Origin of the sequence: Burkholderia sp. BCC1640, assembly GCF_902833125.1 — a bacterium.
Classification (GTDB): domain Bacteria; phylum Pseudomonadota; class Gammaproteobacteria; order Burkholderiales; family Burkholderiaceae; genus Burkholderia; species Burkholderia diffusa.
This window is the reverse complement of record NZ_CADFEF010000011.1, coordinates 1-55,952: the sequence shown is the minus strand read 5'-3', so window position 1 is coordinate 55,952 and position 55,952 is coordinate 1. Positions and strand designations below refer to the sequence as shown.

55 protein-coding genes and 1 pseudogene (1 of these 56 running past the window's edge) are annotated in these 55,952 nt (G+C 66.7%); 17 read left to right on the top strand and 39 right to left on the bottom strand.

The genetic code is table 11. The features are described 5' to 3' along the window. A protein-coding gene (locus HWX25_RS14185) for a LysR substrate-binding domain-containing protein (protein ID WP_006762467.1) crosses the window boundary here: on the top strand, window positions 1–574 show its 3' portion. It extends 356 nt beyond the left edge of the window; only the last 574 of its 930 coding nucleotides appear in the window; its start codon lies beyond the left edge, outside the window; its stop codon occupies window positions 572–574. A gap of 140 nt (window positions 575–714) precedes the next feature. Here HWX25_RS14185 and HWX25_RS14180 read toward each other — a convergent pair whose 3' ends face one another. Continuing rightward, window positions 715–2,127, bottom strand: a complete 1,413-nt coding sequence (locus HWX25_RS14180; RefSeq protein ID WP_059529598.1) for an 8-oxoguanine deaminase — start codon at window positions 2,125–2,127, stop codon at window positions 715–717. Window positions 2,128–2,639: 512 nt separating this feature from the next. Here HWX25_RS14180 and uraH point away from each other — a divergent pair. Continuing rightward, entirely contained in the window at window positions 2,640–2,993 is a 354-nt protein-coding gene (gene uraH, locus HWX25_RS14175; protein ID WP_011657188.1) for a hydroxyisourate hydrolase, read from the top strand. Between the two features lie 53 nt (window positions 2,994–3,046). Continuing rightward, window positions 3,047–4,240: a urate hydroxylase PuuD gene (locus HWX25_RS14170; RefSeq protein ID WP_059698607.1), complete on the top strand. Its 1,194-nt coding sequence runs from the start codon at window positions 3,047–3,049 to the stop codon at window positions 4,238–4,240. A gap of 103 nt (window positions 4,241–4,343) precedes the next feature. Here the strand turns inward: HWX25_RS14170 and HWX25_RS14165 are convergent, their stop codons facing one another. From HWX25_RS14165 to HWX25_RS14110, 12 genes are all read right to left on the bottom strand, one after another. After that, window positions 4,344–4,754, bottom strand: a complete 411-nt coding sequence (locus HWX25_RS14165; RefSeq protein WP_059698608.1) for an ACT domain-containing protein — start codon at window positions 4,752–4,754, stop codon at window positions 4,344–4,346. Window positions 4,755–4,927: 173 nt separating this feature from the next. Then, a complete protein-coding gene (locus HWX25_RS14160; RefSeq protein WP_059529590.1) occupies window positions 4,928–5,440 on the bottom strand; it encodes an ureidoglycolate lyase in 513 nt (170 codons plus the stop codon). After that, on the bottom strand, window positions 5,437–6,450 hold the full coding sequence (gene alc, locus HWX25_RS14155; RefSeq protein WP_059817694.1) for an allantoicase: 1,014 nt from the start codon (window positions 6,448–6,450) through the stop codon (window positions 5,437–5,439). The genes HWX25_RS14160 and alc overlap by 4 nt, the downstream gene beginning before the upstream one ends. Window positions 6,451–6,511: 61 nt before the next feature. Continuing rightward, window positions 6,512–7,033, bottom strand: coding sequence for a 2-oxo-4-hydroxy-4-carboxy-5-ureidoimidazoline decarboxylase (gene uraD / locus HWX25_RS14150; protein ID WP_059693513.1), 522 nt, complete (start codon window positions 7,031–7,033; stop codon window positions 6,512–6,514). Further along, window positions 7,030–7,983 (bottom strand): allantoinase PuuE, encoded by a 954-nt coding sequence (gene puuE / locus HWX25_RS14145; protein ID WP_175908875.1) that lies wholly within the window; start codon window positions 7,981–7,983, stop codon window positions 7,030–7,032. Before puuE ends, uraD begins: the two co-directional genes overlap by 4 nt. 150 nt (window positions 7,984–8,133) lie before the next feature. After that, a complete protein-coding gene (locus tag HWX25_RS14140; RefSeq protein ID WP_175908874.1) occupies window positions 8,134–8,964 on the bottom strand; it encodes an aspartate/glutamate racemase family protein in 831 nt (276 codons plus the stop codon). A 10-nt stretch (window positions 8,965–8,974) separates the two neighbouring features. Continuing rightward, window positions 8,975–10,459, bottom strand: a complete 1,485-nt coding sequence (locus HWX25_RS14135; protein ID WP_059817697.1) for an NCS1 family nucleobase:cation symporter-1 — start codon at window positions 10,457–10,459, stop codon at window positions 8,975–8,977. A 149-nt stretch (window positions 10,460–10,608) separates the two neighbouring features. Next, window positions 10,609–11,313 carry a GntR family transcriptional regulator gene (locus HWX25_RS14130; protein WP_059599950.1) on the bottom strand — a complete coding sequence of 235 codons (705 nt, stop codon included), beginning with the start codon at window positions 11,311–11,313 and terminating at the stop codon, window positions 10,609–10,611. A gap of 308 nt (window positions 11,314–11,621) precedes the next feature. Continuing rightward, window positions 11,622–12,560: a muramoyltetrapeptide carboxypeptidase gene (gene ldcA / locus HWX25_RS14125; RefSeq protein WP_059529569.1), complete on the bottom strand. Its 939-nt coding sequence runs from the start codon at window positions 12,558–12,560 to the stop codon at window positions 11,622–11,624. A gap of 105 nt (window positions 12,561–12,665) precedes the next feature. After that, window positions 12,666–13,247: a tRNA adenosine(34) deaminase TadA gene (gene tadA / locus HWX25_RS14120; RefSeq protein WP_175908873.1), complete on the bottom strand. Its 582-nt coding sequence runs from the start codon at window positions 13,245–13,247 to the stop codon at window positions 12,666–12,668. Continuing rightward, window positions 13,244–13,645 carry a DnaJ family domain-containing protein gene (locus HWX25_RS14115; protein ID WP_009694817.1) on the bottom strand — a complete coding sequence of 134 codons (402 nt, stop codon included), beginning with the start codon at window positions 13,643–13,645 and terminating at the stop codon, window positions 13,244–13,246. The genes tadA and HWX25_RS14115 overlap by 4 nt, the downstream gene beginning before the upstream one ends. A gap of 273 nt (window positions 13,646–13,918) precedes the next feature. Continuing rightward, complete coding sequence (locus HWX25_RS14110; RefSeq protein ID WP_175908872.1) at window positions 13,919–15,136, bottom strand: MFS transporter; 1,218 nt, start codon at window positions 15,134–15,136, stop codon at window positions 13,919–13,921. A 307-nt stretch (window positions 15,137–15,443) separates the two neighbouring features. Here HWX25_RS14110 and HWX25_RS14105 point away from each other — a divergent pair, with 307 nt between their 5' ends. The 6 genes from HWX25_RS14105 to HWX25_RS14080 all read left to right on the top strand — a co-directional run bounded on the left by HWX25_RS14105 (window position 15,444) and on the right by HWX25_RS14080 (window position 19,751). After that, a complete protein-coding gene (locus HWX25_RS14105) occupies window positions 15,444–16,214 on the top strand; it encodes a GntR family transcriptional regulator (protein ID WP_059529561.1) in 771 nt (256 codons plus the stop codon). Next, entirely contained in the window at window positions 16,211–17,950 is a 1,740-nt protein-coding gene (locus tag HWX25_RS14100) for a fumarate reductase/succinate dehydrogenase flavoprotein subunit (RefSeq protein ID WP_175908871.1), read from the top strand. Before HWX25_RS14105 ends, HWX25_RS14100 begins: the two co-directional genes overlap by 4 nt. A gap of 17 nt (window positions 17,951–17,967) precedes the next feature. After that, entirely contained in the window at window positions 17,968–18,213 is a 246-nt protein-coding gene (locus tag HWX25_RS14095; protein ID WP_059529554.1) for a ferredoxin family protein, read from the top strand. A gap of 64 nt (window positions 18,214–18,277) precedes the next feature. Then, entirely contained in the window at window positions 18,278–18,400 is a 123-nt protein-coding gene (locus tag HWX25_RS33725) for a hypothetical protein (RefSeq protein WP_279610115.1), read from the top strand. A gap of 17 nt (window positions 18,401–18,417) precedes the next feature. After that, the gene (locus tag HWX25_RS14085) at window positions 18,418–19,413 is read left to right on the top strand and encodes a HEAT repeat domain-containing protein (RefSeq protein WP_175908870.1); all 996 of its coding nucleotides are present in this window, start codon (window positions 18,418–18,420) and stop codon (window positions 19,411–19,413) included. Continuing rightward, window positions 19,410–19,751: a gamma-butyrobetaine hydroxylase-like domain-containing protein gene (locus tag HWX25_RS14080; RefSeq protein WP_175908869.1), complete on the top strand. Its 342-nt coding sequence runs from the start codon at window positions 19,410–19,412 to the stop codon at window positions 19,749–19,751. Before HWX25_RS14085 ends, HWX25_RS14080 begins: the two co-directional genes overlap by 4 nt. Before the next feature lie 185 nt (window positions 19,752–19,936). On the opposite strand, the gene guaA is transcribed toward HWX25_RS14080, so the two are convergent. The 5 genes from guaA to HWX25_RS14055 form a co-directional block, all read right to left on the bottom strand. Continuing rightward, entirely contained in the window at window positions 19,937–21,556 is a 1,620-nt protein-coding gene (gene guaA, locus HWX25_RS14075; RefSeq protein ID WP_059529378.1) for a glutamine-hydrolyzing GMP synthase, read from the bottom strand. A gap of 107 nt (window positions 21,557–21,663) precedes the next feature. Further along, the gene (locus HWX25_RS14070; protein WP_175908868.1) at window positions 21,664–22,251 is read right to left on the bottom strand and encodes a hypothetical protein; all 588 of its coding nucleotides are present in this window, start codon (window positions 22,249–22,251) and stop codon (window positions 21,664–21,666) included. A 6-nt stretch (window positions 22,252–22,257) separates the two neighbouring features. Then, on the bottom strand, window positions 22,258–23,718 hold the full coding sequence (guaB, locus tag HWX25_RS14065; RefSeq protein ID WP_059464274.1) for an IMP dehydrogenase: 1,461 nt from the start codon (window positions 23,716–23,718) through the stop codon (window positions 22,258–22,260). A 276-nt stretch (window positions 23,719–23,994) separates the two neighbouring features. Beyond that, a complete protein-coding gene (locus tag HWX25_RS14060; protein WP_175908867.1) occupies window positions 23,995–24,822 on the bottom strand; it encodes a DUF2182 domain-containing protein in 828 nt (275 codons plus the stop codon). A gap of 30 nt (window positions 24,823–24,852) precedes the next feature. After that, a complete protein-coding gene (locus tag HWX25_RS14055; RefSeq protein ID WP_175908866.1) occupies window positions 24,853–25,620 on the bottom strand; it encodes a DUF899 domain-containing protein in 768 nt (255 codons plus the stop codon). Between the two features lie 113 nt (window positions 25,621–25,733). On the opposite strand from HWX25_RS14055, the gene HWX25_RS14050 reads away from it, so the two are divergent. The 3 genes from HWX25_RS14050 to HWX25_RS14040 all read left to right on the top strand — a co-directional run bounded on the left by HWX25_RS14050 (window position 25,734) and on the right by HWX25_RS14040 (window position 28,834). Continuing rightward, window positions 25,734–26,954: a helix-turn-helix domain-containing protein gene (locus HWX25_RS14050; RefSeq protein WP_175908865.1), complete on the top strand. Its 1,221-nt coding sequence runs from the start codon at window positions 25,734–25,736 to the stop codon at window positions 26,952–26,954. A gap of 30 nt (window positions 26,955–26,984) precedes the next feature. Then, window positions 26,985–27,668 (top strand): glutamine cyclotransferase, encoded by a 684-nt coding sequence (locus HWX25_RS14045; RefSeq protein ID WP_059817724.1) that lies wholly within the window; start codon window positions 26,985–26,987, stop codon window positions 27,666–27,668. A gap of 182 nt (window positions 27,669–27,850) precedes the next feature. After that, window positions 27,851–28,834 (top strand): DMT family transporter, encoded by a 984-nt coding sequence (locus tag HWX25_RS14040; protein WP_175908864.1) that lies wholly within the window; start codon window positions 27,851–27,853, stop codon window positions 28,832–28,834. Between the two features lie 64 nt (window positions 28,835–28,898). Here the strand turns inward: HWX25_RS14040 and HWX25_RS14035 are convergent, their stop codons facing one another. Next, window positions 28,899–29,222 (bottom strand): RnfH family protein, encoded by a 324-nt coding sequence (locus tag HWX25_RS14035; protein ID WP_059450006.1) that lies wholly within the window; start codon window positions 29,220–29,222, stop codon window positions 28,899–28,901. Between the two features lie 4 nt (window positions 29,223–29,226). After that, window positions 29,227–29,664: a type II toxin-antitoxin system RatA family toxin gene (locus HWX25_RS14030; protein WP_059529356.1), complete on the bottom strand. Its 438-nt coding sequence runs from the start codon at window positions 29,662–29,664 to the stop codon at window positions 29,227–29,229. 98 nt (window positions 29,665–29,762) lie between these two features. Here HWX25_RS14030 and smpB point away from each other — a divergent pair, with 98 nt between their 5' ends. Beyond that, window positions 29,763–30,209 carry an SsrA-binding protein SmpB gene (gene smpB / locus HWX25_RS14025; protein ID WP_050012888.1) on the top strand — a complete coding sequence of 149 codons (447 nt, stop codon included), beginning with the start codon at window positions 29,763–29,765 and terminating at the stop codon, window positions 30,207–30,209. Window positions 30,210–30,434: 225 nt separating this feature from the next. On the opposite strand, the gene HWX25_RS14020 is transcribed toward smpB, so the two are convergent. From HWX25_RS14020 to ppsA, 3 genes are all read right to left on the bottom strand, one after another. Next, complete coding sequence (locus HWX25_RS14020; protein WP_059817728.1) at window positions 30,435–31,370, bottom strand: SPFH domain-containing protein; 936 nt, start codon at window positions 31,368–31,370, stop codon at window positions 30,435–30,437. Between the two features lie 33 nt (window positions 31,371–31,403). After that, on the bottom strand, window positions 31,404–31,838 hold the full coding sequence (locus tag HWX25_RS14015; RefSeq protein WP_175908863.1) for an NfeD family protein: 435 nt from the start codon (window positions 31,836–31,838) through the stop codon (window positions 31,404–31,406). Between the two features lie 218 nt (window positions 31,839–32,056). After that, complete coding sequence (ppsA, locus tag HWX25_RS14010; RefSeq protein ID WP_059817730.1) at window positions 32,057–34,456, bottom strand: phosphoenolpyruvate synthase; 2,400 nt, start codon at window positions 34,454–34,456, stop codon at window positions 32,057–32,059. Between the two features lie 376 nt (window positions 34,457–34,832). Here ppsA and HWX25_RS14005 point away from each other — a divergent pair, with 376 nt between their 5' ends. Next, window positions 34,833–35,648 (top strand): pyruvate, water dikinase regulatory protein, encoded by an 816-nt coding sequence (locus HWX25_RS14005; RefSeq protein WP_059450011.1) that lies wholly within the window; start codon window positions 34,833–34,835, stop codon window positions 35,646–35,648. A 121-nt stretch (window positions 35,649–35,769) separates the two neighbouring features. Here HWX25_RS14005 and HWX25_RS14000 read toward each other — a convergent pair whose 3' ends face one another. From HWX25_RS14000 to rpsB, 16 genes are all read right to left on the bottom strand, one after another. Beyond that, a complete protein-coding gene (locus HWX25_RS14000) occupies window positions 35,770–36,552 on the bottom strand; it encodes an RNA methyltransferase (protein WP_175908862.1) in 783 nt (260 codons plus the stop codon). Next, complete coding sequence (gene rnhB, locus HWX25_RS13995; protein WP_059691995.1) at window positions 36,549–37,193, bottom strand: ribonuclease HII; 645 nt, start codon at window positions 37,191–37,193, stop codon at window positions 36,549–36,551. Before rnhB ends, HWX25_RS14000 begins: the two co-directional genes overlap by 4 nt. Beyond that, on the bottom strand, window positions 37,190–38,359 hold the full coding sequence (gene lpxB / locus HWX25_RS13990; protein ID WP_059817734.1) for a lipid-A-disaccharide synthase: 1,170 nt from the start codon (window positions 38,357–38,359) through the stop codon (window positions 37,190–37,192). The genes rnhB and lpxB overlap by 4 nt, the downstream gene beginning before the upstream one ends. 3 nt (window positions 38,360–38,362) lie before the next feature. Next, window positions 38,363–39,151 carry an acyl-ACP--UDP-N-acetylglucosamine O-acyltransferase gene (gene lpxA, locus HWX25_RS13985; protein WP_059701563.1) on the bottom strand — a complete coding sequence of 263 codons (789 nt, stop codon included), beginning with the start codon at window positions 39,149–39,151 and terminating at the stop codon, window positions 38,363–38,365. A gap of 67 nt (window positions 39,152–39,218) precedes the next feature. After that, entirely contained in the window at window positions 39,219–39,686 is a 468-nt protein-coding gene (fabZ, locus tag HWX25_RS13980) for a 3-hydroxyacyl-ACP dehydratase FabZ (RefSeq protein WP_006495559.1), read from the bottom strand. A 129-nt stretch (window positions 39,687–39,815) separates the two neighbouring features. Further along, window positions 39,816–40,910, bottom strand: coding sequence for a UDP-3-O-(3-hydroxymyristoyl)glucosamine N-acyltransferase (lpxD, locus tag HWX25_RS13975; RefSeq protein ID WP_175908861.1), 1,095 nt, complete (start codon window positions 40,908–40,910; stop codon window positions 39,816–39,818). Window positions 40,911–40,926: 16 nt separating this feature from the next. Then, entirely contained in the window at window positions 40,927–41,424 is a 498-nt protein-coding gene (locus tag HWX25_RS13970; protein WP_059529330.1) for an OmpH family outer membrane protein, read from the bottom strand. 64 nt (window positions 41,425–41,488) lie between these two features. Next, window positions 41,489–43,795 (bottom strand): outer membrane protein assembly factor BamA, encoded by a 2,307-nt coding sequence (gene bamA, locus HWX25_RS13965; RefSeq protein WP_059691997.1) that lies wholly within the window; start codon window positions 43,793–43,795, stop codon window positions 41,489–41,491. 64 nt (window positions 43,796–43,859) lie between these two features. After that, window positions 43,860–45,248 carry an RIP metalloprotease RseP gene (gene rseP / locus HWX25_RS13960; RefSeq protein ID WP_175908860.1) on the bottom strand — a complete coding sequence of 463 codons (1,389 nt, stop codon included), beginning with the start codon at window positions 45,246–45,248 and terminating at the stop codon, window positions 43,860–43,862. An 11-nt stretch (window positions 45,249–45,259) separates the two neighbouring features. Then, window positions 45,260–46,456: a 1-deoxy-D-xylulose-5-phosphate reductoisomerase gene (locus HWX25_RS13955; RefSeq protein ID WP_175908859.1), complete on the bottom strand. Its 1,197-nt coding sequence runs from the start codon at window positions 46,454–46,456 to the stop codon at window positions 45,260–45,262. Window positions 46,457–46,471: 15 nt separating this feature from the next. Next, entirely contained in the window at window positions 46,472–47,293 is an 822-nt protein-coding gene (locus HWX25_RS13950) for a phosphatidate cytidylyltransferase (RefSeq protein WP_175908858.1), read from the bottom strand. Beyond that, entirely contained in the window at window positions 47,287–48,069 is a 783-nt protein-coding gene (gene uppS, locus HWX25_RS13945) for a polyprenyl diphosphate synthase (protein WP_006758563.1), read from the bottom strand. Before uppS ends, HWX25_RS13950 begins: the two co-directional genes overlap by 7 nt. Before the next feature lie 49 nt (window positions 48,070–48,118). Then, window positions 48,119–48,679 (bottom strand): ribosome recycling factor, encoded by a 561-nt coding sequence (gene frr, locus HWX25_RS13940; protein WP_006752152.1) that lies wholly within the window; start codon window positions 48,677–48,679, stop codon window positions 48,119–48,121. 102 nt (window positions 48,680–48,781) lie between these two features. Next, window positions 48,782–49,495 (bottom strand): UMP kinase, encoded by a 714-nt coding sequence (gene pyrH, locus HWX25_RS13935; protein WP_011885142.1) that lies wholly within the window; start codon window positions 49,493–49,495, stop codon window positions 48,782–48,784. A gap of 156 nt (window positions 49,496–49,651) precedes the next feature. Continuing rightward, window positions 49,652–50,533 (bottom strand): translation elongation factor Ts, encoded by an 882-nt coding sequence (gene tsf, locus HWX25_RS13930; protein ID WP_034188848.1) that lies wholly within the window; start codon window positions 50,531–50,533, stop codon window positions 49,652–49,654. Between the two features lie 162 nt (window positions 50,534–50,695). After that, window positions 50,696–51,436 carry a 30S ribosomal protein S2 gene (rpsB, locus tag HWX25_RS13925; RefSeq protein WP_006483818.1) on the bottom strand — a complete coding sequence of 247 codons (741 nt, stop codon included), beginning with the start codon at window positions 51,434–51,436 and terminating at the stop codon, window positions 50,696–50,698. A gap of 388 nt (window positions 51,437–51,824) precedes the next feature. On the opposite strand from rpsB, the gene map reads away from it, so the two are divergent. From map to HWX25_RS13910, 3 genes and pseudogenes are all read left to right on the top strand, one after another. Continuing rightward, entirely contained in the window at window positions 51,825–52,640 is an 816-nt protein-coding gene (map, locus tag HWX25_RS13920; protein ID WP_021159103.1) for a type I methionyl aminopeptidase, read from the top strand. Window positions 52,641–52,691: 51 nt separating this feature from the next. Then, window positions 52,692–55,268 (top strand): [protein-PII] uridylyltransferase, encoded by a 2,577-nt coding sequence (locus HWX25_RS13915; RefSeq protein WP_175908857.1) that lies wholly within the window; start codon window positions 52,692–52,694, stop codon window positions 55,266–55,268. 16 nt (window positions 55,269–55,284) lie between these two features. Then, window positions 55,285–55,952: pseudogene (locus tag HWX25_RS13910) on the top strand (pseudouridine synthase); the annotation flags it as partial.

Genomic DNA, 55,952 nt, shown 5'->3' with positions numbered 1-55,952 from the left:
ACGCTTCCGCCAGGCGGCACCGAACGCGACGCTCGAGTTCCACTCGCTCGGCCCCGCATTCGACTACGAGCTCGCGCTGGAAGACGGCAAGCTCGACATCGTCGTCGGGAACTGGCCCGAGCCGCCCGAGCAATTGCACCTGTCGAACCTGTTCGTCGACGAAATCGTCTGCCTGATGAGCAACACGCACCCGTTCGCGAAGCGCGGCGGGCTCACGCTCGACCAGTACCTGAACGCGCCGCATCTCGCGCCGACGCCGTACTCGGTCGGCCAGCGCGGCGCGATCGACGTGCATCTCGCGCGCGAACGGCTCAAGCGTCACGTGGTCGTCACGCTGCCGTACTTCAACCTCGCGCCGTACGTGCTGGTGAAGTCCGACCTGATCTTCACGACGACGCGCCTGTTCGCCGATCACTACGCGAAGTTCCTGCCGCTGTCGGTCGTGCCGGCGCCGCTCGACTTTCCGCCTATGCAGTATTACCAGCTGTGGCACGAACGCTGCCACTACTCCGACGAGGTGCGCTGGCTGCGCAGCCTCGTCGCTGAAGCAACCCGCACGCTGATCGAGGCGTAAGCGCGCACGACGCACGCGCCGGCCATGCCGTCGCGGTGCGGCCCGGTGCGATCATGGCATGTGGCATGTGGCATGTGGCTGCCACGGCCGTCGCCGCACGCCCGACTCGCGGCGCGCGGCGCGACCTTCACATCGATGCGTCAGCGCGACGCCTCCACAAGTGCCTGCGCCAGCGCGTTGTGACGCTCGATGACCGGCGGCAGGTCGAGCGTCGCGAGCCGCCCTTCCCGCACCACCACCTTCCCGTTCACCACCGTGTACGCCGTCTGCGACGGCGCGCAGAACACGAGCGCCGCGACCGGATCGTGCAGCGCGCCCGCGAACAGCGGCTGGCGCAGGTCGAATGCGGCGAAGTCCGCGGCCATGCCGGGCTTCAGCGCGCCGATGTCGTCGCGGTTCAGCACCTTCGCGCCGCCCAGCGTCGCGATCTCGAGCGCCTCGCGCGCGGTCATCGCGTCGGGCCCGAAACCGACCCGCTGCAGCAGCAGCGCCTGCCGCACTTCCGCGACCATCTGCGCGCCGTCGTTCGACGCGGAACCGTCGACGCCGAGCCCGACCGGCACACCCGCGAGACGCATCTTCTTCACCGGCGCGATACCCGACGCGAGCCGCATGTTCGAACATGGACAGTGCGCCACGCCGGTGCCGGTGCGCGCGAACAGGCCGATGCCCGCATCGTCGAGCTGCACGCAGTGCGCGTGCCATACGTCGTGGCCGACCCAGCCGAGATCTTCCGCGTATTCGGCAGGCGTCATCCCGAACTTCTCGCGGCTGTACGCTATGTCGTTGACGTTCTCGGCCAGGTGCGTGTGCAGCGACACGCCGTAGTCGCGTGCCAGAACGGCCGCGTCGCGCATCAGGCCGCGGCTCACCGAGAACGGCGAGCACGGCGCGACGACTACCCGCAGCATCGCGTAGCGGCCTTCGTCGTGATAGGTCTCGATCAGGCGCTGCGCGTCGCGCAGGATGTCGGGCTCGCGCTCGACGACCGAATCGGGCGGCAGCCCGCCGTCGCGCTGGCCGACGCTCATCGCGCCGCGGCTCGCGTGAAAGCGCATGCCGATTCGCTGCGCGGCGCCGATGCTGTCGTCGAGCCGGCTGCCGTTCGGATAGATGTACAGATGATCGCTCGATGTCGTGCAGCCCGACTGCAGCAGCTCGGCCATCGCGGTCAGCGTCGACACCTCGATCATCTCGGGCGTCAGGTGCGCCCAGATCCGATACAGGTTCGTGAGCCAGCCGAACAGCTCGGCGTTCTGCGCAGCCGGCACCGCGCGCGTGAGGCTCTGGTACATGTGGTGATGCGTGTTCACGAGCCCCGGGATCACGAGGTGGCCGCGCAGGTCGAGCACTTCGTCGGCGGTATCGGGCAGCTCGGCGCTCGGGCCGACCGCGACGATCCGGTTGTCTTCGATATAGAGGCCCGCGTCGCGCAATTCGCGGCGCGTGTCGTCCATGGTCACGAGCACGTCGGCGTGCTTGACCAGCAGGGTCGTCGGGCGGGATGAGGATGGGTGCGGCGCGCGTGCGCCGGCGTGCTGCTCGAGGTTCATGCGTTCTCCGCGTCGTTCTGCCCCCGGGAGCCGCTCCCGGAGACCGTCACAAGGCCGTTCGAACGCTGATTCGCGGCACGCCCCGGTGCCTGCGTCCGTTCGAACGCGCTGGCCCGGTTACCCGGCGTGAATGCCGTCTTCGGGGTACGCGCGGGCCCACGGCCCGACGCGCACGGCCGGAGCATCGCCCAACCGCGCGCAACGCACAATGCGCGATCCGGAATACCGCGCTTCACGGTTTCGATATGGTACGCCGCACGCGGCCCCGGCAGACGCCGGAATCCCGGGCCGCCGGCGGCTTCCGGCGGGGCGTCGACAGCGGTTCATGCGCGGCGCATTATCTTTGATATCGCGCCCGTATTTGCGCGGGGAACCTTTTTACAATGCCTGCACGGCGCTCGCTTCAATCTCGCCGACGGGTATGTAGCCACGTGACGTGGAGCCTCGATCCGCCGCCCAGTCAATGGATCGAGTCGCCGCCGAACCTCGCATTCACACAAGGACAATTGCGAATGGGAAAGCTCACTACCCACGTACTCGATACGGCACACGGTCGCCCCGGCGCTGCCATCAAGGTGGACCTCTACGCGCTGGACGGCGAATCGCGCCGCGCGATCAAGACCGTGCTGACCAATAGCGACGGCCGCTGCGACGAACCCCTGCTCGAAGGCGCCGCGCTCGCCGCCGGCGAATACGAACTCGTGTTCCATGCCGGCGACTACTTCGCGTCGCTCGGCGTGAAGGTGCCCGAACCCCGCTTCGTCGACCGCGTCGTGCTGCGCTTCGGCATCGCCGACACCGCATCGCACTACCACGTGCCGCTGCTCGTGTCGCCGTGGTCGTACAGCACCTATCGCGGCAGCTGACACACGCATCGGCGCCCGCATCAAAGACAACGATCTGAGTCTGGAGGAGTTTCATGGAAGGCTTCATCACCGACTGGCTGAACCTCGCGCTGCGATGGCTGCACGTCATCGTCGCCATTGCGTGGATCGGCGAGTCCTTCTATTTCGTCGCGCTCGACAACAGCCTGAAACCGCCGACCGACGCGAACCAGCGCAAGCGCGGCGTGTTCGGCGAGCTGTGGCACGTCCACGGCGGCGGTTTCTACAACATGCAGAAGTACACGGTCGCCCCGCCGGAAATGCCGGATGACCTGCACTGGTCGAAGTGGCCGTCGTACACGACCTGGCTGTCGGGCTTCTCGCTGTTCTTCGTGCTGTACCTGCTCGCACCGAACACGTATCTGATCGACAAGAGCGTGCTCGACATGGGCCCCGTGGTCGCCGTCGCGTCCGCCCTCGGCTTCCTCGCGGCCGGCTGGATCGTCTACGACTCGCTGTGCCGCATCCTCGGCACCAACGATCGCGTGCTGGGCATCTGCGTCGGCCTCTACGTCGTCGTCGCCGCGTACCTCGCGTGCCACATCTTCTCGGGCCGTGCGGCATACCTGATCGTCGGCGCGATGCTCGCGACGATCATGTCGGCGAACGTGTTCTTCGTGATCATCCCGGGCCAGCGCAAGATGGTCGACAAGATGCTCAAGGGCGAAGAGCCGAACCCGATCTACGGCAAGCGCGGCAAGCAGCGTTCGGTGCACAACACGTATTTCACGCTGCCGGTCGTGTTCGCGATGCTGTCGAACCACTATGCGATGACGTACACGAACAAGTTCAACTGGGTCGTGCTTGTGCTGATCATGCTGGCCGGCGCGCTGATCCGTCAGTTCTTCGTGATGCGTCACCGCGGCAAGCAGCTGTGGTACCTGCCGATCGGCGGCGTCGCGCTGCTGTCGGGCGCACTGGTGTGGACGATGCCGAAGCCGGTCGCACCGGAAGCGCAGGCGGCGAACGCACCGAAGATCGTGATCAACGACATCATGCCGATCCTGCAGCAGCGCTGCGTCGAGTGCCACTCGTCGAAGCCGACGCTGATGGGCAGCGCGCCCGCCGGCGTGATGTTCGACACGCCGGACGAGGTGTCGAAGAACGCGCAACGCATCTACGAACAGGCCGTGCGCCTGAAGGCGATGCCGATCGGCAACGTCACGCACATGACCGACGACGAGCGCGTGAAGCTCGCCGCCTGGTTCGAGGGTGGCGCGGTCAAGTAAGCCGCCCTGCGCCGGCCGCCGGTTGGTTGGTCGGTGCAGTCCTCTCCGTTCGCGGGCCCGGAAACGGGCCCGTTTTTTTTGCCCGCGCGGAACGTGTCTCCCGCTAGCTCCGCATCGCGTCGCGCTGCAGCGCGACGAGCGCATCGAGCGCGCGCGGGCCGTCGTCGAACGGCACGAAGATGTGATCGTGATACGCGGCGGCCATCACGTTGCAGCTGATGCCGGCCGCGCCGAGGGCGCTCGCGAACGCGGCCGTCAGGCCGACCGCCGCGAGGTCCGAATGCACCGTCAGCGTGATCCACGCGGCGCGGAACAGCACCGGCCAGCCGCGACGCGCGGCCGTTTCCTCGTCGACGACGACGGTCATGCCTTCCGTTTCGCGGAACGTTGCAATCGCTTCGGATAACGATATGTCGGCATCGGCCGGCAGCGCGACGAACGCGAACGCACCGCGATGCAGTTCGGGCTGCATCGTGCGCAGCAGGATCGCGAGGTCGTTTTCAGGTTGGCTCATCGTGGTACGGCCCGGGAACCGGGCGTCGTGCGGTGGCGATGCGGGCACGATAGCACGCGATCGACGTCTTCGACGTAGCGGCAACGTCATGGGCCTGTGCGCGCGGCGAGCATAAAAAAACCCGCGCAGATCGCGCGGGTCTCTTCGGTGAAACGGTACTGCCGAAATGCTGCTCAGGCCGTCAGTGCATCCAGCGCGTCCTCGGTGAGCCATAGCGATTCCTGCAGGTCCTGCTCGTTCAGATTCAGGCCGTCGCCGCCGCGATCGACGACGATGAAGTCGCTGACGCCGCCGAGCGCGATCAGCGGGTGATGCCACACGCCCTTCGCGTAGTTCACGCCCTGCCACCCGCTCGTCACGAACGCGCGGATCTTCGACGGATCGAGATCGCCCGCCGGCGCGACGACGACGAGATACGGCTGGTCGTTCAGCGGCACGAACGCCTGGCTGCCGAGCGGATGGCGCTCGAGCATCTTCACCTCGAACGGCAGCGTGCGCGGCTGGCCGCGGAACAGATTGACGAGCGTGCGGCCATCTTCGTCGGTCACGTCGACCTTCGCGAGATCGTGAAAGCGGATCGTCGTGCCGAGGTTGATCGGAATCTGCTTCGCGCCGTCCGTTTCGATCACGTCGCCGAACGGCGCGAACGCGTCCTTGGTCAGCGGTTCGATTGCGAGCGTCTTCATTTGTCGAGCGTCCCCCACAGACGCAGGCGCGACACGCCGCCGTCCGGAATGATGTTCAGGCGCACATGGGTCACCGGGCCCAGCGATGCGATCTCGTGCTCGAAGTAATGCTGCTTGTCCATCTGCAGCTTCTGTTCGCCGAGCAGCACCGGCCAGAACATCGACTGCGTGATCAGCGAGCTGTCGGTGCCGCCCGACACGTACGCGGCCTGGATCGAGCAGCGGTCCGGATAGTTGCCCTTGAAGAACGCCGTATCGACTTCGATCTTGCGAATCACGCCGGGCTGCGCGAGCGCGATGATCGCCCAGTCGTTGCCCGGTTCGCGGCGGCGGCGGGTTTCCCAGCCATCGCCCATATTCACGCCGCGGCCCGGCAGCAGCAGGTTCGACGCGACGCCGAAATGCTGGTTGTTCGCGGCCACCACGTAGCCGCCGTTTTCCATCGCCGCGAGGTCGAACTGGTCGGTCGCGCTCGCGCCGGCCCAGTCGAGCTGCGGCTGACCATACACGCGCAGGCGCGCGATGCCGCCGTCCGGATAGATGTTTACGCGCAGATGCGTGAACGCACGCGCGTCGCGCGCTTCGACGTAGTGATGGCTGTTGCCCTGCAGCGTCGTCGACGGCACGATCTCGACCCATTCCGTCGCATGCGTCGGTGCGCCGTCGGCCACGTATGCCGCCTCGATCGATGCGGCCGGCGGAAAGTTGCCGGTGAAGTGGCTCGTGTCGATGTCGAAGCCCTTGATCACGCCCGGCCGCGCGAGCTTGACGATGCACCAGTCATAGCCCGTCGTGCGCTTGCGGCGCGTCTCCCAGCCGTCCATCCACTTGCCGTGGTCGTCGTACTTGCCGGGGATGAACACCGCCGGCTCGGGGTTCAGCATCCGGTCCTTCGGCGCGAAGAAATCGTCGCTGGCCTCGAGCGCCTGCGCACCGAGGCGCGGGTCGGCGAGGTTCACGTAGCGCCGCGTGAAGTCGGGGGCGTCGGGATCGAGAAGCGGAACAGCCATGATGTTTCCTTGTTTCAGTGATGCGATCAGCCGCCGCGACGCAGCAGGCCGTCGTGAGGTGTCAGGCGTCGATCAGGTCGTCGAGGCGAAAGCGCGCGATCCGGTAGATCTGGTCGAGGCTCGCGCGCAGTTCCTCGGTGCGCGAATGATTCACGCGCGACTCGAAGTTCGCGATGATGCCGTGCCGGTCGTAGCCGCGCACCGCGAGGATGAACGGGAAGCCGAACTTCTCGCGATACGTGCGGTTCAGCGTCAGCAGCTTGTCGAACTCTTCCTGCGTGCACTGGTCGAGACCCGCGCCGCTCTGCTCGCGCGTCGATTCGGCCGTCAGCTCGCCGCGCACGGCGGCCTTGCCGGCCAGCTCCGGGTGAGCGTTGATCAATGCGAGCTGGCGCGCTTCGCCGCCCGTCTCCACCGCGTTCGACATCGTCTCGTGCAGCGCGTCGATGCTCGCGAACGGCCGCTCGCCCGCAGCGACCTCGGCCACCCACGGCGAATGTTCGAAGATCCCCGACAGCGCCGCGACGAATGCGCTCGGCGCCATCGTGTTCAGTTGCTCCAACGTGTAACGCATCGCCTTCATGCTTTCCCTTCGTTTCGATGATTGGGCTGATACGGATGATGTTCACGCCAATGACGCGCGATATCGACACGGCGCGTCACCCATACGCGATCGTGCTTCTCGATGTGATCGAGGAAACGCTGCAGCCCGCGGAAACGCCCCGGCCGGCCGAGCAGACGGCAGTGCATGCCGATCGACAGCATCTTCGGCGCGTCGTCGCCCTCCGCGTACAGCACGTCGAACGCGTCGCGCAGGTAGTCGAAGAAGTGGTCGCCGGTGTTGAAGCCCTGCGGCGTCGCGAAGCGCATGTCGTTCGTATCGAGCGTGTACGGGACGATCAGCTGCGGCGACGTGCCGCCGCCCGACACCTCGACGTCCATCCAGAACGGCAGGTCGTCGCCGTAGTTGTCGGAGTCGTACAGGAAGCCGCCGTATTCCGCGACGAGACGGTGCGTGTTCGGGCTGTCGCGGCCGGTGTACCAGCCGAGCGGACGCTCGCCCGTCACGCGCTCGATCGCTTCCATCCCGAGGCGGATATGCTCGGCCTCGAGCTCGGGCGTCATGCTCTGATAGTGGATCCAGCGCCAGCCGTGGCACGCGATCTCGTGGCCGAGCTCGACGAATGCGCGCGCGAGTTCCGGATGACGCTCGATCGCCATGCCCACGCCGAACACCGTCAGCGGCAGCCCGCGCTTCTCGAATTCGCGCAGGATGCGCCACACGCCGGCACGGGAACCGTATTCGTAGATCGATTCCATGCTCATGTGGCGGTCCGGATACGCGGCCGCGCCGACGATTTCGGACAGGAACTGCTCGGAGCCCGGGTCGCCGTGCAGCACGCAGTTCTCGCCGCCCTCCTCGTAGTTCAGCACGAATTGCACGGCGACGCGGGCACGCCCGGGCCAGTTCGCCTGCACGGGATGGCGGCCGTAGCCGATCAGGTCGCGAGGATAGTTGGGATCGAGTGACATGGGTTCGAAGTGCGGCGAAAGCTTGCGGAAGTAATGGGTTCGCATCGACCCGCGCGGGTGCCGGAGGCCGGCCGCACGGGCCGATGCGATGACGGCCCAGTGTAGCGAAAACGTTCATACGCGCCCATACAGCGGCGCAGATAGTGCATGTCAGACGGCGTGTATGTGCGGTTGCGGCAAATTCGGGACCGGTTCCGACGCGGCGCTCCCGCTTCGCGCCGTGGCGGCGGCCGACGCGGGCGCGTCCTCCGGCGGGCTGAAACGCGCGAATTCGCCGTCGTAGCGCTTCGGCAGCGGCCGCGCATAATCGCCGCGCTTCGCGGTCGCGAGGCGCAGCGCGACGAGCGCCTCGGCCCACTTGACGGCCGCCGTGACGCCTTCCACGACCGGCGCGCCGATCTGCTGCTCGATCTCGTGCGCGAATTCGGCCATCCCGGCGCAGCCGAGGACGATCGCGTCGGCGCCGTCGTCGTCGAGCGCGCGCCGGCATTCGTCGACGATGATCCGCCGCGCGGCCGAACCGGGCCGGTCGAGTTCGAGCACCGCGACGTCGGTTGCCCGCACGTTGCGGCAGAACCGCTTCATCCCGTAGCGCTCGGCGAGATGCCACGCCATCCCGCAGGTGCGAGCGAGGGTCGTGACGACCGAGAAGCCCGGCGCGAGCACGCTCGCCGCATGCATCGCCGCCTCGGCGATCCCGATCACCGGCCCGCGCGCGAGTTCGCGCGCCGCATAAAGGCCCGGGTCGCCGAAACATGCGATCACATATGCGTCGCAGCCGTCGCGCTCGCCCTGCGCGATCTCGGCCAGAAGCCCGGGCGTCGCGAGCGCCTCGTCGTAATAGCCTTCGATCGACGGCGGCCCCATCGGCGGGCTCACCGCGACGATCTCGGTACCTGCCGCCGCGATTTCACGCGCGCAGCGGCCCATCGCATCGGTCATCCGCTGCGTCGTGTTCGGATTGATCAGCTTGATCTTCATCGCGCGCTCCTCAGGCCTTCGTGCTCACGAGCAGCCGGTAGAACACGAAACCGAGCCCCGCGCCGATGAACCACGAGAAGTTCGCGGCGGCCTGCCAGCCCGGCACCATCACGCAGATGACGGCGATCACCGCGGCCGGCAGCAGCGCGGCGAGTGCGCGGCGGTTCACGCCGCCTGTGTACCAGTACGTGCCGCGCTCCGACATCGTGTACAGGTCGTCGCGCACGAGCCGGCCGCGCTTGACGAGGTAGAAGTCGGCGATCAGCACGCCGTACAGCGGGCCGATGAACGCGCCGAGCACGTCGAGCGTGTAGTGGATCACGGCCGGGTTGTTGAACAGGTTCCACGGCGTGATGAAGATCGACGCGACGGCCGCGAGCATTCCGCCCGCGCGCCAGCTGATCAGCCGCGGCGCGACGTTCGAGAAATCGAACGCGGGCGACACGAAGTTCGCGACGATGTTGATGCCGATCGTCGCGATCGTGAACGTCAGCGCACCGAGGATCACGGCGGTCGGATGGTCGATGCGGCCGACCGTCTCGACGGGATCGGTGATGAGTTCACCGAACACCGGAAGCGTCGCGGCGGTGGTGATCACCGTGACGAGCGAGAACGCGAGGAAGTTGACCGGCAGCCCCCAGAAGTTGCCGCGCTTCACGTCGCCGAACGAGCGGCAGTAGCGCGAGAAGTCGCCGAAATTGAGCATCGGCCCGGAGAAGTAAGACACGACGAGCGACACGGCCGTGATCATCACCGGAATCACTTCCGCTCCGTGATACTTGACGCCGCCGAGGTTGATGCCGATGTTGCGCCAGCCCGCGCGCCACACCATGTAGCCGGCCAGGATGAACATCACGACGTATACGGCCGGGCCCGCGAAGTCGATGAACTTCTTGATCGTCTCCATCCCGTTCCAGAATACGAGCGCCTGCAGCACCCACAGCAGCATGAAGCCGGCCCAGCCGACCGCCGACAGCCCGAGAAAGCCATAGCGATGGACGTCCGCGTACGGCAGCCATTGCGGAAAGAATTTCAGCACGACGATCACGAGCGCGCTGGATGCGAGATAGGTCTGGATGCCGTACCACGCGATCGCGATCAGCCCGCGGATCACGGCCGGCACGTTCGCGCCGAGCACGCCGAACGTCGCGCGGCACGCGACCGGATACGGCACGCCGATCTGCTGGCTCGGCCGCGCGATCAGGTTGCACAGCCGGTTCACGATCGTGATGCCGACGATCAGCGCGATCAGCACCTGCCAGCTCGTCAGCCCGAGCGCGAACAAGCTGCCCGCGAACACGTAGCCGCCAACGCTATGCACGTCCGACATCCAGAATGCGAAGATGTTGTAAGCGCCCCAAGTCTGATTCTTAAGGGGTGCCAAATCTTCGTTGTACAAACGTTGACTGTAACCGTCCGGCAACATGGGCCCGCCGCCCTCGCCGCCTTCTTCCGCCGGATACGCACTGTCGTGCGCCACACTGAACTGAGCCATGACTTCTCCTTGACGCGGCCAACCAGCCGCTCCACCGTCATCAATATCGCTCCGGATCATCGCCCGGAGTCGGACTGGCGGCCGGCGGTGCAAACCGCCGGCCTGCATTGCTCTCGTCGTGTGGCGCGCGGCCGGATTCGCGTCGCCGCTCAGGCGCCGCCGAACACTTCGCGCAAATCGACCTGCCCTTGCGCGGGCCGGTCCAGCATCTTCAGTTCGACATGCTGCAGGTGGTGCGCCATCAGCGTCACCGCCCGCTTCGAATCGCCCGCTTCCAGCGCGGTCAGGATCTCGTCGTGGTCGTCGCACGAGCACGGGCTGCGCCCGTGCGATTCATACAGCGCCGACATCAACGTCGAGCGTGCAACGAGCCCGTCGAGGCACTCGCAGAGCGTCGCATTGCCCGTCAGCGCCGCGAGCGCCGTGTGGAATTCGCCCGACAGGCGGATCCATGCCGCGAAGTCGTGCCGCTCGAACGCCTTGCGTTCCTTGTCGATCAGCGCCGCAACGCCCTTCAGCCGCTTCGCGCCCGGCCCCGTCGCGAGTCGCTCGACGACCGCCAGCTCGATGATCCGGCGCATCTCGAACACCTCGTGCACGTCCTGCAACGTCGGACTCGCGACGAACGCACCGCGATTCGGCTCGAGATCGACCAGCTTGTCGGCCGCGAGCTGCGAGAGCGCCTGCCGGATCGTTCCGCGCTTCACCCCGAACACGTCGCAGAGCTGCGCCTCCGTCAGCTTCGCGCCGGGCGCGAGCCGATGCTCGAGGATCGCCGTGCGGATCCGCTCGGCGATCGCTTCGGGACCGGCAGCGCCGGACGGATGGGTATCGGAGTCGTTCATGTTCTGCATCGCGTGATGGTCCTCATCCTAGGACGGACATAAAGATTGTCAACAATTCTTTTCCCGGAATGCGCACAATCTGCGTGCATTCCCCTGTGTCAGCGCGGTGCGCGGCACACCAAATCCAGGCATGACAAGCCTCTACTGCTTTCCCATGGCGGCTTACGGTGTATACCCTTCCGGTCATTTTGTTGACAAAACTGGTGCACGCGATGCCGCCAACCCGATCGACGGTGACAAAAATTTATGACCGTTAGTTGCGCGTTTACTTAAAGAAAAAGGCGGAAAGCCCCGCCTTTCGATCGTCCCTGCCCGGCTCAGCCGAGATGCGGATAGTCCGACAGCGTAAGCCGGAAACCATGCGCATTCGCGACGAGCTGCGCCTGCGCACCGAACGGCAACGTCAGCAGGTCGGGAACGTGGCCGAACTGCAAACCCGTAACGACCGGAATGCCGACCACGGAGCGCACCTGGTCGATCATCGCCTGCATGTCGTAGCCGTTGTCGTACTCGAACGGCCGCGCACCCGTGAACTGGCCGAGCACGAGCGCCTGCTGGCGCGCGAGCACGCCCGACAGGTGCAACTGGTAGATCATCCGTTCGATCCGGAACGGCTGCTCGTTGACGTCCTCGACGAACAGGATGCCGCCCTCGATGTCGGGCATGTAAGGCGTGCCGACGAGCGATGTGAGGATCGCCAGGTTGCCGCCCCACAGCGTGCCCGTCACGTTCACGGTCTGCACCTGCGGCGCCTCGGCGATGATCGTCGTGGTCGGCTGCGACAACGTCCGCCAGAAGTGCTGCATCGTGAAATCGCTCGGCGTTTCCGCGCCGAAGTCGGCCGACAGCATCGGGCCGCCGAACGTCTTGATGCGCGCCTTTGCGTACAGCGCAAGCTGGATCGCGGTGAAGTCGCTGTGGCCGACGAGCGCGATCGGCTGGTCGCGCAGGCGGCGCTCGAGCCCGCGATAGTCGAGCCCGTGCAGGATGCGTGCGGCGCCGTAGCCGCCGCGCACCGCGAGTGCGATGTCCGGCAGCGCGCGCTCCGGATCCGCGAGGCGGTTCAGGTCGCCGGCCCGCTCGCCGTCGGTGCCGCCGAATCGCTGGAAGCGGCGTTGCGTCGCCTCGATGTTCTCGATGCGATGTTGCGAGCCGCTCAAGCGCTCGAGCGCGCGGTTGATCGCATCGGGGTCGTGCGGATAGCCGGACGGCGCCAGCAGGCGGATGGTGTAGGACGCAGCGGGCTGGAGGGACATGGCGAAAGGTATCGGGATCGTCAAACCTGCTTAGAGGGTCCGAACCGTCTCCGGTTCACGGATCCGTGCTGCCCGCCCCGCTCCGGGCGACGGGCGCGGCAGGGGTTACGGCGCGCCGGATTCGGCGTCGCGTGCGAGCCGCGCCTCACGCAGCGCACGACGGCGCTCCGCGAAGAACGACTTCAGCGCGGCGCCGCACTCGTCGGCGAGCACGCCGCCGGTCACGTCGGTATGGTGGTTGAGCTGAGGATTCGCGAACGCGTCGATCACGCTGCCGCACGCGCCCGTCTTCGGATCGGCGGCGCCGTAGACGACTCGCGCGATGCGCGCGTGCATGATCGCGCCCGCGCACATCAGGCACGGCTCGAGCGTCACGTACAGCTCGCAGCCGGGCATCCTGTAATTCTGCAAATGCTGCGCAGCCATGCGCAACGCGGCCATTTCCGCATGGGCCGACGGATCGTGCCCGCCGATCGGATGGTTGAAGCCGCGTGCGATCACTTCGTCGCCCCGCACGAGCACCGCGCCGACCGGCACTTCGCCGGCCGCGCGCGCCTCTTCTGCGGCGGCCTGCGCGAGCCGCATGAAATGCAGGTCGCGCGCCGACACGGGCACGGCTTCGGGAATGGGGGAATCGGGAGCTGCGGCCGATCCGGCTGCGGCGTCATGCAGCGCGTCGGCGCTCACATCGGCCCCGCTTCGGCGGACGCGTCGTCGAGCCCGCGCTCGCACAGACGTTCCGCGATGCGCCGGCAATAGTCGCGCGGCATCACCATCGGGCCGCCGCGCAGCGATTCGAGCGCCATGTCGAGGGCGAGGATCTTCGCCTGCAGCCGGCAGCGCGCGGCACGATCGCTGACCGCCTGCAGTTCGTCCTGCAGGTTGCGCAGCGCGCGCAGTTGCTCGACGGCCGGCGGCACGAAGCCCGCATTCTTCAGGATACGGTTGGCCACCCGCACCTCCTCGGGTACGAGCAGGTCGTCATCCAGCGCCTGCGGCGCGCCGGTACCCGGCAAATCGTCGAACTCGCCCCGCGCGGCGGCGGCGGCAATGCGTTGTTCGACCAGTGCGTCAAGCAATCTCATCAGTCAATCGGAACAAATGCGGCAGCCGAATTCTAGCAGGGTGACGTGCGTATGACAGGCCCTTCGAAGGTATGCTCGATATTGTGTTTTTAGGGGCCGAATCGGCGCGCAAGCGCGCCGATCGCCACGACTTGCCGCTGTGCTGCGCCGCAGCAGGCTCCGCGCCGATTTCGCGTCGTCTGCGCGGGCGACGTCCGGCCCTGTTTTTTTATTTTCGTCCGGGTCGATCAGCGTTCGTCATCCCACAGAAATCGCCGTTTCGCGACTGCCGGGTCATGCGGCGACCACGTGCGACCGCGCCTTCGGAAACGGCCGGAACATCATCGCGACGAGGAACGCGCCGATGCCGATCGCGAACGATCCGAGGTACAGCCAGCCATAGCTGCCCAGCGCATCGACGATCAAACCGCCCGCGACCGGCCCGGCCGCCATCCCAAGGCTGCCGGCCATCGCGCAGCCGCCGATCACGGTGCCCATCATCCGCAGCGGGAAGTTCTCGCGCGCGAGCACCGCATAGAGCGGCATCACGCCCGCATAGATGAAACCGAACAGCATCGCGACCGCGTAGAACCCGTCGAGCGTGCGCACGAAGTAATAGCCGAGCGCCCCGAGCGCCTGCGCGAGCAGCCCCGCCACCAGCATGCGTTTCGCACCGAGGCGGTCGCCCAACAGCCCGAACGCGATGCGCCCGCCCATGCCGGCAAGCCCCTCGACGCTGTAGATCGATACCGCGACGATCAACGGAATTCCGCACGTCACCGCGTAGCTGACCGTATGGAAGATCGGGCCGGAATGCGTCGCGCAGCAGAAGAAGTTGGTCAGCAACAGCACGATGAACTGCGGCGAACGCAGCGCGCCGCCGACCGACAGCGGCGCGGCCCCGGGCCCGCCGGCCGGCGCCGGCTCGGCGTGCGGCCCGTCGAGCGCGGGGGCGCGGCGCACGAGCAGCGACGCCGGAATCATCACGGCGGCCGCGAGCGCGGCGATCAGCAGCATCGACGTGCGCCAGCCGTGGCCCGACACGAGCCACGCCGCCAGCGGCGACATCGTCATCGGCGCCATGCCCATGCCGGCCGACACCAGCGACACCGCGAGACTGCGGTGCGTGTCGAACCAGCCCGTCACGCAGGCCATCATCGGCGCGAACACCGCGGCGGTCGCGCTGCCGACGGCCAGCCCGAAAATCAGCTGGAACGCGAGCAGCGACGGCGCTCGGCTCGCAAGCGCCAGGCTCGCCGACAGCAGCATGGCGCCCGTCACGACCACCGCACGCGTGCCGATCCGGTCCGACAGGCTGCCCCAGCCGATGCTCGCGAAGGCCATCGCGATGAAGCCGAGCGTCATCGCGGCGGAAATGCCGGTCATCGACCAGCCGGTGTCGCGTGCGATGGCCCGCAGGAACACGGGCAGCGAAAACATCGCGCCGATCGCGATGCAGCCCATCAGGCCGCCCGCGGCGACGATCATCCAGCGATAGCGGGAATCAGGCATCTGGCACCTCCTTTCTCTCTGTCGGTCAGGCGTTGATGCGGAACCGGACTGCGGACGCCGTCGCGAATCCGGTCGACATCGATACGACGAACGACGCGGCGTGAAATCGACATGCACGGCACATGCGAGCGCGAATCTCCGATTGTCTGCCGATTCGGGCAGCCGACAAGAGGCAGATCCGGACGAAGCTCGGCCACGCAACCGCCCTCGCTTTTCCGGAATCGGAAAGTCGAAATCAGAAATCGTTGGTTTGGGCGCGCGAGCGCGCTCACTACACTCGAGTCCTCTTGTCATGACAAGTTGACCGATGACCTCATCCAACGTCGTGCCGCTATCGGCGGCCCCGCTCTACGTGCAGATCAAGGACACGCTGCGCACGCGCATCCTCGACGGCACTTATGCGCCGCACAGCAGGATGCCGTCCGAGCACGAACTCTGCGCGATGTTCGACGTGAGCCGCATCACGGTGCGCCAGGCACTCGGCGACCTGCAGAAGGAAGGCTTGCTGTTCAGGCTGCACGGCAAGGGCACGTTCGTGTCGAAGCCGAAGGCGTTCCAGAACGTGACGTCGCTGCAGGGCTTCGCCGAGGCGATGTCGTCGATGGGCTACGAGATCGTCAACCAGTTGCGCAGCTTTCGCACCGTGAAGGCCGACCGCCATCTCGCGACGAAGCTGAACGTGCCGGAAGGCGCGCCGCTTGTCGAGATCCGCCGCGTGCGGCTGCTGAACCGCGAGCCCGTGTCGCTCGAGCAGACGTGGGTGCCCGCGGCGCTCGGCAAGCGGCTCGCGGGCGCCGATCTTGCAACCCGCGACATCTTCCTGATTCTCGAGAACGACTGCGGCGTGCCGCTCGGTCACGCCGACGTGTCGATCGACGCAATCCTCGCCGACGATGAAATCGTCGATGCGCTGCGCGTCGAGGAAAGCAGCCCCGTGCTGCGGATCGAGCGCCTGACGCACGACGCGTCCGGTGCGCCAATCGACTACGAACACCTCTACTTCCGCGGCGACGCGTTCCAGTATCGGCTGCGCATCGACCGGCAGAAGACGCACCAACCATTAAGGAATCCGCAATGAACACCCATGTACTCGAATACGACATCGTCGTGGTCGGCGGCGGCACGGCCGGCCCGATGGCGGCGATCAAGGCGAAGGAGCGCGATCCGTCGCTGCGCGTGCTGCTGCTGGAGAAGGCCAACGTGAAGCGCAGCGGCGCGATCTCGATGGGGATGGACGGCCTGAACAACGCGGTGATTCCCGGCCACGCGACGCCCGAGCAGTACACGCGCGAAATCACGATCGCCAACGACGGGATCGTCGACCAGGAAGCCGTTTATGCGTATGCGACGCACAGCTTCGCGACGATCGAGCAACTCGACCGCTGGGGCGTGAAGTTCGAAAAGGACGGCACCGGCGACTACGCGGTGAAGAAGGTCCACCACATGGGTTCGTACGTGCTGCCGATGCCGGAAGGTCACGACATCAAGAAGGTGCTGTACCGGCAGTTGAAACGTGCCCGCATCGCGATCACGAACAGGATCGTCGCGACGCGCGTGCTGACCGACGCGCAAGGCCGCGCGAGCGGCGTGCTCGGCTTCGACTGCCGCACGGCCGATTTTCACGTGATCCGCGCGAAGGCCGTGATCCTGTGCCGCGGCGCCGCCGGCCGTCTCGGCCTGCCGGCGTCCGGATACCTGATGGGCACGTACGAAAACCCGACCAACGCGGGCGACGGCTACGCGATGGCGTACCACGCCGGCGCGGCGCTCGCGAACCTCGAATGCTTCCAGATCAATCCGCTGATCAAGGACTACAACGGTCCGGCGTGCGCGTACGTGACCGGCCCGCTCGGCGGTTTCACCGCGAACGGCAAGGGCGAACGCTTCATCGAGTGCGACTACTGGAGCGGCCAGATGATGTGGGAGTTCTACCAGGAGCTGCAAAGCGGAAACGGCCCGGTGTTCCTGAAGCTCGACCACCTCGCGGAGGAAACGATCCAGACCATCGAGCAGATCCTGCACACGAACGAGCGGCCGAGCCGCGGTCGCTTCCACGCAGGACGCGGCACCGACTACCGGCACCAGATGGTCGAGATGCACATCTCCGAGATCGGCTTCTGCAGCGGCCACAGCGCGTCCGGCGTGTACGTGAACGCCCGCGCCGAAACGACCGTGCCGGGGCTCTACGCGGCCGGCGACATGGCGGCCGTCCCGCACAACTACATGCTCGGCGCATTCACCTACGGCTGGTTCGCCGGGCAGAACGCGGCCGACTACGTGGCCGGCCGCGATCACGCGCCGGTGGACGACCAACAGGTCGCGGCCGAACGCACCCGCGTGCTCGCGCCGCTCACGCGCGAGCATGGCCTCGCGCCGGCGCAGGTCGAATACAAGCTGCGCCGCATGGTGAACGATTATCTGCAACCGCCGAAGGTGACGCGCAAGATGGAAATCGGGCTGCAACGTTTTGACGCCATTATTGAGGATATCGAAGAACTCAAGGCGAACCACCCTCATGAACTGATGCGCGCGGCCGAAGTGCGCGCGATCCGCGACTGTGCCGAAATGGCCGCGCGTGCATCGCTGTTCCGCACCGAGAGCCGCTGGGGGCTATATCACCATCGCGTCGATTTTCCGCATCGCGACGACGCCGAATGGTTCTGCCACACATGGTTGCGCAAGGATGCCGACGGCGCGATGCGTAGCGAGAAGCGGCCGGTCGAGCCCTATGTCGTGCCGCTCGCCGACGACGAACGCAGCGCCTACGCGCACCTGCGCATCCGCGAACCGGCCGCCCTCGCGGCCGCCCTCTGACTCCGAGGAGCCTGACCGTGCCCCATACCCCGCAAGACATCTTTCTGCGCAGCAGCGCGCCCGTGACGATCGACGAGGATCGCTGCATCGCCGACAAGGGCTGCACCGTCTGCGTCGACGTATGCCCGCTCGACCTGCTCGCGATCGACGTGACCAAAGGCAAGGCCTACATGCAGTTCGACGAATGCTGGTACTGCATGCCGTGCGAACGCGACTGCCCGACCGGCGCGGTCAAGGTCGATATTCCGTACCTGCTGCGCTGACCCGACGGACCGCCCGTGCGTCGACATCGCGCGTGCGCCGATCATCCGGCCGCGCATGCTGCTGATGGATGAATCGTTCGGCGTGCTCGACACGCAGAGGCGCCGCATGTTGCAGACGCTGCTGCGCGCCATTGGGTCGCGGATCGGCGCGATCGTGTTGTTCGTCACGCCTCTTACGCATCGTTAATGCTCCGGATTTTGCCCATGACCGCTTCCTCTCCTGCTTTCCCTCTACGTGACGCGCACACTTCAGACCTTGCCGCGCTCGTCGCGCGTGTTGCGGCGCCCGACGCATCCGTGCGCCGTATCGCGCTGCTCGAACTCGCCGATCTCGAGGATCCCGATTTCGTGCCGATCTTCGTTGCGGCACTGCGCGACGATCCGGCCGCCGACGTGCGCGGCGAAGCGGCGCGCGTGCTCGCCGCCTGGGAGCAGCCCGACGTCGTCGACACGCTGTGCCACGCGCTGCTCGATCCGGACGACGACGTGCGCGCGACCGCGGCACGCAGCCTGTCCGAACTGAAGGATGTCGCGTCCGGTGCGGTGCTGTGCCGCTGGGCCGAACACGCCGAGCCGTTCGTGCGCGGCGCCGCGTTGCGCGCGCTGCGCGAACTGCGCGACCCCGACGCGTTCGCGCCTGCGTTGCACGCGCTCGACGCGCCGGAGGCAGCCGTGCGCGCCGAAGCCGTCGCCGTGCTTGGCTGGCTCAAGGACGTCCGCGCGTTGTCGCCACTCGCACGCATCGCCACGACCGACACGCATGCGGACGTGCGGCGCATCGCGGTCGGCGCGGTCGGGTTCGCGGCGTCCGGCGATACGGCCATCGCCAACGCGTTGCTTGCCGCGCTGCGCGACGCCGAATGGCAGGTACGCGAGGAAGCGGCCGCGACGCTCGGCAAGCTGCGTGTCTCGATCGCACGCGTGCCGCTCGTCGCCGCGCTCGATGACGATTACTGGCAGGTGCGCTTGCGTGCGGTGCGCGCACTCGGGCAATTGCGCGACGCCGCCGCGGCGCCGGCCGTCGCCGCGCTGCTGTCGCATGCGATCAGCAACCTGCGCAAGGAGGCCGCACTCGCGCTCGGCGAACTGCGCGATCCCGCGACGCTGCCCGCGCTGCACGACGCACTGGACGATCGCGATCCCGAAGTACGCAAGGCCGTGCGGATCGCCATCGCGCAGATTGGAGGAGATGCACGATGACGCCGCCGGCCGAGATTCGTCTCGATCATGCGACTCGTGCGTTGACGCTGTGCTGGCCGGACGGCACCACGCAGCGTATCGGCTTTGCGAGGTTGCGCGGCGATTGTCCGTGCGCCGCGTGCCGGAAGATCCGGCTCGACGGCAGGCAGGTCGACGCGCCGCTCGACCTGACGCTGAACGGCGTGGAAGCGGCAGGTTACGGCATCCGCCTGCTGTTCGGCGACGGTCACGCGCGCGGCATCTATCCGTGGCCATATCTGGCGGAACTGAGCGGAGACGAGTCGGATGCGGGCATCGCATCGCGCGATGTGCTCGCGTTCAGACGACCAGCGGACTGAGCGTCGACGAATCGACTCGCATCGGGCCGCCCGTTTCGGTCTCGTATCAGACGGCGACTTACACGGCTTCCGTGCGCCCGTCACTCGCCGATCGCACAAACGACAACGCCCGGCAGGTCATCCCTGCCGGGCGTCCGCATCGTCAGATGCCGTGGTCCGCTACCGAGGCACGCCCCGGCGCCGGATCATTCCCACTCGATCGTCGCCGGCGGCTTGCCCGAGATGTCGTACACCACGCGGTTGATCCCGCGCACCTCGTTGATGATCCGGTTCGACGCGCGGCCGAGCAGCGCGTACGGCAGGTGCGCCCAGTGCGCGGTCATGAAGTCGGTGGTCTGCACCGCGCGCAGCGACGTCACGTAGTCGTACGTGCGGCCATCGCCCATCACGCCGACCGACTTCACCGGCAGGAACACCGCGAACGCCTGGCTCGTCAGGTCGTACCAGGTCTTGCCGACGTCGGCCTCGCCGCACAGGCCCGCTGCCGCGTCCTGCGCGGTGGCGGTCGTGCCGCGCAGTTCCTCGATGAAGATCGCATCCGCGCGACGCAGCAGGTCCGCGTATTCGCGCTTCACTTCGCCGAGAATCCGCACGCCGAGGCCCGGGCCCGGGAACGGATGTCGGTACACCATCTCCGGCGGCAGGCCGAGCGCGACGCCCAGTTCGCGCACTTCGTCCTTGAACAGGTCGCGCAGCGGCTCGAGCAGCTTCAGGCCGAGCGTTTCCGGCAGGCCGCCGACGTTGTGGTGGCTCTTGATCGTCGTCGCCTTCTTCGTCTTCGTGCCGCCCGACTCGACCACGTCCGGATAGATCGTGCCCTGTGCGAGCCACTTCGCCTTCGAAAGCTTCTTCGCTTCCGCCTGGAACACTTCGACGAACTCGCGGCCGATGATCTTGCGCTTCGCTTCCGGATCGGTCACGCCGGCCAGATGGCCGAGGAACTGCTCGGACGCGTCGACGTGCACGACCTTCGCATGCAGGCGGCCCTCGAACATGTCGAGCACCATCTTGCCTTCGTTCAAGCGCAGCAGGCCGTGGTCGACGAACACGCAGGTGAGCTGGTCGCCGATCGCGCGATGGATCAGCGCCGCCGCGACGCTCGAATCCACCCCGCCCGACAGGCCGAGAATCACTTCCTCGTCACCGACCTGCTCGCGGATCTTCGCGACGGCTTCCTCGATGTGGTTCTTCATGATCCAGTCGGGCTTCGCGCCGGCGATCTGCAGCACGAAGCGTTCGATGATCTGGCGGCCCTTCACCGTGTGCGTGACTTCCGGGTGGAACTGCACCGCGTAGTAACCACGCGCCTCGTCGGCCATGCCGGCGATCGGGCAGCTCGGCGTCGACGCCATCAGCGCGAAGCCCGGCGGCAACTCGGCAACCTTGTCGCCGTGGCTCATCCAGACCTTCAGCATCCCGTGGCCTTCGGCCGTCTTGAAATCCTCGATGCCGTCGAACAGGCGCGTATGGCCGTGCGCGCGCATTTCCGCGTAGCCGAATTCGCGATGGTCGCTCCACTCGACCTTGCCGCCAAGCTGCACGGCCATCGTCTGCATGCCGTAGCAGATGCCGAGCACCGGCACACCGAGATCCCATACGGCCTGCGGCGCACGCAGCTGGTGGTCTTCGTACGTGCTCGCATGGCTGCCCGACAGGATCACCGCCTTCGGCGCGAACTCGCGGACGAAGTCGTCGGACACGTCGTTCGGATGGATTTCGCAGTAGACGTGCGCTTCGCGCACGCGGCGCGCGATCAGTTGGGTGACTTGCGAACCGAAGTCGAGAATCAGGATTTTGTCGTGCATGGCTGCGGACAGGATGAAGAGAATAAGAAAAGCAGCGCATGAAGCGCTGCGTCAATAGCATGGACAACGGCGTCGGGCGGCAGGCGGCGCGCGCGACGCATCGCCGGTCAATCCTGCGACGGCGGGCGTGCGTCGAACGCGACGCTGCCTGACAATCGGTCGGATTCGGCCGGCGTGGCTGCCGACGGCGCCGCCGGACGGCCGACGACCGGTTCGACCCGTTGCTGCGGGGCGGAGGCCGGCGCCGGTGTGGCCGGACGCTGCGCGTCCCGTGCCTCGAGCGCCTGCGCCTTCTCGCGCCGCCGCACGGCCGAGGCGAGGCGTACGCCGCCGACACCGAGCACGATCAACGCGACACCGGCCATCGCCGACAGCACGCGGCCGGCGGCCGCGAGCGCGGGACCGTTGCCGGTGCCGAACGACCACACCACCGCCAGCACGCCGATCAGCCAGTTCACATGGCCGACCGCACGCGCGACGGGCGCCGTGAGATCGCCGTTGACCGCCGCATGGAACGCGAGCCACGCGAGGCCGAGCAGCGCGATGCCGAACGCCTGGCCGAGCATCGCCGGCTGGATGTTCGCCAGCTGCAGCGCGTTGAACAGCGCCTGCCAGGGCGTCAGCACGAACAGCACGCCGAACGCCAGCAGCAGCACGGCATCGACGATCAGCACGGCTCGCAGCAACGGTTTCATCGGCGATCAGTCCACGTGGTAGTTCGGTGCTTCCTTCGTGATCTGCACGTCATGCACGTGCGACTCGCGCATGCCCGCCGCGGTGATCTGGACGAATTCGGCCTTGTCATGCAGCTCGTCGATCGTGCGGCAGCCGCAGTAGCCCATGCTCGCGCGCACGCCGCCGACCAGCTGGAACAGGATCGCGTTGACCGAACCCTTGTACGCGACGCGGCCTTCGATGCCTTCCGGCACGAGCTTGTCGATATTCGCCGAGTTGTCCTGGAAGTAGCGGTCTGCCGCGCCGTCCTTCATCGCGCCGACCGAACCCATGCCGCGGTACGACTTGTACTGGCGGCCCTGATACAGGAACACGTCGCCCGGCGCCTCTTCGGTGCCCGCGAACATGCTACCCATCATCACCGCGTTCGCGCCGGCCGCGAGGGCCTTCGACACGTCGCCCGAGAAACGCACGCCGCCGTCGGCGATGCACGGCACGCCGGTGCCCTTCAGCGCTTCCGCGACGTTCGCGATCGCGCTGATCTGCGGCACGCCAACGCCCGCGACGATCCGCGTCGTGCAGATCGAGCCCGGGCCGATGCCGACCTTGACCGCGTCCGCGCCGTATTCGACGAGCGCCTTCGCGGCGGCTGCCGTCGCGATGTTGCCGCCGATCACCTCGACGTGCGGGAAGTTCTGCTTGACCCAGCGCACGCGCTCGAGCACGCCCTTGCTGTGACCGTGCGCGGTATCGACGACGATCACGTCGACGCCGGCCTGCACCAGCAGCTCGACGCGCTCTTCGTTGTCCGGGCCGACGCCGACCGCCGCGCCTGCGCGCAGCTTGCCGTGTTCGTCCTTGCACGCATCCGGGTGTTCGGTCTGCTTGGTGATGTCCTTGACGGTCATCAGGCCGCGCAGTTCGAACGCGTCGTTGACGACCAGCACGCGCTCGAGGCGGTGGCTGTGCATCAGCGCCTTCGCTTCGGCGAGCGGCGTGCCTTCCTTGACCGTGACGAGGCGCTCGCGCGGCGTCATGATCGACTTGACCGGTTCGTCGAGGCGCGATTCGAAACGCAGGTCGCGGTTCGTGACGATGCCGACGAGTTGCGGGCCTTCCACGACCGGGAAGCCCGAGATGCCATGCTGACGCGACAGCGCGATCACGTCGCGCACCTTCATCTGCGGCGGAACCGTGATCGGGTCGCGCACGACGCCCGATTCGAAACGCTTGACCTTCGCGACCTCGCGGGCCTGCTCGGCCGGCGTGAGGTTCTTGTGGACGATACCCACACCACCCTGCTGCGCCATCGCGATCGCGAGGCGACCTTCGGTGACCGTGTCCATCGCGGCGGACACGAGCGGCATGTTCAGGGAGATGTTGCGGGTCAGCTTGGTCTTCAGGCTGGTGTCGCGCGGGAGAACGTCGGAGAAGGCGGGAACGAGGAGCACATCATCGAAAGTGAGTGCTTTTTGGATCAGACGCATGGCAAATCCTATGGGCGCAAAAGCGAATTATACGCGAAGCGCCGCGAATTTTCACAACACGAACAACGGGTTAGGCGTTTTCAAGCGTTCGGGGGCCGAATCGTTCGGATCGCCGTTCGGTTCGTTTTCGATCGCCTTTCGTTTCACCCCCGCATCGACCCATTCGCGCAGTCGGCCGGAATCGGGCCGATCGCACGTCGTGGCCGCACGACGGCGGCCCTTCCGGCGGGGCCTCGGCCAGCCCCGCTCGGCACCTCCATGTGGCCCCGGGCGCCGCTAGGTCTGCCCGACCGCGGCGCACGCGATCATCGCCGCGCCGACACCGATCGCGCCGCCGCCGACGATCCGGGCAACGCGCTCGCCGCCCGGCGCCAGCCGCTCGGCGGCGATCGCCCCGGTCACGAGGGCCATCACGCGTAGATCCATCATGCCGGTCGCCAGAGCAACGGCCATCAGGTTCCCGCAGCAGGCGCCGCAACGTAGCGCGGCTCGCACGCCGTACCACCAAGCAACCGCGGCCGCGACTCCCGCCCGCCGCGCACATGCGTCGTCCGGTGCATGCCGGCAGCAAGCGAGCCGGCGCGCCTTCCAGCCGGACAACTGCAGCACGCCCGCGCCGAGCACGACCGTGCCGGACGCGAACGGCATCGCGGCGGCGAGCGCGGGCAACCGCGCGGCGACCGCCGCCAGTGCGGTGCCGCCAGGAAACACCAGCGCGCCGAGCGCCATCCACGCGGAGAAATACCCGGCGCCCGCGACCGCGACCAACCACCCCGCGCGCGCCTCGCCCAACGGGCCGAGGCTCCGCCGGTATCGCCAGAGCACCGGCGCCAGCACCGGCAGCATCATCGTCACCGTCATCGCGCCCCACATGCCTGCGAACGCGGCGAACGCGCGCCCTGCCTGCCATCCGCACGGCCGGAGCCATCCAGCCGACAACGTCCAGCCACCCGCCATCGGCATGCCGCCCATCGCGTCCATCGATGCGTGCTGCGCGAGCGTCGCCCAGACGCCGGCGCCAAATACCGCGACGAGCGCGGCGCCGAATGCCCGCCGGCCACTGCCCGGCGCGCCGGTCGCAGCCGGTTTCGTCGTGGCGCTCATTGCCCGCTCCCGCCGCTCGCCGGCGCGCGCTCAGCCGCGCGCAGCATACTCGTCATGGCGGCGCCACCACACGCCCGTCTCGTTGCGCCCGAGCGGCGCACGATCGAGCCACTGGTACATCCCCCACAGCCCGTCGAGCCCGCGTGCGTACGTCGAATACGTGTGATAGACGACGCCATCCTCGCGCACGAACGCACTCATCCCCGGCCGGTCGCGCGCATACGTGGCGGCGTCGGTGCCGCAGGTCGCCGCGAACTGGGCGACGGCCGCCGGCGGCGGGTCCATGTCCATCGCGTGGCCGGCTCGCGCATAGTTGTATTCGACGTCGCCGGTGCGTTGCTGCGTTTCGGTGAACGATACGTTGAAGTCGAAATTGAACTCGCCGCCGTCGGAAGACGCCCACGGAAAGTGCCAGCCCATCCGCTGCCGGTACGCGAGCAGCTTCGCGAGCGGCGCGCGCGACACCGCCGCGAGCGTCACGTCGTGGTTCGCGAGGTGGACCGCAAAACCGTCGAAACCGTCGGCGAGCGCCGAGCACGACGGGCAGCCGGCCTTGTAGTCGGGGCCGAACATGAAGTGGTAGACGAGCAGTTGCGAACGGCCGCCGAACAGGTCGTCGAGCGTCGCCGGGCCGTCCTCGGTGTCGAACCGGTAGGCCTTTTCGACGCGCACCCACGGCAGCGCCTGGCGCCGTCGCGCGAGTTCGTCGCTTTGCCGCGTCAATGCCTTTTCCGCATCGAGCAGCGCGCGGCGCGCAGTCAGCCATTCCGCGCGTGTTCCGGTGAGATGGTTCGTCATTGCAGGTTCCTCCTTTCGATGGATATCCGGGCACGGCGCCTCTGCCGTGTGCGTGGTGCTAGATTAGGACCGGGCATCGGACCGGAGGGAGTGACAACTGTGTCGGGATTCGGATGGATTCGCTGATCACGGCCGCCGCGCGGGCGCTCGCGGCGGGCGACCCGCTCGGCGCGCTGAACCGCGTCGCACTGCGCGACGACGCGTCGGCGCTCGCGTTGCGCGGAATCGCGATGGCGCAACTCGGCGATTTCGAGCGCGCGCGGGCGCTCGTGCGCGGTGCGGCACGTGCGTTCGGCGCAAAGGAAGCGGTCGCGCGGGCGCGCTGCGTCGTCGCGGAAGCCGAAATCGCGCTGGCGTCCCGCGACCTCGGCTGGCCGTCGCGCGCCCTCGAAACCGCCTGCGCGACGCTCGACGCACACGGCGACCGCGCGAACGCCGCGCATGCGCGCTATCTCGGCGTGCGCCGGCTGCTGCTGATCGGGCACGTCGACGATGCCGAACGGCAGCTCGCGAACCTCGATCCCGCACCACTGCCAGCCGCATCGCGCGCAGCCCATGAACTGATCGCGGCCGGCATCGCGATGCGCCGCATCCGCCCGCACTTCGCGCGCACGGCACTCGCCCGTGCCCGCGCGGCCGCACAGGACGCCGGCATCGCCGCGCTGACGGCCGAAGTCGAGACGGCCGCACGCATGCTGGATACGCCGGCCGCGCGGCTCATCGCGCGCGGTGCGTCGCGGCTCGTGCTGCTCGACGAGGTCGAGGCGCTGCTGGAATCGAATGCGCTGGTCGTCGATGCATGCCGCCACGCCGTGCGCGACGCACGCACGACCGTGTCGCTCGCGCGCCGCCCGGTGCTGTTCGTGCTCGCCCGCGCGCTGGGCGAGGCGTGGCCCGGCGACGTGTCGAGAAACGCGCTCGTCGCCGCGGCGTTTCGCGCGAGACACGCGGACGAATCGCATCGCGCACGCCTGCGCGTCGAGATCGGCCGCTTGCGCGCGATGCTGCGCCCGCTCGCGAACGTCACCGCGACGCCGCGCGGCTTCGCGCTCGAGCCGCTCGGCCCACACGAGACCGTCGTGCTCGCGCGTCCGGTCGACGATCGCCATGCGGCCGTGCTCGCGCTGCTCGCGGACGGCGAGGCCTGGTCGAGCTCCGCGCTGGCGCTCGCGCTCGGCGCGAGCCAGCGCACCGTGCAGCGCGCGCTCGACGCGCTCGCCGAAGCGGACAAGGTGCAGGCGCTCGGCCGCGGTCGCGCGCGCCGCTGGATGACACCGCCGCTACCCGGATTCGCGACGACCTTGTTACTCCCCGCACCGCTGCCTGGCGACTAGGATGGGCACACCAACGACGAGGTGACCGACATGAAACGCTCCACCGCAGACATCCTCCGCGAATACGGCCCGTTTCCGGGCGTCGACGGCGTGCACGGCGTCACGTTCGACGGACAGCGCGTCTGGTTCGCGTCCGGCGACAAACTGAACGCGCTCGATCCGGAACGCGGCACGACCGTGCGCGCACTCGACGTCGCCGCACACGCAGGCACCGCGTTCGACGGGCGTCATCTGTTTCAGATCGTCGAGGACCGCATCGAGAAGATCGATCCCGATTCGGGCCGCGTGCTCGCGACGATCCCCGCGCCCGGCGGCGGCGCGGATTCGGGGCTCGCGTGGGCCGAAGGTACGCTGTGGGTCGGCCAGTATCGCGAGCGCAAGATTCATCAGGTGGATCCGCAATCGGGCGCCGTGCTGCGCACGATCGAGTCGAACCGCTTCGTCACCGGCGTGACGTGGGTCGACGGCGAGCTGTGGCACGGCACCTGGGAAGCGGACGAGAGCGCGTTGCGGAGAATCGACCCGCGCACCGGCCAGGTGCTCGAACAGGTCGACATGCCGCCCGGTGTCGGTGTGTCGGGGCTGGAATCCGACGGTCGCGACCTCTTCTACTGCGGCGGCGGCAACAGCGGCAAGCTGCGCGCCGTGCGGCGTCCTGCGCGAGCACGCGCGGAGGGCGACAGTGCGGCGGCATCCGAACCGGTCGAGCGCTGATCGCCGATCATCGACGGGCCACCCGGCCCGCCGCCATCCCCGGTCAACGCCGAAACGAATCGCGATGGCGATCTCAGCCGATACCGAACCGCGTCCGCTCCCCGAGTGCAGGAATGAACAAGACGCTGCCGCGCCGCCGTCGTTAAGATGCGCGCTCGTCAGTCATTCGTTCGGAGCAGTCGATGCAGCGCGGTGTGGTGTATGGCGTCCTTGCGGGCGCGTTGTGGGGGATGGTCTTTCTCGTGCCGCGGCTGATGACCGACTTCTCGCCGCTGCTGCTGAGCGCGGGCCGCTACGCGATGTACGGCCTCGTGTCGCTGGCGGCGGCGCTGCCGGCCGCCCGTTCGCTGCTCGTGCGGCTGACCCGCGAGGATCTCGTCGCGCTCGCGAAGCTCGCGCTGATCGGCAACGTCGCGTACTACATGCTGCTGTCCGGCGCCGTGCACCTGATCGGCATCGCGCCCAGCTCGCTGATCGTCGGCGTGCTGCCCGTGACCGTCACGCTCGCCGGCCTTGGCGACCAAGGCGCGATGCCGCTGCGGCGCCTCGTCGCCCCGCTCGCGCTGGTGATCGCCGGCATCGTCTGCATCAACGTCGACCTCTTCACATCGGAAGCCGCGCATGCGACGACGCTCGGCCAGAAGCTCGCCGGCATCGCGTGCGCAACCGGCGCGCTCGCGAGCTGGACCTGGTACGCGGTCGCGAATACGCGCTACCTGCAGCGCCACCATCATTTCGGCGGCAACGAATGGTCGGTGCTGTGGGGTGTCGTAACGGGCCTGATCGGCGGCCTCTGCTGGGTCGCGATCCTCGCGCTGCCGGCCGGCACGGTCCAGGCGGCAGTCCCGGCGTCGCGCTGGCAACTGTTCTGGCTGCTGAACCTCGCGCTCGCGATCGGCGCGTCGTGGCTCGGCAACGGGCTGTGGAACGCGGCATCGAAGCGGCTGCCGCTCACGCTGTCCGGCCAGCTGATCGTGTTCGAGACCGTGTTCGCGATGCTCTACGCATTCGTCTACGACCACCGGATGCCGCGCGTGCTCGAAATCTCAGCGCTCGCGCTGCTGCTGGCGGGCGTGTACGGGTCGGTGCGCCGGCACGGCGACACGCACGCGAGCGGCAAGACGCCCGGCCGTGCAGCCGCGAACGCGAACATCACGGCCCACTGAGCGCGGGCAAGCCTGGTCTGACGAATCGGGACAAAAGGAAATGGAGCGATGCTGGCGCGATGCGTCAGCGCGCGTCCTTGTGCATCCACTTGCGGCCCTCGATGGAGCCCTCGCGGCGGGTCTTGTCGACGCGCCGCTGGCGCGCGAGCTTCGGATCGACGATCAACGGGCGGTAGATCTCGACACGATCATGATCGGCGAGCGGCGCGTCGAGCGGCGCGAGCTTGCCGAACACGCCGGTTTTTGCGTGCGCGAGGTCGATTTCCGGGTGCAGCGCGAGCACGCCGCTCGCATCGATGGCCGCGCGCACGGTCGCGCCTTCGGGCAGCGACACCGGAATCAGCGTCTGGCGATCCGGCAGCGCGTAACAGACTTCGATCGACAGCATCGCGTCACCCCTTCCCGTAGCGCTGGTCGGCGCGCTTGACGAACGAATCGACGAACGTGTTCGCGATATGGCTGAACACCGGCCCGATGATCTTTTCGAGCAGGATGCTCGAGAACTCGTAGTGCAACGCAAATTCGATCTTGCATGCGTCGGAGCGCAGCGGGATGAAGCGCCACGAACCCGTGAACTTCCGGAACGGGCCGTCCGCGAACTCCATGTCGATCCGTGTCGGGCGCTGCTGCGTGTTGCGCGTCGCGAAATGCTGCTTGATGCCCTTGAAGTTGATGTCGATGCGCGCTTCCATCCCGCTGTCGTCCTGACGGCGAATCTCGACGCCGCCGCACCAGGGCAGGAAATTGGGGTAATCGGCCACGTCGGTGACGAGGTCGAACATCTGTTCCGCCGAATGACGGATCAATACGGTTTTCTGGACATCTGCCATAAATCGCGCGGCATCGCTCGAGGTAAGAACGCAAGCCGGGCGATTCTCGCCCCGCTTTGCTAAAATCGTGATTTTAAACGAGTTGGCCCGATCCTTTCATGAGCATCATCGACAACAGGAAAGCGCACTTCGATTATCACATCGAGGAACGCTACGAGGCGGGGCTCGTGCTCGAGGGCTGGGAAGTCAAGGCGCTGCGCGCCGGGCGCGGCCAGATCAAGGAAGGCTACGTCGTGGTCAAGAACGCCGAGATCTTCCTGATCGGCACCCACATCAGCCCGCTGCCCGAAGCCTCGACGCACATCAAGCCCGATCCGGTCCGCACGCGCAAACTGCTGCTGCATCGCGACGAAATCAAGAAACTGATCGGCAAGGTCGAACAGCGCGGCTACACACTCGTGCCGCTGAACTTCCACTACAAGGGCGGTCGCGTGAAATGCGACATCGCGCTCGCGAAGGGCAAGAAGTTGCACGACAAGCGCGAAACCGAGAAGAAACGCGACTGGGAGCGCGAAAAGGCCCGCATCATGCGCGCCGGTACCTGACGCGCAACATCCCGCATCGCAAACGACACGGCCCGCTCGAAGCGGGCCGTGTGCTTTTGTGAGCCGCGATGCGTCGATGCGCCGATCGAGCAGCCGCTCACGGTTCCTGATGAAACCCTGCGCCGCTTATCGTCATGCGAGCAGGATCGCGATTCCATGGCGCGACGATTCGCCGCACGCCGGCCGCACGCAACGGCCGGACGGCTCACCGAGCCGCGCGTGCGCTCAACCCTTTCCGCCCGCGGCTGGCGTCGCGTTCTTGACGATCGTCAGCGCCGACGCGATCGCGGTGCCGAGATCCGACAGGTTCGCCGGCACGATCAGCGTATTGCCCTGTTTCGCGAGGTTCGAGAACGCGCCGACGTACTGCTCGGCGACCTTCAGGTTCACAGCATCCATCCCGCCCTGCGACTGGATCGCGTTCGCGATCTTCTGGATGGCCTGCGCGTTCGCCTCGGCCACCGCGAGAATCGCGGCCGCCTCGCCCTGCGCCTGGTTGATCGCGGCTTGCCGCTCGCCTTCCGACTTCTGGATCGCCGCCTCGCGCGCGCCCGACGCGAGGTTGATCTGCTCCTGCTTGCGGCCTTCGGATGCGGCGATCAGCGCGCGCTTTTCCCGCTCGGCGGTGATCTGTGCCTGCATCGCGTGCAGGATTTCCTTCGGCGGCGTCAGGTCTTTGATCTCGTAACGCAGCACTTTCACACCCCAGTTCGCGGCAGCCTGGTCGAGCGCCGACACGATGTTGTGGTTGATGAAGTCGCGTTCCTCGAAGGTCTTGTCGAGTTCGAGCTTGCCGACCACCGACCGTAGCGTCGTCTGCGCGAGCTGGGTGATCGCGAGCACGAAGTTGCTCGATCCGTACGACGCCTTCATCGGATCGGTCACCTGGAAGTACAGCACGCCGTCGACCTGCAGCTGCGTGTTGTCGCGCGTGATGCAGACCTGGCTCGGCACGTCGAGCGGAATTTCCTTCAGCACATGCCGGTAGGCGATCCGGTCGACGAACGGCAGCACGATATTGAGACCGGGCGACAGCGTCGCGTGATAGCGCCCGAAGCGTTCGAGCACCCACGCATGCTGCTGCGGGACGATCTTCACCGTCTTCGACACGATCACGATGGCGATGACGAGCAGGACGACCCAGATGATCAGCGAATCCATGAAATGTTCTCTCCTTGTTGTATCAGCGGACGATCAGCCCGCAGGTTTCGCTACGACCACGAGACAGTTGCCGCGCACGGCGCGCACCTGATACACCCGCACATCGTCGCGCTCGCCGTGCGCGAGTTCGACGTCCCAGTCGGTGCCGCGATATTGCACGCGCGCGCGGCCGTCATGCCATGCGTCGACCGTGACGGTCGAGCCGATATCGAGATTGACGTCGGGATTCGTCGACGTGTCGCGCTTCTGCTTGCGCCCGAGCCCCGAGCGGCGCAGCACGATCATCGCGATGATCGCGACCACGGCGGCCACGCCAAACTGCACGTGCGGCGCGAAACCGGCCAGTTGCAGCAATCCGCCCGCGAGAAAGCCGAGCGCAATCATCAGCAGGTAGAACGTGCCCGTGAGCAACTCGGCCACGACCAGCACACCCACCGCGACCCACCAGAACAGATGCCCCGACATCATTGTGGTCTCCAGAAAAACGGTCCCGTACGCTCACTATATTCTTCGCAGCCGCAAGCGGACGCGACCGGCACGCCCGGGTCGGCCGGGTCACCCCGTTACGTACCGACAAACAAAAACACCCCGGCGCTTACCGGGGTGTTTATAACACGAACCTTGCATTTTGCCTTCAACGCAAGCGCGGCGGTACCGCACTTGCGCCGAACGGCCATTACCGACCGTTACTTCCGGTTGGCGAGCGCCTGCCACGTATCGATGATCGTGTCCGGGTTCAGCGAGATCGACACGATGCCTTCGTCAGTCAGCCATTGCGCAAAGTCCGGGTGATCGGACGGGCCCTGACCGCAGATGCCGACGTACTTGCCCATCTTGCGGCAGGTATCGATCGCCCGCTTGAGCAGGAACTTGACGGCCGGGTCGCGTTCGTCGAAGTCGACGGCCAGCAGTTCCATGCCCGAGTCGCGGTCGAGGCCGAGCGTGAGCTGCGTGAGGTCGTTCGAACCGATCGAGAAACCGTCGAAGTGCTCGAGGAACTCTTCGGCAAGGATCGCGTTGGTCGGAACTTCACACATCATCACGAGGCGCAGGCCGTTCTCGCCACGCTTCAGGCCGAACTTCTCGAGCAGGCCGACGACGCGCTCCGCCTGCTTCACGGTCCGCACGAACGGCACCATGATCTCGACATTGGTCAGGCCCATCTCGTCGCGCACGCGCTTCAGTGCACGGCACTCCATCTCGAACGCCTGCGCGAAGTCTTCGGCGATGTAGCGCGACGCGCCGCGGAAGCCCAGCATCGGGTTTTCCTCGTCCGGCTCGTAGCGCGAACCGCCGATCAGCTTCTTGTACTCGTTCGACTTGAAGTCGGACAGACGCACGATCACGGGCTTCGGATAGAACGCCGCGGCGATCGTCGCAACGCCTTCCGTCAGCTTGTCGACGTAGAACTGGCGCGGCGACGCGTGGCCGCGCGCGACGCTCTCGACCGCCTTCTTCAGATCCTGGTCGATGTTCGGGTACTCGAGGATCGCCTTCGGGTGCACGCCGATGTTGTTGTTGATGATGAACTCGAGACGTGCGAGGCCAACACCACCGTTCGGCAGTTGCGAGAAGTCGAACGCGAGCTGCGGGTTGCCGACGTTCATCATGATCTTGACCGGGATTTCCGGCAGTTCGCCGCGCTGCACTTCCGTGACTTCCGTCTCGAGCAGCCCGTCGTAGATCTTGCCTTCGTCGCCTTCCGCGCACGACACCGTGACGAGCGCGCCATCCTTCAGGATGTCGGTCGCGTCGCCGCAGCCGACGACTGCCGGCACGCCGAGCTCACGCGCGATGATCGCCGCGTGGCAGGTCCGGCCGCCACGGTTCGTGACGATCGCCGCCGCACGCTTCATCACCGGCTCCCAGTTCGGGTCGGTCATGTCAGCCACCAGCACGTCGCCCGGCTGCACGCGTTCCATTTCCGACGGATCCTGGATCACGCGCACGGGGCCCGCGCCGATCTTCTGGCCGATCGCACGACCCGTCGCCAGCACCTGCGACTGGCCCTTCAGCTTGAAGCGCTGCTCGGCCTTGCCGGACGCCTGGCTCTTCACCGTTTCCGGACGCGCCTGCAGGATGAAGATCTTGCCGTCGCGGCCGTCCTTGCCCCACTCGATGTCCATCGGACGCTGGTAGTGCTTCTCGATGATGACCGCGTACTTCGCCAGCTCGATCACGTCTTCGTCAGTGATCGAGTAGCGGTTGCGCTGCTCGTGCGGCACGTCGACCGTCTTCACGCGGCCCGGCTCGCCCGGCTGCGTGAATTCCATCTTGATCAGCTTCGAGCCGATCGAGCGGCGGATGATCGGGTACTTGTCCTGTGCGAGCGTCGTCTTGAACACGTAGAACTCGTCCGGGTTCACGGCGCCCTGCACGACGGTTTCGCCCAGGCCATAGCTCGACGTGATGAACACGGCGTCCTTGAAGCCCGATTCGGTATCGATCGTGAACATCACGCCGGCCGCGCCGACGTCGGAGCGGACCATGCGCTGCACGCCGGCCGACAGCGCGACTTCGGCGTGCGTGAAGCCCTTGTGAACGCGGTACGAGATCGCGCGGTCGTTGTACAGCGACGCGAACACGTGCTTCATGCGGTCGAGCACGTCGTCGATGCCGACGACGTTCAGGTACGACTCCTGCTGGCCGGCGAACGACGCGTCGGGCAAGTCTTCCGCGGTCGCGGACGAACGCACGGCGAACGACAGCTCGCCCGGCGAGCCGTTCTTCAGGATTTCGAACTGTGCGCGGATTTCCTGCTCGAGACGTGCCTGCAGCGGTGCATCGACGATCCACTTGCGGATTTCGGCACCGGCTTCGGCGAGCGCCTTCACGTCGTCGATGTCGAGCGACTCGAGACGCTTGGCGATGCGATCGGTCAGATCGTTGTGCTTGAGGAAATCACGGAATGCGAGCGCGGTCGTGGCGAAACCGGTGGGTACACGAACGCCTGCTTCGGAAAGCTGGCTGATCATCTCGCCGAGCGACGCATTCTTGCCGCCCACGATCTCCACATCGGTCATCCGCAACTGCTCGAACGGGATTACATACGCCTGGTCCTTTGCGACGTTTGCTGCGTTAGTCATACAAGCCCCTAAGTGTGAAAAAAATGCTCGATTGCGCAAGTGGGCTCGGACGCGGGCGCTTGCAAAAAGGCGCGGCGCGTCTTGCGCAACCTGTTGGAGAAACAATCGCAGCGGCGGAAAATCTTCCGACCCGATTTGCAAAAATCCCGGCAGAAGGGCGATATAGTCAGACGAATCGCCGAACTTGCCGGGAGTTTTAGATCGCTCGCGGCAAGCCCGGGGTGCCGTTCGCACCCTGCCCCCGCAATTGCTTATCCAACAGGTTGCCGCTATTCTACCGTGCCGGCTGCCGGATGTGGCGCGACCTTGTCACTGCGTCTGGAGGCGAACCTCCAGCCGCCCGCGCAACCGCCCTTCACGTTCGACGCCCAGATTCATGCTGCCTACCGTTTTCATCGTCTCCGACGGCACCGGGATTACTGCCGAAACCTTCGCGCACTCGATCCTCTCCCAGTTCGACCAGAAATTCCGCCTCGTGCGCTTGCCGTTCGTGGACTCGCTCGACAAGGCCTTTGCGACCGTCGAGAAGATCAACGAAGCCGCGGTGCACGACGGCCGCCGCGCGATCGTGTTCACGACGCTCGTCGACAGCGAGTCGAACGACATCGTCAAGCGCTCGAACGCGCTCGTGCTGGACATGTTCCAGCGCTTCGTCGAGCCCCTCGAGCAGGAACTGGAGCTGAAGTCGAGCCACGCGATGGGTCGCGGCCACCAGAACGCCGACACCGAGGAATACAAGACGCGGATCGAGGCGATCAACTTCTCGCTCGCGCACGACGACGGTCAGTCGAACCGCAACCTGTCGGAGGCCGACGTGATCCTGGTCGGCGTGTCGCGCAGCGGCAAGACGCCAACGAGCCTGTATCTCGCGATGCAGTACGGCGTGAAGGCAGCCAACTATCCGCTGATTCCGGAAGACTTCGAGCGCGGCAAGCTGCCGTCGGCGCTGTCGCCGCATCGCGACAAGCTGTTCGGCCTGTCGATCGACCCGCAACGCCTGTCTGAGATTCGCAACGAGCGCCGCCCGGGCAGCAAGTACGCGGCGCCGGAGAACTGCCGCTACGAGATCAACGAGGCCGAGGCGATGATGCGTCGCGAAGGGATCAAGTGGCTGTCGTCGACACACAAGTCGATCGAGGAGATCGCGACGACGATCCTGCAGGAAATCCGTCTCGACCGGCAGTCGTACTGACGACTTGCCCGCCGGCGCGGCCGCCAGCCGCCGCCAGAAGCAGAAAGGCCGCGTCGAACGCGGCCTTTTTTCATGGTCGGGATACGCGCGCGCGGACAACGCCGTGCGTCACGTCGTCATGTCACGCGCGCCGCTGCTGCCGCACCTGCTCGAACAGGCACACCGCCGCCGCCGCCGCGACGTTCAGCGACTCCATGCCGCCCGGCTGCGGGATCGTCACGCGATGCGTGGCCGCGTCGCGCCAGAACGCCGACACGCCGGCGCCCTCGTTGCCGAACACCCATGCGACGGGCCCGGCCAGATCACAGTCGTAGACCGCCCGCGCGCCGTGCGAATCGGTGAGCGCGACCGGCACGTCGAGACGCGCGGCGAGTGCGTCAGGCTCGACGTCCTCGTGGATCGACAGCAGGAAATGCGCGCCCATCGCCGAACGCAGCACCTTCGACGACCACGCATAGGCAGTGCCCGGCGCACAGAATACGTGCCGCACGCCGGCGGCCGCCGCGCTGCGCAAGATCGAACCGACGTTGCCGGCGTCCTGCACGCCGTCGAGCACGACAGACGTGTGCGTGACGCGCTCCGGCAGCGGCTGCGCGGGCCGGTCGACGAGCAACAGGAAACCGACGCCGCTGACCACGTTCGACAGTTGCCCGAACAATGCGTCGGGCAGCGTAACGACCCGCTGCTCGTCGACGCGCGCGATGATCGCCTGCGCTTCGTCGTGCGCGAGCGCGCCTTCGGTCGCGACGCAGAGCTCGGGTGTTGCGCCCGTATCGAGATACGCGCTGGCGAGGTGGAAACCCTCGAGCAGCGCCTGGCCGCCCCGCCGCTGCTGGGACGTCGAACCCGCGAGCGCCTTCAGGCGCTTGTACAGCGGGTTGTCGCGGGAAGTAATGCTTTTCATCGAATCAGGTCAAGTGCCGCACGCACCGGCGCGAACGAGCGCCGATGGGCTTCGCACGGGCCATGCTCGCGCAGCGCGGCAAGATGTTTCTCGGTGCCGTAGCCCGCATGCACGTTGAAGCCATATACCGGGAAGCGTTCGTGCAGGTCGACGAGCATGCGGTCGCGCGTGACCTTCGCGAGGATCGATGCGGCGGAAATGCTCGGCACGAGCGCGTCGCCGCTGACGATCGCCTCGGCACGCACCGTCAGCGTCGGACAGCGGTTGCCGTCGATCTGTGCGAGCGTCGGCAGCACCGACAGGCCTTCGACGGCCCGCTTCATCGCGAGCATCGTTGCGTGCAGGATGTTGAGCGTATCGATCTCGTCGACGCTCGCCGAAGCGACGCAATACGCGCGCGAGCGCGCGACGATCAGCTCGTACAGCGCGTCGCGCTTCTTCGCGGACAACGCCTTCGAATCGTCGAGCCCGTCGATCGGCTGCGCGGGATCGAGGATCACCGCGGCGGCGACCACCGGCCCCGCGAGCGGGCCGCGGCCCGCTTCGTCGACGCCGCAGACGATCTCGTCGGGCCGGCTGAAGTCGAAGCCGCCCTGCACGTCGGTCGACGCGCGGCGACGTGGTGCACGGGCGGCCGTCATGCGCGCCCCTTGCGTTGCTCGAGTACGCGCACGACCGCTTCGGCCGCTTTCGCGGCCGTGTTCTGCCGCAGCGAGAGATGCATTTCGGTAAACACGTCGGTCAGCGTGCGACGGTTCGCGTCGTCGCGCAGCTGCGTGAGCGTCGCATCGGCGAGCGCCTCGGGCGTCGCGAAATGCTGCAGCAGCTCGGGCACGACGAAGCGCCCCGCCAGAATGTTCGGCAAGCCGACGTACGGTAGGTAGCCCTGCCGGCGCATGATCTGCCCGGTCAACCAGGGCACCTTGTACGAGATCACCATCGGCTTCTTCAACAGCGCGGCTTCCAGCGTGACGGTGCCGCTCTTCACGAGGATCGCGTCGGCGGCCGTCATCGCGACCTGCGAGCGGCCGTCGGTGATCGTCAGCGCAAGCTGCGGATGCGCGTCGACGAGCGGCTGCAGCAGCTCGCGCAGTGCAGGCGTCGCCGCCGGCATCACGAACCTCACGCCGGGCTCGCGCTGCTGCATCAGCGCCATCGCCGCGAAGAACGTCGGGCCGATCAGCCCGATCTCCGAGCGCCGGCTGCCCGGCAACACCGCGATCACGGGGCCGTCCGCGGGCAAGCCCAGCGCGATGCGCGCACCATGCGTGTCGGGCTCGAGCGGAATCTCGTCGGCCAGCGGGTGGCCGACATACGTCGACGCGACGCCCGCCTTGTCGAGGATCGCCGGTTCGAACGGGAACAGGCACAGCATGTGGTCGACGGACTTCGCGATCTTCTTGATCCGCCCCCCGCGCCATGCCCAGATCGACGGGCATACGAAGTGGATCGACGGGATGCCCGCGTCGCGCGCGGCCTGCTCCACGTTGAAGTTGAAATCGGGCGCGTCGACGCCGATGAATGCGTCGGGCCGCTCCGCGAGCAGCTGGCGCTTCAGTTCGCCGCGAATCCGAAGGATTTCGGGAATCTGGCCCAGCGCCTCGACGTAGCCGCGCACCGTCAGCTTGTCCATCTGCCAGTGCGAGTCGAAGCCGTGCGCGAGCATCCGCTGCCCGCCGATCCCGTAGTAGCGGGTCGACGCGGGCAGCCGCTCTTGAAGCCCGCCGAGCAGCGACGCCGCGAGCAGATCGCCCGACGGCTCGCCGGCCACCATCGCGAGCCGGAGCTGATTGGTCGGGAGCGACATCGCTTAGCGGATGATGCCGCGTTGGGACGCGTCGATGAACGCAACGAGCGCGCCAACAGCTGCGTCGCCTTCGCCGCCCGCGGCCGCCAATTCGCGCAACTGCACCTTCGCTTCCTCGAGCGACAGGCCGTTCTTGTACAGCAGGCGGTACGCGCTGCGCAGCGCCGAGATCGCGTCGGGCGAGAAACCGCGCCGGCGCAGGCCTTCGACGTTGATGCCGTGCGGCTCGGCCTTGTTGCCGGCCGCGATCACGAACGGCGGCACGTCCTGCACGAGCGCCGAGGCACCGCCCAGCATCGAGTGCGCACCGATGCGCACGAACTGGTGCACGCCCGACATCCCGCCGACGATCGCCCAGTCGCCGATCTCGACGTGACCGGCCATCTGCGCGTTGCTCGACAGGATCACGTTGTTGCCGACGCGGCAGTCATGACCGATGTGCACATAGGCCATGATCCAGTTGTCGTCGCCGAGCGTCGTCACGCCGACGTCCTGCACGGTGCCGGTGTGGATCGTCGTGAATTCGCGGATCGTGTTGCGGTTGCCGATCACGAGCTTCGTCGGCTCGTCCTTGTACTTCATGTCCTGCGGACGGCCGCCGACCGACGCGTAATGGCCGATGCGGTTGTCCTCGCCGAGCGTCGTGTGACCTTCGATCACGCTGTGCGAACCGATCGTCGTACGCGCGCCGATCGTGACGTGCGGCCCGACGATCGCGTACGGCCCGATCTCGACGGACTCGTCGATCTGCGCACCCGGTTCGACGATCGCGGTAGGATGAATCCTGGTCATGCGCCGTTGCCTCTCGATGTGATGTGTCGCGTTGCTCGCGTTACGTTACCCATGCGTGCCGCGTCGCTCAGGGCGCCGCGTCGGCCGTCTTGACCGTGCACATCAATTCGGCTTCCGCCGCCACCTTGCCGTCCACTTCCGCCACCGCCTTGAACTTCCAGATGCCGCGGATGTAGCGTTCGAACGTCACGTTCAGAATCAGCTGGTCGCCCGGTTCGACCACACGCTTGAAGCGTGCGCCGTCGATGCCGACGAAGTAGTACAACGTGTTCTCCGGATCCTTCGGCTGCTCTTCCGCGAACGTCAGCAGCGCGGCCGCCTGCGCGAGCGCCTCGAGGATCAGCACACCCGGCATCACCGGCCGCTTCGGGAAGTGCCCCTGGAAGAACGGCTCGTTGATCGACACGTTCTTCAGCGCTTTGATTCCCTTGTGCGGCTCGAGTTCGAGCACGCGATCGACGAGCAGAATCGGGTAGCGATGCGGCAGCAGCGTGAGGATCTTGTGGATGTCGAGATTGATTTTTTCAGTGCTCATGATGGTTCGTCTCACGCAGAAGCTGCGCGGTGGTGATGCAAAGGCTGAAGCGGGCCGCCGCGCGGCCCAGTCTGACAAACCGGGCCGGATGCGCTGGCCGTGCCCGGTTCGTGGTCTCGCATGGTGCGGTCAGGCGTCCGTGCCGCCCTGGGCGGCCAGCGCGGTTTCGAGCGCCTTGATGCGGTCGCGCAGCTTGTCGAGGTTGCGCACGAGCGCGGCGCTCTTGTTCCATTCGCCGTGGTCGACGGCAGGGAACGCGCTCGTGTAGATGCCTGCCTTCGGCAGCGACTTCGACACGCCCGAATTCGCGGTGATGATGACATAGTCGCCAAGCGTCACGTGGCCGGCGATTCCGGCCGCGCCGCCGATCATGCAGTGGCGGCCGATCGTCGTGCTGCCCGCGATGCCCGCCTTGCCGGCGATCACCGTGTAGGCGCCGATCCGGCAGTTGTGGGCGATCTGCACCTGGTTGTCGATCTTCACGCATTCCTCGATGACGGTGTCCGCCATCGCGCCGCGATCGATCGTCGTGTTCGCGCCGATCTCGACGTCCGGGCCGACCGACACGCCGCCGACCTGCGGAATCTTGACCCAGCTGCCGGTGCGCGCCTCGCCGTCGCCGACGAAATCCGGCGCGAAGCCGAACCCGTCGGAACCGATCACGGCACCCGAATGGATGATCGCGCGCGGGCCGATCCTGCAGCCGTGATACACCGATGCGTTCGGATACAGGTGCGAACCCGCGCCGATCGTCGTGCCGCGCCCCACGAACACGTTCGCGTCGAGCTGCACGCCGTCCTCGATCACCGCGCCGGCCTCGATCGTCACGTGCGGACCGATCACCGCGCTCGCGGCGACCTGCGCGGCCGGATCGATCGTCGCGCTCGGATGCACGCCGGCCGCGCGCGGCGGCGTGGCGAGATCGATGAACATCTGCGCGACGCGCGCGAAGTACGCGTACGGATTCGGCGTCACGATGAAATTGCGGGAGCCAGCCGTCCGGCCATCAGCGGCCGCGCCCAGCTTTTCGAGATCCTTCGGCGCGATCAGCACCGCGCCGGCGCGGGTCGTCTCGACCTGCGACAGGTACTTCGGATTCGCGAGAAACGCGAGTTGCTGAGGGCCTGCCTGGTCGAGCGGCGCGAGGCCGCCCACCTTGCACTGGGCGTCGCCGACGATCTCGCCGCCGAACCGCTTTACGAGTGCCTCAAGCGTCAATGCCATTCGTCGTCTGCTCCGTTCAGTTCGTCGAGCCGGACGCGAGCGCCTTGAGCACCTTGTCGGTGATGTCGATGCGCGGGCTGACGTACACGGCTTCCTGCACGATCAGGTCGTAATTTTGCTGCTCGGCGATCTGCTTGATGACCTTGTTCGCACGCTCCAGCACAGCCGCGAGTTCCTCGTTGCGGCGCTGGTTCAGGTCTTCGCGAAACTCGCGCTGCTTGCGCTGGAAGTCGGTATCGAGCTGCGCGAGATCGCGCTGCTTCTGTGCGCGATCGGCCGCCGACAGCGACGGGCCGTTCTTGTCCAGCGAATCGGACATCGACTTCAGACGCGCGGCGAGGTCCTGCAGATCCTTGTCGCGCTTCGCGAACTCGGCTTCGAGCTTCGTCTGCGCCGCCTTGGCGGGCGCGGACTCGCGCAGGATCCGATCCGAATTGACCGCCGCGATGCGGGCGACGTCCTGAGCATGTGCCGTCGCCGCGCCCAAGGCCAGCGCAACGGTCAGCGCACACATCACTCGTTTCGAAAACTTACCGGTTAGCAAAATTACCCTCTCGTTGCTGTTGTCATGCGTTCGATCAGAACGCCGTCCCGATCTGGAACTGGAATTTCTGGTACTGGTCGCCTTCATGCTTCTGCAGCGGGAAGCCAAGGCTCAGCTTCAGCGGGCCGATCGGCGAGATCCACGCGAGACCCACACCATAGCCGTAACGCAGGCCGTTCGCGCCGGTACTCGTGCCGCCCGGCGCGTTGCCCCACACGTTACCGCCGTCGAGGAACGTGAACACGCGCAGCGTGCGGTCGTAGCCGGTACCCGGCAGCGGGAACGTCAGCTCGATGTTGCCGACCAACATCTTCGAACCGCCGATCGGGTCGTTCGTCTTCGTGTCGCGCGGGCCCAGCGAGCTCGGCTCATAGCCACGCACGGAGCCGATACCGCCCGCGTAGTAGTTCTTGAAGATCGGGTACGGGTTGCCGATACCGTTGCCGTAGCCGCCTTGCAGGTTCAGGCCCAGGATGAAGCCGCGCGAGAACGAATAGTAGTACTGCGCCTGCAGGTCGGCCTTGTAGTACTGAATCTTGCCGACCGGCACGCCGTATTCGACGTTCGCCTGCGTGAAGTAGCCGCGGCTCGGGATCAGCGCGCTGTCACGCGCGTCGCGGGACCACGCGACCGTCAGCGGCACCGTGTTTGACACGCGGCCGAACTCGTTCACGTAATCCTGGTAGCTCTGCGGCGTGTTCGAGTCGACGTCGAGACGGTTCTGCTCGAAGCCCGCGCCGAAGTAGACGGTGTCGACTTCCGAGAACGGAATGCCGAACTTCAGGTTGCCGCCCGCGCTGATGATCCGGAAGCTCGAGCTCGTCGAATAGTAGAGCGGCTGGTACGTGCGGTAGTAGACGTCCGTGATCCGCTTGATGCCGTCGACCGTGAAGTACGGGTCGACCTGCGTGACGGTCAGCGTGCGGTAGCTCTTCGCGGTATTGACGTTCACCGACAGGCTCGTGCCCGAGCCGAACACGTTGTCCTGCGACACGCCCGCCGACAGCACCACCTTGTCCGTCGACGAGAAGCCCGCGCCCAGCGTGATCGCGCCGGTCGGCTTTTCATCGACCTTCACGTTCACGTCGACCTGGTCGTTCGTGCCTTCGACGGGCACCGTCGTCACGTCGACGTTGGTGAAGTAGCCGAGACGGTTCACGCGGTCCTTCGACAGCGCGAGGCGGTTCGAATCGAACCACGAGCTTTCGAGCTGGCGCATTTCGCGGCGCACGACTTCGTCACGCGTACGCGTGTTGCCGACCACGTTGATGCGGCGCACGTACACGCGGCGGCTCGGATCGACGACGAGATTCAGGTTCACCTTGTGGTTTGCCTGGTCGATGTCCGGCTGCGCGTTGACGGTCGCGAATGCATAGCCGTATTCGCCGAGCTTGTCGACGATCGACTTCGTCGTTTGCTGCAGCTTTTCGGCCGAGAAGCGATCGCCCGGCTTGATCTTGATCAGCTTGTTCAGTTCGGCTTCGCGGTCGAGCAGGTTGCCCGACAGCTTGATGCCCGACACCGTGTACGGCTCGCCTTCGTGCAGCGTGACCGTCAGGTACATGTCCTTCTTGTCGGGCGAGATCGACACCTGGGTCGACTCGATGTTGAACTCGAGGTAGCCGCGGTTCAGGTAGTACGAGCGCACGGCCTCGAGGTCACCTGTGAGCTTTTCCTTCGAGTACAGGTCGTTCTTCGTGTACCAGGAGAACCAGTTCGGCGTCGACAGCTGCATCTCGTCGCGCAGCGCGCTGGTGCTGAACGCCTTGTTGCCGATGAAGTTGATCTGGCGGATCTTCGCGCTCGGGCCTTCGGCGACCGCGAACAGGATCGACACGCGGTTCGCGTCGACCGGCGTGACCGTCGTCTTGACCTCGGCCGCATAGAAGCCGCGCGTCAGGTACTGACGCTTGAGCTCCTGCTCCGCCTTGTCGACGAGCGCCTTGTCGTAGTAGCGGCCGTCGGCCAGACCCACCGCGCGCAGCGCCTTCGTCAGGTTGTCCTTGTCGAATTCCTTCGTGCCGGTGAAGTCGATCGACGCGATGGCCGGACGCTCCTGCACCTGCACGATCACGACGTTGCCCTGGGTGGCAATGCGCACGTCGTTGAAGAAACCCGTGGCGTACAGCGCGCGGATTGCTTCGGATGCCTTGTCGTCGGTGAAGGTATCGCCCTGCTTGATCGGCAGGTAGGCGAACACCGAACCCGCTTCGACGCGCTGCAACCCCTCGATCTTGATGTCTTGCACCACGAACGGTGCCGCTGCATGCGCCGCGAGGCCGTGCGCGGCGAGCGCGGCCGCTGCAACTGTCTTAGGTACAAAGCGATGAGGTTTGAACAACGTGCATCCCCAATATTTAGCTGCATCAAATCAGGCGGCGGCCGACTGGCCGCCGCCTGACGCTTCAGAAATGGATTAACCGAGCCAGGTCGTTGAACAGCGCGATCGCCGACAACGCGACGATGCAGATCAACCCGGCTCTTTGCAGAATCAGCTGCCAGCGCTCCGAGACCGCTTTCCCGGTCGCGGCTTCAACCAGATAATATAACAGATGCCCCCCGTCCAAAACGGGAATCGGCAGCAAGTTCAGCACCCCGAGGCTAATGCTGACAAGGGCGAGGAACGACAGGAAGGCCGACGGACCGAGCCGCGCGCTCTTGCCGGCGTAGTCGGCGATCGTCACCGGGCCGGACAGATTCTTCAGCGACGCATCGCCCGTGATCATCCGTCCGAACATCTTCAGCGAGTAAACCGCAATGTCCCACGTGCGGTGCGCGCCGAGCCGCAGACTCTCGATCGGCCCATAGCGCACGTCGACCGACGGCGTGTGCATCGACAGCGCCGCGCCGATGCGGCCGATCTGCTGCCCCGTTTCATCGTCGCGCTGCGCTTGCGGCACAATCGACACCGTCCGGGCGGCGCCGCCGCGCTCGACCTGCAGTTCGACCGCTTGGCCCGCATGGTGCTTCACCGCGTCGATGAAGCGCGATGCGCCGCCGATCGGACTGCCGTCGAGCGCCAGCAGCTTGTCGCCGGCCTTCAGGCCCGCCTGCTCGGCCGCGCTGCCGGGCTGCACGGACGCCACCGACAGCGTGCCGCCGCCGGTCTCGAAGCCCAGGTGCATCATGAAATCGTCGTCGAGCTGGCTTTCGGGAACATTGCGCAGGTCGACGCGGAAGTCGAACGTCGACGCGCCGCCGTCACGCGCGCCGAGCACGACCTCGCGATGATCGAACGCGGCGGACAGCAGCTTCCAGCGCAGGTCCGACCACGAGCGCACCGGCACGGCCTCGCCACCTTGCGCGTCACCTACGCGCGCGTCGCGGATCGACACGATCGTTTCGCCGCCGTCGAAGCCCGCGTGGGCCGCCACGGTGCCGGCGGCCGGCGGCGCGAGCACCGCGGCCGGCTCGGTCACGCCGGTTGCGAATACGACGGAAAACAGGGCGATTGCCAACAGGAAGTTCGCGATCGGGCCGGCGGCGACGATCGCGATGCGCTTGAACACCGATTGCCGGTTGAACGCCTGATCGAGTTCCTCGGGCTTGACGCCCGCCCCCGGCTCGCGCTCGTCGAGCATCTTCACGTAACCGCCGAGCGGCAACGCCGAGAGCGTCCATTCGGTGCCCGTCCTGCGGCTGACCCAGCGCGCGACGGGCTGGCCGAAACCGATCGAGAAACGCAGCACCTTCACGCCGCACCAGCGCGCGACGCGATAATGTCCGTACTCATGCACGACGACCAGCACCCCGATCGCCACCGCAAACGCGATCAGTTCGACCAGCACGTTCATGAGCACCTCATTCAGACAGCGCGCTCCACGCGTGGCGCAGGCGCTTTCGCAATGATCTCGGCGGCGAGGCGGCGTGCCTCGGCGTCCGCCGCAAGGACGTCGTCGAGCCCGTTCGGGTTACGGTTCGGCAGTGCGTTGAGCACCGCATCGACCGTCGCCGCGATCGCCATGAAGCCGATCCGGCGCTCGAGAAATGCTTCGACCGCGATTTCGTTCGCCGCGTTCAACGCGGCGCTCGCGATACCGCCCTCCTCAAGCGCCTTCAGCGCGAGTGCGAGGCACGGGAAGCGCGTGTAGTCGGGCTTCTCGAACGACAGCTGCGCGATCTGCGCGAGGTCGAGCTGGTCGACACCGGCGTCGACGCGCTCCGGGAACGCGAGCGCGTGCGCGATCGGCGTGCGCATGTCGGGGTTGCCGAGCTGCGCGAGCACCGAGCCGTCGCGGTACGACACGAGCGAATGGATCACGCTCTGCGGGTGGATCAGCACGTCGATCCGGTCGCCCGGCAGGCCGAAGATCCAGTGCGCCTCGATGACTTCGAGGCCCTTGTTCATCATCGTCGCGGAATCGACGGAAATCTTGCGGCCCATCACCCAGTTCGGGTGCTTGCATGCTTCGTCCGGCGTCACGTCGACGAGCGTGGCCGGCTCACGCGTGCGGAACGGGCCGCCCGACGCGGTCAGGATGATCTTCGAGATCCCGCCGTGCTCATTCTCGTCGCGCGGCATGCACTGGAAGATCGCGTTGTGTTCGCTGTCGACCGGCAGCAGGATCGCGCCATGGTCGCGCACGGCGTCCATGAAGATCGCGCCCGACATCACGAGCGATTCCTTGTTCGCGAGCAGGATGCGCTTGCCGGCGCGCGCGGCCGCGAGGCTCGGCGCGAGGCCGGCCGCGCCGACGATCGCGGCGACGACCGTATCGCAGCCGTCGCTCTTCGACACGTCGACAAGCGCCTGCGGCCCGTACAGCACCATCGTCTTGCTGCCCGCCGCGCGCAGTTTCGCCTCGACGTGCGCGGCCGTGTTCGCATCGCCGACCACCGCGATTTCGGGTGCGAATCGCAGGCACTGCTCGACGAGCTTGTCGCCGTTGCGGTGCGCGGTCAACGCGTAGACCGAGAAACGCTCGGGATGGCGGGCGACCACGTCGAGCGTGCTGTCTCCGATCGAGCCCGTGGAACCGAGCAGTGTCAGACGTTTTTGCATAGCAGAAATAGTGGTTTAACCAAGCAGCAGCATTGCGAGCGGCAGCACCGGCAGCAGCGCGTCGACGCGGTCGAGCACGCCACCGTGACCGGGCAGCAGGCCGCTCGAATCCTTCACGCCCGCCTGACGCTTCAGCAGCGACTCGAACAGGTCGCCGATCACGCTGTAGACGACCAGCAGCGTCAGCGCGGCCCACGCGCCGGGCATCCCGTAGCGCGCAGCGAATGCGGAAAACAGGGTCGGCTCGAACCAGTGCGCGGCCATCGCGACACCCGCGACGACCATCACGACGAGCCAGCCGCCGATCGCGCCTTCCCAGCTCTTGCCGGGACTGATCGTAACGGCCAGTTTACGCTTTCCGAAGGCCTTGCCCGCGAAGTATGCGCCGATATCGGCCAGCCAGACGACCAGAAGCAGCGACAGCACGAACGCAACGCCCTGCGCGCGCGCCGCGACGACCGCGTGCCAGCAGGCCGCGAACACCACGAGCCCGGCGGCGAGCAGGAACGGCCGCCACACGCCGCCCGCGAGCTCCGGCTTGCGCCGCAGCGAGAACGGGCCGACCAGCAGCCAGAACACGCCGGCCGCCATGAAAAGGGGACGGGACGAAGCGGCTTCGACGCCGAGCGGCGCGGTCGCCGCGAGCGCCAGCGCCGCGACGATCGCGTAGACGACCGAACCGGTTGCGCCGAGCTTGAGCAGGCGCGCCCACTCCCACGCGGCGAACACGAGCACGACGCCGATCAGCGCACCGAACGCGGCGAGCGGCGCGAACAGCGTCACCGGCAGCAACACTGCCAGCATCACGACCGCCGTGATCACACGGGTCTTCAGCATGAAAGGGAGTCGGCGTTCTGCGATTGTGGTTCGAGCTGCGCGCTGGTGCGCCCGAAACGGCGCTCGCGCTCGGTATACGACGCGATCGCGTCGGCTAGCGCCGCGCCGTCGAAGTCCGGCCAGTATTTGTCGGTGAAATAGAATTCGGCGTACGCGAGCTGCCACAGCAGGAAATTGCTGACGCGCTGCTCACCGCCGGTGCGGATGAAGAGATCGGGCTCCGGCGCATAGGCCATCGCCAGGTGCGGCGCGAACGCGTCTTCGGTCACGTCGACCTCGCGTCCCTCGCGCACGGCCTGCTCGACGAGTTTCTTCGTCGCCTGCAGGATGTCCCAGCGGCCACCGTAGTTCGCGGCGATCGTCAGGGTGAGACGGGTGTTGCGCGCCGTCTTGGTTTCGGCGCGGCGGATCAGTTCGCGGATGCGCGGCTCGAAGCGCTCGAGATCGCCCACCACCCGCAGGCGGATCCCGTTCGCATGCAGCTTGCCGATCTCGCGCTCGAGCGCGGTGATGAACAGCCGCATCAGGAACGACACTTCGTCGTTCGGCCGGCGCCAGTTTTCGGAACTGAACGCGAACAGCGTCAGGTATTCGACGCCGGCGCGCGCGCAGCCTTCGACCACCGCCCGCACGGCATCCACGCCGCGGGTGTGCCCCGCGACGCGCGGCAAGCGGCGTTCGGTCGCCCAACGGCCGTTGCCGTCCATGATGATCGCGATATGACGCGGCACGGCGCCGACATCAGGCACGCGAACGGTAGAGCTGGTATAGGTCATGGCCGTTGAGACAGTAATGCGGGAAGAAGGCGGCGCGCGAGAACGGTCGTCAGACCGTCATGATCTCGGCTTCCTTGCTCTGCACGAGCTTGTCGACTTCGGCAACGTGCTTGTCGGTCAGCTTCTGCACGTCGTCGCTCGCACGGCGCTCGTCGTCTTCCGAGATTTCCTTGTCCTTCACGAGTTTCTTGAGCGCTTCGTTCGCGTCGCGGCGCAGGTTACGGATCGCAACCTTGGCCGTTTCGCCTTCGCTCTTGACCACCTTGGTCAGTTCGCGGCGGCGCTCTTCCGTCAGCGCGGGCATCGGCACGCGGATCAGGTCGCCGGCCGTCGCCGGGTTCAGGCCGAGATCCGCTTCGCGGATGGCCTTCTCGACCTTCGCGACCATGTTCTTTTCCCACGGCTGCACGCCGATCGTGCGTGCATCGACGAGCGTCAGGTTCGCAACCTGCGAGATCGGCACCATCGAACCGTAGTAGTCGACCTGCACGTGATCGAGCAGACCGGTATGCGCACGGCCCGTACGGATCTTCGCCAGATCGTTCTTGAACGCTTCGATCGAGCGCTGCATCTTCTGCTCCACGCCCTTCTTGACATCAGCGACACTCATTTCAACCTCCAAACCTTCCAACCTTCAAAGAACGCGGGCCCCGCCCGGCGCGCCACGCACCGCGGCCGGCGACCCACGCCGCTTGCCCGCATCCGCGGGAGTTTACACGTGGACGAGCGTACCTTCGTCCTCGCCCAGCACGATACGCTTGAGCGCGCCCGGCTTGTTGATCGAAAACACGCGAATCGGCAGCTTCTGGTCGCGGCACAGCGCGAAGGCCGTCGCGTCCATCACCTGCAGATTGCGGCTGATCGCCTCGTCGAAGCTGATCGTCGTGTAGCGCGTGGCTGACGGATCCTTCTTCGGATCGGCAGAATATACGCCATCGACCTTGGTCGCCTTCAGTACGACCTCGGCGCCCACTTCCGAACCGCGCAGTGCGGCGGCCGTATCCGTCGTGAAGAACGGGTTACCCGTGCCGGCCGCGAAGATCACGACCTTGCCTTCCTCGAGCTGGCGGATCGCGCGGGGCCGGATGTACGGCTCGACGACCTGGTCCATGCGCAGCGCGGACTGCACGCGCGCGACGATGCCGGCGTGACGCATCGCGTCCTGCAGCGCCAGCGCGTTCATCATCGTCGCCAGCATCCCCATGTAGTCGGCCGTCGCGCGGTCCATGCCGGCCGCGCCACCCGCGACACCGCGGAAAATGTTACCGCCGCCGATCACGACCGCGAGCTGCGTGCCGAGACCCACGACTTCGGCGATATCCGCCACCATCCGCTCGATCGTCGCGCGATTGATGCCGAAGGCATCGTCGCCCATCAGCGCTTCGCCGGAGAGTTTGAGGAGGACGCGTTTATAGGCATTGGACATAGGGGCTTCCGAGCGACGAGAGGATGACAACCACGAACTGTAGGGGCGAAATACTGATTCGGGCAAGCGCCGACGGTCGGACGGGGGTTCCCGGCCGGCCGGCGGCGGCGCCGGCCGCGGCGGAGCGGACGCCCGCCGCGGATACTGCCTGACTGCTTACTGCTGCTTTGCTGCTGCGACTTGCGCGGCCACTTCGGCGGCGAAGTCGTCCTGACGCTTCTCGATGCCTTCGCCGACGACGAACAGCGCGAACTTCTGCACTGCCGCATTCGCTGCCTTCAGCATCTGCTCGATCGTCTGCTTGTCGTTCTTCACGAACGTCTGGTTCAGCAGCGACACTTCCTTCAGGTACTTCTGGACGCTGCCGTCGACCATCTTCGCGACGATTTCAGCCGGCTTGCCCGATTCGGCAGCCTTCTGCTCGGCGACACGGCGCTCCGTCTCGATCAGTTCCGCCGGCACGTCGGCCGACGACAGCGCGACCGGCTTCATCGCGGCGATGTGCATCGCGACGTCCTTGCCGACCTGCTCTTCCGCACCCGTGTACTCGACGATCACGCCGATACGCGCGCCGTGCAGGTACGTTGCGATCTTGTTCGCGGTTTCGAAACGGACGAAACGGCGGATCGACACGTTCTCGCCGATCTTGCCGATCAGGGCCAGACGCACTGCGTCGACCGTCGAGCCGTCGAGCGGCAGTGCCGACAGCGCTGCCACGTCGGCCGGGTTTTGCGTCGCGACGAGTTCCGCGACCGTCTTCGAGAATGCGAGGAAGTCGTCGTTCTTCGCGACGAAGTCGGTTTCGCAGTTCAGTTCGACCAGCGCGCCCGCGTTGCCGCCGACGAACGATGCGACGACGCCTTCGGCCGTCACGCGCGATGCCGCCTTGCTCGCCTTGTTGCCGAGCTTCACGCGCAGCAGCTCTTCAGCCTTGGCCAGATCGCCGTCGGCTTCCGTCAGCGCCTTCTTGCACTCCATCATCGGTGCGTCGGTCTTTGCGCGCAGTTCTGCCACCATGCTTGCGGTAATTGCCGCCATCATTCGCTCCTTGAGTCTGTATTCACAACGCCGCCCGCTTGGACGCGAACGGCCGAAAATCGTTTCCGGACCCGCGCCGATTCGGCGCGATCAGGTCCGGCGCACAAGCTTAAAAAAAGGGGGCCTGTTGAGAGCCCCCTTTTTGCGCCGGCTCGGGGCCAGTTACGCGTTTTCCTCGACGTACTCGTCGTCGCCACGCGCTGCCTGGACCACTTCGTTGACCGCGTTCGCACGGCCTTCCAGGATCGCGTCGGCCACGCCTTCGGCGTACAGCGCGACTGCCTTGCTCGAGTCGTCGTTACCCGGGATCACGTAATCCACACCTTCCGGCGAGTGGTTCGTATCGACCACGGCGATGACCGGCACGCCCAGCTTGTTCGCTTCCGTCACGGCAATCTTGTGGTAGCCGACGTCGACGACGAAGATTGCGTCCGGAATGCCGCCCATGTCCTTCACGCCGCCGATCGACTTCTGCAGCTTGGCGATTTCGCGTTCGAACAGCAGCGCTTCCTTCTTGCTCATCTTCTCGAGCTCGCCCGCCTCGACTGCCGCTTCCATGTCCTTCAGGCGCTTGATCGAAACCTTCAGCGTCTTGAAGTTGGTCATCATGCCGCCGAGCCAGCGTGCGTTGACGTACGGCATGCCCGCGCGCTGCGCTTCCTGGGCGATCGTGTCACGCGACTGACGCTTCGTGCCGACGAACAGGATCGTGCCGCGGTTCGCTGCCAGCTGGCGCACGTACTTCTGTGCGTCCGTGAACATCGGCAGCGTCTTTTCGAGGTTGATGATGTGAATCTTGTTGCGGTGACCGAAAATGAACGGAGCCATCTTCGGGTTCCAGAAACGGGTCTGGTGACCGAAGTGGACACCCGCTTCCAGCATTTGGCGCATCGTGACTGCCATGTAAATTCTCCACGAGGGTTGGGTCTTAAGCCGGCTGCCGTACCGCCGCGCGAACGCGCCCCGAAGGACCCTCGTTCCGCGCGGCCGGCACCCTGGTTGCGCCGGCTTGCGATTCGGCACGTGCGAAAATGCCCGTGCCGCAAGCCTTTCATCGCCATGCCGCCCTGTACCGCCCGATGACGGACATGTTCGGCATCTGGATGTCGACTTAGCCAAAGAGTATAGCACGCCGATTTGTCGGCTCTCAAGTCGCCCGACACTTTCGCTTGCCGCGCGGCAGTCGACCGGGCAATCCGCGAAAACCCGCATCGGCACCGCCGGCAGGGGCTGCGAGGCCCGCCATAAGGTGCGATAATCCGTCAATTCACCGCATTCCAGGCATACCTCGATGGCTATTACGCTCAAAAACGAACACGACATCGCCGAGATGCGCGTCGCCTGCCGTCTCGCGAGCGAAGTGCTCGACTTCATCACGCCGCACGTCGTCGCGGGCATCACGACCGCCGAACTCGACCGACTCTGTCACGAATTCATGCTCAACGAGCAGGGCACGATCCCCGCGCCGCTGAATTATCAGCCGCCCGGCTATCCGCCGTACCCGAAGGCCACCTGCATCTCCGTCAACGACGTGATCTGCCACGGCATTCCGGGCGAGAAGGTGATCAAGAACGGCGACGCGCTGAACATCGACATCACCGTGATCAAGAACGGCTACTTCGGCGACACAAGCCGGATGTTCATCGTCGGAGAGGGCTCGATCCTCGCGAAGCGCCTCGTACAGACCACCTACGAGTGCATGTGGCTCGGCATCGACCAGGTCAAGCCCGGCGCCCACCTCGGCGACATCGGCTACGCGATCCAGAAGCATGCGGAAGCGCAGGGGTACAGCGTCGTGCGCGAATACTGCGGCCACGGCATCGGCACCGTGTTCCACGAGGATCCGCAGGTCGTCCACTACGGCCGTCCGGGCACCGGCATCGAGCTGAAGGCCGGGATGATCTTCACGATCGAGCCGATGATCAACGCCGGCAAGCGCGATATCCGCACGATGCCCGACCAGTGGACGGTCAAGACGCGCGACCGCAGCCTGTCCGCGCAGTGGGAGCACACGGTGCTCGTCACCGAGACGGGCTACGAGGTGCTGACCGTGTCCGCCGGCACGCCGGCGCGCCCGGTGTTCGCGCAACCGGCCGCCGCGGTCTGAGCGCCGCCGCGCCAGCCCGCCCCACCCGCCCCTGACCTGAACGGCCCGCCCATGAGCGCTCACGCCGCCCCCTCGCCCGAAGCGCTGTCGCGGCGCGCCGAATTCAAGGCCGCCAAGGCCGACATGCTCGATCGCTTTCGCAGCGCGACGAACGTCGCGTCGCTGATGCACGCGCTGTCGAAACTCACCGACGATGTGCTCAAGCGCGTGTGGGACGAGTGCGGGCTGCCCGCGACGCTTACACTCGTCGCCGTCGGCGGCTACGGGCGCGGCGAGCTCGCGCCCTACTCCGACGTGGACATCCTCGTGCTGCTGCCCGATGCGCACGACCCGGCGCTCGACGCGCGCATCGAGCGCTTCATCGGGATGGCATGGGATCTCGGCCTCGAGATCGGCAGCAGCGTGCGCACGGTCGCCCAATGCATCGAGGAAGCATCGCAGGACGTCACCGTGCAGACCTCGCTGCTCGAGGCGCGCCGCATCGTCGGCAGCACCGCGCTGTTCGAGCGCTTCACCGTACGGTATCACGAGGCGCTCGACGCGCGCGCATTCTTCACCGCGAAGGTGCTCGAGATGCGCCAGCGCCACGCGAAGTTCCAGGACACGCCGTACAGCCTCGAGCCGAACGTGAAGGAAAGCCCGGGCGGGTTGCGCGACCTGCAGACGATCCTCTGGATTGCGCGCGCGGCCGGCTTCGGCAGCAGCTGGCGCGAACTCGACACGCGCGGCCTCATCACCGATCGCGAGGCGCGCGAGCTGCGCCGCAACGAAGGATTCCTGAAGACGCTGCGCGCGCGGCTGCACGTGATCGCCGGCCGCCGCCAGGACATGCTCGTGTTCGACCTGCAGACGCAGGCCGCCGAGAGCTTCGGCTACCAGCCGACGCAGGCCAAGCGCGCGAGCGAGCAGCTGATGCGCCGTTACTACTGGGCCGCGAAAGCGGTCACGCAGCTGGCGACGATCCTGATCCAGAACATCGAGGCGCAGCTGTTTCCCGCGACGAGCGGCATCACGCGCGTGCTGTCTCCCGATCGCTTCGTCGAGAAGCAGGGCATGCTCGAGATCGTCGACGACGGCGTGTTCGAACGCCATCCGGACGCGATCCTCGAAGCGTTCCTGCTGTACGAGGCGACCCGTGGCGTGAAGGGTCTGTCCGCCCGCACGCTGCGCGCGCTGTACAACTCGCGCGAGATCATGAACGACACGTGGCGGCGCGATCCGCAGAACCGCCGCACGTTCATGCAGATCCTGCAGCAGCCCGAAGGCATCACGCATGCTTTCCGGCTGATGAACCAGACGAGCGTGCTCGGCCGCTATCTGCTAAATTTCCGCCGCATCGTCGGCCAGATGCAGCACGACCTTTACCACGTGTACACGGTCGACCAGCACATCCTGATGGTGTTGCGCAACATTCGCCGCTTCGCGGTGGCCGAGCATGCGCACGAGTACCCGTTCTGCAGCCAGCTGATCGGCAATTTCGAGCGCCCGTGGGTGCTGTATGTCGCGGCGCTGTTCCACGACATCGCGAAGGGCCGCGGCGGCGACCACTCGACGCTCGGGATGGCCGACGCGCGGCGTTTCTGCCGCGAGCACGGGATCGCCGGCGACGACGCGGCGCTGATCGTGTGGCTCGTCCAGCATCACCTGACGATGAGCCAGGTCGCGCAGAAGCAGGACACGAGCGACCCGGAGGTCATCAAGCGCTTCGCCGAAGTCGTCGGCAACGAGCGCTACCTCACCGCCCTCTACCTGCTGACCGTCGCCGATATCCGCGGCACGAGCCCGAAGGTGTGGAACACTTGGAAGGGCAAGCTCCTCGAAGACCTCTACCGGATTACGCTGGCAGTGCTCGGCGGCGCCAATCCCGACGCGCATTCGGAACTGAAGTCGCGGCAGGAGCAGGCGCTCGCGCTGCTGCGCCTCGAGACCGTGCCCGACGACGCGCACCGCGCGCTGTGGGATCAGCTCGACATCGGCTTTTTCCTGCGCCACGACGCGGCCGACATCGCATGGCAGACGCGCGTGCTGTACCGGCACGTGAACGCCGAGACCGCGATCGTCCGCGCGCGGCCGTCGCCGATCGGCGACGCGCTGCAAGTGCTCGTGTACGTGAAGGACCGCCCCGACCTGTTCGCGGGCATTTGCGCGTACTTCGACCGCAACGGGCTGTCGGTGCTCGATGCGCGCGTCAGCACGACGCGGCACGGCTATGCGCTCGACAACTTCATCGTCACGCAGACCGAACGCGACGTGCGCTACCGTGACATCGCGAATCTCGTCGAACAGCAACTCGCGACGCGCCTTGCCGAAACCGCGTCGCTGCCTGAGCCGTCCAAGGGTCGCCTGTCGCGGCTGTCCCGGACGTTTCCGATTACGCCGCGCGTCGACCTCCGGGCCGACGAGCGCGGTCAGTACTACATCCTGTCCGTGTCCGCCAACGACCGGCCGGGCCTTCTCTATTCGATCGCGCGCGTCCTGGCCGAGCATCGGGTCGGCGTCCACGCGGCGCGGATCAATACGCTCGGCGAACGCGTCGAGGACATCTTCCTGCTCGACGGTGCCGGCCTGTCCGACAACCGCTTGCAGATCCAGCTCGAAACCGAATTGCTGCGCGCGATCGCAGTCTGAATGAATCCCAGCGTTTATGCGCACCAAATTGACCGTCAAGAATCCGCGGCCGGCGTCGCCGACCCGCGCACCTGTCCGCTCTGGCAGCCTCGTCGCCCGCAAGGCGGTGCGCCCCGCCGCGCCGTCCGCGGCCGACAAGCCGCCGCGCCCGAAGAAGGCCGCCGCACCGGCCGCCGCCGGCGAGCGCGCGTTCAAGCCGCGCGGCGCGGAGGGCCCGGGTGCGGAACGCGCTCCGGCGAAGCGCGCACCGCGTGACGGCGGCGCCGAGCGCGGCTATCGCAGTGACGCGAAGCCTGGCGGCCGCGCCGAACGCGGCGACGCCCGTCCGTATCGCGGCACCGACGGCAAGCCCGATGCGCGGCCGCGCCGTGCGGGTACCGAAGGCGGTGCACGTACGCCCTATCGTGACAAGGCAGCCGGTGAAGGCGAAAAGCGCAGCTTCGGCGAACGCCGTACGTCGTCCGACCGCCCGGCTCGCCGCAGCGACGACGATACGCGCTCGCGCCGCGCAGGCGCCGAGGGCGGTGCACGTGCGCCCTATCGTGACAAGGCAGCCGGCGAAGGCGAAAAGCGCAGCTTCGGCGAACGCCGTACGTCGTCCGACCGCCCGGCTCGCCGCAGCGACGACGATACGCGCCCGCGCCGCGCAGGCGCCGAAGGCGCTGCACGCGCACCCTACCGCGA

Excerpts from the sequence above, each read along its gene's own strand:
- HWX25_RS14180 (WP_059529598.1), bottom strand. The coding sequence starts at position 2,127 with ATGAACCTCGAGCAGCACGCCGGCGCACGCGCGCCGCACCCATCCTCA.
- uraH (WP_011657188.1), top strand. The coding sequence starts at position 2,640 with ATGGGAAAGCTCACTACCCACGTACTCGATACGGCACACGGTCGCCCC.
- HWX25_RS14170 (WP_059698607.1), top strand. The coding sequence starts at position 3,047 with ATGGAAGGCTTCATCACCGACTGGCTGAACCTCGCGCTGCGATGGCTG.
- HWX25_RS14165 (WP_059698608.1), bottom strand. The coding sequence starts at position 4,754 with ATGAGCCAACCTGAAAACGACCTCGCGATCCTGCTGCGCACGATGCAG.
- HWX25_RS14160 (WP_059529590.1), bottom strand. The coding sequence starts at position 5,440 with ATGAAGACGCTCGCAATCGAACCGCTGACCAAGGACGCGTTCGCGCCG.
- alc (WP_059817694.1), bottom strand. The coding sequence starts at position 6,450 with ATGGCTGTTCCGCTTCTCGATCCCGACGCCCCCGACTTCACGCGGCGC.
- uraD (WP_059693513.1), bottom strand. The coding sequence starts at position 7,033 with ATGAAGGCGATGCGTTACACGTTGGAGCAACTGAACACGATGGCGCCG.
- puuE (WP_175908875.1), bottom strand. The coding sequence starts at position 7,983 with ATGTCACTCGATCCCAACTATCCTCGCGACCTGATCGGCTACGGCCGC.
- HWX25_RS14140 (WP_175908874.1), bottom strand. The coding sequence starts at position 8,964 with ATGAAGATCAAGCTGATCAATCCGAACACGACGCAGCGGATGACCGAT.
- HWX25_RS14135 (WP_059817697.1), bottom strand. The coding sequence starts at position 10,459 with ATGGCTCAGTTCAGTGTGGCGCACGACAGTGCGTATCCGGCGGAAGAA.
- HWX25_RS14130 (WP_059599950.1), bottom strand. The coding sequence starts at position 11,313 with ATGCAGAACATGAACGACTCCGATACCCATCCGTCCGGCGCTGCCGGT.
- ldcA (WP_059529569.1), bottom strand. The coding sequence starts at position 12,560 with ATGTCCCTCCAGCCCGCTGCGTCCTACACCATCCGCCTGCTGGCGCCG.
- HWX25_RS14115 (WP_009694817.1), bottom strand. The coding sequence starts at position 13,645 with ATGAGATTGCTTGACGCACTGGTCGAACAACGCATTGCCGCCGCCGCC.
- HWX25_RS14110 (WP_175908872.1), bottom strand. The coding sequence starts at position 15,136 with ATGCCTGATTCCCGCTATCGCTGGATGATCGTCGCCGCGGGCGGCCTG.
- HWX25_RS14105 (WP_059529561.1), top strand. The coding sequence starts at position 15,444 with ATGACCTCATCCAACGTCGTGCCGCTATCGGCGGCCCCGCTCTACGTG.
- HWX25_RS14100 (WP_175908871.1), top strand. The coding sequence starts at position 16,211 with ATGAACACCCATGTACTCGAATACGACATCGTCGTGGTCGGCGGCGGC.
- HWX25_RS33725 (WP_279610115.1), top strand. The coding sequence starts at position 18,278 with ATGGATGAATCGTTCGGCGTGCTCGACACGCAGAGGCGCCGCATGTTG.
- HWX25_RS14085 (WP_175908870.1), top strand. The coding sequence starts at position 18,418 with ATGACCGCTTCCTCTCCTGCTTTCCCTCTACGTGACGCGCACACTTCA.
- HWX25_RS14080 (WP_175908869.1), top strand. The coding sequence starts at position 19,410 with ATGACGCCGCCGGCCGAGATTCGTCTCGATCATGCGACTCGTGCGTTG.
- guaA (WP_059529378.1), bottom strand. The coding sequence starts at position 21,556 with ATGCACGACAAAATCCTGATTCTCGACTTCGGTTCGCAAGTCACCCAA.
- HWX25_RS14070 (WP_175908868.1), bottom strand. The coding sequence starts at position 22,251 with ATGAAACCGTTGCTGCGAGCCGTGCTGATCGTCGATGCCGTGCTGCTG.
- guaB (WP_059464274.1), bottom strand. The coding sequence starts at position 23,718 with ATGCGTCTGATCCAAAAAGCACTCACTTTCGATGATGTGCTCCTCGTT.
- HWX25_RS14060 (WP_175908867.1), bottom strand. The coding sequence starts at position 24,822 with ATGAGCGCCACGACGAAACCGGCTGCGACCGGCGCGCCGGGCAGTGGC.
- HWX25_RS14055 (WP_175908866.1), bottom strand. The coding sequence starts at position 25,620 with ATGACGAACCATCTCACCGGAACACGCGCGGAATGGCTGACTGCGCGC.
- HWX25_RS14050 (WP_175908865.1), top strand. The coding sequence starts at position 25,734 with ATGGATTCGCTGATCACGGCCGCCGCGCGGGCGCTCGCGGCGGGCGAC.
- HWX25_RS14045 (WP_059817724.1), top strand. The coding sequence starts at position 26,985 with ATGAAACGCTCCACCGCAGACATCCTCCGCGAATACGGCCCGTTTCCG.
- HWX25_RS14040 (WP_175908864.1), top strand. The coding sequence starts at position 27,851 with ATGCAGCGCGGTGTGGTGTATGGCGTCCTTGCGGGCGCGTTGTGGGGG.
- HWX25_RS14035 (WP_059450006.1), bottom strand. The coding sequence starts at position 29,222 with ATGCTGTCGATCGAAGTCTGTTACGCGCTGCCGGATCGCCAGACGCTG.
- HWX25_RS14030 (WP_059529356.1), bottom strand. The coding sequence starts at position 29,664 with ATGGCAGATGTCCAGAAAACCGTATTGATCCGTCATTCGGCGGAACAG.
- smpB (WP_050012888.1), top strand. The coding sequence starts at position 29,763 with ATGAGCATCATCGACAACAGGAAAGCGCACTTCGATTATCACATCGAG.
- HWX25_RS14020 (WP_059817728.1), bottom strand. The coding sequence starts at position 31,370 with ATGGATTCGCTGATCATCTGGGTCGTCCTGCTCGTCATCGCCATCGTG.
- HWX25_RS14015 (WP_175908863.1), bottom strand. The coding sequence starts at position 31,838 with ATGATGTCGGGGCATCTGTTCTGGTGGGTCGCGGTGGGTGTGCTGGTC.
- ppsA (WP_059817730.1), bottom strand. The coding sequence starts at position 34,456 with ATGACTAACGCAGCAAACGTCGCAAAGGACCAGGCGTATGTAATCCCG.
- HWX25_RS14005 (WP_059450011.1), top strand. The coding sequence starts at position 34,833 with ATGCTGCCTACCGTTTTCATCGTCTCCGACGGCACCGGGATTACTGCC.
- HWX25_RS14000 (WP_175908862.1), bottom strand. The coding sequence starts at position 36,552 with ATGAAAAGCATTACTTCCCGCGACAACCCGCTGTACAAGCGCCTGAAG.
- rnhB (WP_059691995.1), bottom strand. The coding sequence starts at position 37,193 with ATGACGGCCGCCCGTGCACCACGTCGCCGCGCGTCGACCGACGTGCAG.
- lpxB (WP_059817734.1), bottom strand. The coding sequence starts at position 38,359 with ATGTCGCTCCCGACCAATCAGCTCCGGCTCGCGATGGTGGCCGGCGAG.
- lpxA (WP_059701563.1), bottom strand. The coding sequence starts at position 39,151 with ATGACCAGGATTCATCCTACCGCGATCGTCGAACCGGGTGCGCAGATC.
- fabZ (WP_006495559.1), bottom strand. The coding sequence starts at position 39,686 with ATGAGCACTGAAAAAATCAATCTCGACATCCACAAGATCCTCACGCTG.
- lpxD (WP_175908861.1), bottom strand. The coding sequence starts at position 40,910 with ATGGCATTGACGCTTGAGGCACTCGTAAAGCGGTTCGGCGGCGAGATC.
- HWX25_RS13970 (WP_059529330.1), bottom strand. The coding sequence starts at position 41,424 with ATGTGTGCGCTGACCGTTGCGCTGGCCTTGGGCGCGGCGACGGCACAT.
- rseP (WP_175908860.1), bottom strand. The coding sequence starts at position 45,248 with ATGAACGTGCTGGTCGAACTGATCGCGTTTGCGGTGGCGATCGGGGTG.
- HWX25_RS13955 (WP_175908859.1), bottom strand. The coding sequence starts at position 46,456 with ATGCAAAAACGTCTGACACTGCTCGGTTCCACGGGCTCGATCGGAGAC.
- HWX25_RS13950 (WP_175908858.1), bottom strand. The coding sequence starts at position 47,293 with ATGCTGAAGACCCGTGTGATCACGGCGGTCGTGATGCTGGCAGTGTTG.
- uppS (WP_006758563.1), bottom strand. The coding sequence starts at position 48,069 with ATGACCTATACCAGCTCTACCGTTCGCGTGCCTGATGTCGGCGCCGTG.
- frr (WP_006752152.1), bottom strand. The coding sequence starts at position 48,679 with ATGAGTGTCGCTGATGTCAAGAAGGGCGTGGAGCAGAAGATGCAGCGC.
- pyrH (WP_011885142.1), bottom strand. The coding sequence starts at position 49,495 with ATGTCCAATGCCTATAAACGCGTCCTCCTCAAACTCTCCGGCGAAGCG.
- tsf (WP_034188848.1), bottom strand. The coding sequence starts at position 50,533 with ATGGCGGCAATTACCGCAAGCATGGTGGCAGAACTGCGCGCAAAGACC.
- rpsB (WP_006483818.1), bottom strand. The coding sequence starts at position 51,436 with ATGGCAGTCACGATGCGCCAAATGCTGGAAGCGGGTGTCCACTTCGGT.
- map (WP_021159103.1), top strand. The coding sequence starts at position 51,825 with ATGGCTATTACGCTCAAAAACGAACACGACATCGCCGAGATGCGCGTC.
- HWX25_RS13915 (WP_175908857.1), top strand. The coding sequence starts at position 52,692 with ATGAGCGCTCACGCCGCCCCCTCGCCCGAAGCGCTGTCGCGGCGCGCC.